General features: G+C 44.8%; 47 protein-coding genes and 2 tRNA genes (2 of these 49 running past the window's edge). 18 read left to right on the top strand and 31 right to left on the bottom strand.

From position 1 onward, the window contains the following. A protein-coding gene (locus AB4493_RS11385) for a TatD family hydrolase (RefSeq protein WP_102319908.1) crosses the window boundary here: on the bottom strand, positions 1 to 787 show its 5' portion. It extends 26 nt beyond the left edge of the window; 787 of the gene's 813 nt are visible here — the first part of the coding sequence; it begins with the start codon at positions 785 to 787; the stop codon falls past the left edge of the window. After that, positions 768 to 923, bottom strand: coding sequence for a DUF5363 family protein (locus AB4493_RS11380; RefSeq protein WP_017066983.1), 156 nt, complete (start codon positions 921 to 923; stop codon positions 768 to 770). Before AB4493_RS11380 ends, AB4493_RS11385 begins: the two co-directional genes overlap by 20 nt. Positions 924 to 1,088: 165 nt before the next feature. Here AB4493_RS11380 and AB4493_RS11375 point away from each other — a divergent pair, with 165 nt between their 5' ends. Both AB4493_RS11375 and AB4493_RS11370 read left to right on the top strand, forming a co-directional pair. Then, positions 1,089 to 2,240, top strand: a complete 1,152-nt coding sequence (locus tag AB4493_RS11375) for a hypothetical protein (protein ID WP_372154986.1) — start codon at positions 1,089 to 1,091, stop codon at positions 2,238 to 2,240. 97 nt (positions 2,241 to 2,337) lie between these two features. Next, positions 2,338 to 3,051, top strand: a complete 714-nt coding sequence (locus AB4493_RS11370) for a hypothetical protein (protein WP_372111984.1) — start codon at positions 2,338 to 2,340, stop codon at positions 3,049 to 3,051. Here the strand turns inward: AB4493_RS11370 and AB4493_RS11365 are convergent. From AB4493_RS11365 to AB4493_RS11340, 6 genes are all read right to left on the bottom strand, one after another. Then, positions 3,048 to 3,878: a LysR family transcriptional regulator gene (locus tag AB4493_RS11365; protein ID WP_136989294.1), complete on the bottom strand. Its 831-nt coding sequence runs from the start codon at positions 3,876 to 3,878 to the stop codon at positions 3,048 to 3,050. The two genes, AB4493_RS11370 and AB4493_RS11365, sit on opposite strands and share 4 nt — an antisense overlap. Positions 3,879 to 3,984: 106 nt before the next feature. After that, positions 3,985 to 5,565, bottom strand: a complete 1,581-nt coding sequence (prfC, locus tag AB4493_RS11360; RefSeq protein WP_017059244.1) for a peptide chain release factor 3 — start codon at positions 5,563 to 5,565, stop codon at positions 3,985 to 3,987. Between the two features lie 172 nt (positions 5,566 to 5,737). Continuing rightward, positions 5,738 to 6,193 (bottom strand): ribosomal protein S18-alanine N-acetyltransferase, encoded by a 456-nt coding sequence (rimI, locus tag AB4493_RS11355; RefSeq protein WP_372154985.1) that lies wholly within the window; start codon positions 6,191 to 6,193, stop codon positions 5,738 to 5,740. Continuing rightward, positions 6,186 to 6,584 carry a DNA polymerase III subunit psi gene (locus AB4493_RS11350; RefSeq protein ID WP_017063280.1) on the bottom strand — a complete coding sequence of 133 codons (399 nt, stop codon included), beginning with the start codon at positions 6,582 to 6,584 and terminating at the stop codon, positions 6,186 to 6,188. Before AB4493_RS11350 ends, rimI begins: the two co-directional genes overlap by 8 nt. Before the next feature lie 198 nt (positions 6,585 to 6,782). Further along, positions 6,783 to 7,286 (bottom strand): GNAT family N-acetyltransferase, encoded by a 504-nt coding sequence (locus tag AB4493_RS11345; protein WP_017063279.1) that lies wholly within the window; start codon positions 7,284 to 7,286, stop codon positions 6,783 to 6,785. After that, entirely contained in the window at positions 7,270 to 7,797 is a 528-nt protein-coding gene (locus AB4493_RS11340; protein ID WP_029235120.1) for an SCP2 domain-containing protein, read from the bottom strand. The genes AB4493_RS11345 and AB4493_RS11340 overlap by 17 nt, the downstream gene beginning before the upstream one ends. A gap of 258 nt (positions 7,798 to 8,055) precedes the next feature. On the opposite strand from AB4493_RS11340, the gene AB4493_RS11335 reads away from it, so the two are divergent. From AB4493_RS11335 to AB4493_RS11325, 3 genes are all read left to right on the top strand, one after another. Further along, complete coding sequence (locus AB4493_RS11335; RefSeq protein WP_372154984.1) at positions 8,056 to 10,095, top strand: EAL domain-containing protein; 2,040 nt, start codon at positions 8,056 to 8,058, stop codon at positions 10,093 to 10,095. 164 nt (positions 10,096 to 10,259) lie between these two features. Then, positions 10,260 to 11,273, top strand: a complete 1,014-nt coding sequence (locus AB4493_RS11330; protein WP_017068227.1) for a peptidase U32 family protein — start codon at positions 10,260 to 10,262, stop codon at positions 11,271 to 11,273. 18 nt (positions 11,274 to 11,291) lie between these two features. After that, positions 11,292 to 12,170: a U32 family peptidase gene (locus AB4493_RS11325; RefSeq protein ID WP_048668750.1), complete on the top strand. Its 879-nt coding sequence runs from the start codon at positions 11,292 to 11,294 to the stop codon at positions 12,168 to 12,170. An 86-nt stretch (positions 12,171 to 12,256) separates the two neighbouring features. On the opposite strand, the gene AB4493_RS11320 is transcribed toward AB4493_RS11325, so the two are convergent. The 17 genes from AB4493_RS11320 to rlmE all read right to left on the bottom strand — a co-directional run bounded on the left by AB4493_RS11320 (position 12,257) and on the right by rlmE (position 30,532). Next, a complete protein-coding gene (locus AB4493_RS11320) occupies positions 12,257 to 13,594 on the bottom strand; it encodes an MATE family efflux transporter (RefSeq protein WP_055319586.1) in 1,338 nt (445 codons plus the stop codon). Between the two features lie 89 nt (positions 13,595 to 13,683). Beyond that, positions 13,684 to 14,091, bottom strand: a complete 408-nt coding sequence (locus AB4493_RS11315; protein WP_009847536.1) for a MarR family winged helix-turn-helix transcriptional regulator — start codon at positions 14,089 to 14,091, stop codon at positions 13,684 to 13,686. A 140-nt stretch (positions 14,092 to 14,231) separates the two neighbouring features. Then, positions 14,232 to 15,155 (bottom strand): lipoprotein NlpI, encoded by a 924-nt coding sequence (gene nlpI / locus AB4493_RS11310; RefSeq protein ID WP_048658156.1) that lies wholly within the window; start codon positions 15,153 to 15,155, stop codon positions 14,232 to 14,234. 124 nt (positions 15,156 to 15,279) lie between these two features. Beyond that, positions 15,280 to 17,400, bottom strand: a complete 2,121-nt coding sequence (gene pnp, locus AB4493_RS11305; protein WP_060982624.1) for a polyribonucleotide nucleotidyltransferase — start codon at positions 17,398 to 17,400, stop codon at positions 15,280 to 15,282. A 378-nt stretch (positions 17,401 to 17,778) separates the two neighbouring features. After that, entirely contained in the window at positions 17,779 to 18,048 is a 270-nt protein-coding gene (rpsO, locus tag AB4493_RS11300) for a 30S ribosomal protein S15 (RefSeq protein ID WP_010436144.1), read from the bottom strand. A gap of 213 nt (positions 18,049 to 18,261) precedes the next feature. Beyond that, entirely contained in the window at positions 18,262 to 19,215 is a 954-nt protein-coding gene (gene truB / locus AB4493_RS11295; RefSeq protein WP_372154983.1) for a tRNA pseudouridine(55) synthase TruB, read from the bottom strand. Then, entirely contained in the window at positions 19,215 to 19,628 is a 414-nt protein-coding gene (rbfA, locus tag AB4493_RS11290; RefSeq protein ID WP_017059232.1) for a 30S ribosome-binding factor RbfA, read from the bottom strand. Before rbfA ends, truB begins: the two co-directional genes overlap by 1 nt. Before the next feature lie 134 nt (positions 19,629 to 19,762). Further along, positions 19,763 to 22,453: a translation initiation factor IF-2 gene (gene infB / locus AB4493_RS11285; protein ID WP_017059231.1), complete on the bottom strand. Its 2,691-nt coding sequence runs from the start codon at positions 22,451 to 22,453 to the stop codon at positions 19,763 to 19,765. Between the two features lie 22 nt (positions 22,454 to 22,475). Further along, complete coding sequence (nusA, locus tag AB4493_RS11280; RefSeq protein ID WP_017059230.1) at positions 22,476 to 23,963, bottom strand: transcription termination factor NusA; 1,488 nt, start codon at positions 23,961 to 23,963, stop codon at positions 22,476 to 22,478. A gap of 35 nt (positions 23,964 to 23,998) precedes the next feature. Further along, positions 23,999 to 24,454: a ribosome maturation factor RimP gene (rimP, locus tag AB4493_RS11275; protein ID WP_004738265.1), complete on the bottom strand. Its 456-nt coding sequence runs from the start codon at positions 24,452 to 24,454 to the stop codon at positions 23,999 to 24,001. Positions 24,455 to 24,688: 234 nt separating this feature from the next. Continuing rightward, positions 24,689 to 24,765, bottom strand: a tRNA-Met gene (locus AB4493_RS11270). 53 nt (positions 24,766 to 24,818) lie between these two features. After that, positions 24,819 to 24,903 (bottom strand) — tRNA-Leu (locus tag AB4493_RS11265). A 16-nt stretch (positions 24,904 to 24,919) separates the two neighbouring features. Then, on the bottom strand, positions 24,920 to 25,252 hold the full coding sequence (secG, locus tag AB4493_RS11260) for a preprotein translocase subunit SecG (RefSeq protein WP_017059392.1): 333 nt from the start codon (positions 25,250 to 25,252) through the stop codon (positions 24,920 to 24,922). Positions 25,253 to 25,546: 294 nt separating this feature from the next. Then, complete coding sequence (gene glmM / locus AB4493_RS11255) at positions 25,547 to 26,887, bottom strand: phosphoglucosamine mutase (RefSeq protein WP_017059393.1); 1,341 nt, start codon at positions 26,885 to 26,887, stop codon at positions 25,547 to 25,549. A 21-nt stretch (positions 26,888 to 26,908) separates the two neighbouring features. Next, complete coding sequence (gene folP / locus AB4493_RS11250) at positions 26,909 to 27,739, bottom strand: dihydropteroate synthase (RefSeq protein WP_102393175.1); 831 nt, start codon at positions 27,737 to 27,739, stop codon at positions 26,909 to 26,911. Between the two features lie 88 nt (positions 27,740 to 27,827). After that, positions 27,828 to 29,795: an ATP-dependent zinc metalloprotease FtsH gene (gene ftsH / locus AB4493_RS11245; protein ID WP_017068905.1), complete on the bottom strand. Its 1,968-nt coding sequence runs from the start codon at positions 29,793 to 29,795 to the stop codon at positions 27,828 to 27,830. A gap of 107 nt (positions 29,796 to 29,902) precedes the next feature. Continuing rightward, on the bottom strand, positions 29,903 to 30,532 hold the full coding sequence (rlmE, locus tag AB4493_RS11240) for a 23S rRNA (uridine(2552)-2'-O)-methyltransferase RlmE (protein ID WP_017059396.1): 630 nt from the start codon (positions 30,530 to 30,532) through the stop codon (positions 29,903 to 29,905). 114 nt (positions 30,533 to 30,646) lie between these two features. On the opposite strand from rlmE, the gene yhbY reads away from it, so the two are divergent. Next, complete coding sequence (gene yhbY, locus AB4493_RS11235) at positions 30,647 to 30,943, top strand: ribosome assembly RNA-binding protein YhbY (RefSeq protein ID WP_004738252.1); 297 nt, start codon at positions 30,647 to 30,649, stop codon at positions 30,941 to 30,943. Between the two features lie 125 nt (positions 30,944 to 31,068). Here the strand turns inward: yhbY and greA are convergent, their stop codons facing one another. After that, entirely contained in the window at positions 31,069 to 31,542 is a 474-nt protein-coding gene (gene greA / locus AB4493_RS11230) for a transcription elongation factor GreA (RefSeq protein ID WP_017059397.1), read from the bottom strand. A gap of 511 nt (positions 31,543 to 32,053) precedes the next feature. Here greA and AB4493_RS11225 point away from each other — a divergent pair. Next, positions 32,054 to 33,133, top strand: coding sequence for a porin (locus AB4493_RS11225; RefSeq protein ID WP_372123801.1), 1,080 nt, complete (start codon positions 32,054 to 32,056; stop codon positions 33,131 to 33,133). Between the two features lie 110 nt (positions 33,134 to 33,243). Further along, on the top strand, positions 33,244 to 34,677 hold the full coding sequence (dacB, locus tag AB4493_RS11220) for a serine-type D-Ala-D-Ala carboxypeptidase (protein ID WP_372123799.1): 1,434 nt from the start codon (positions 33,244 to 33,246) through the stop codon (positions 34,675 to 34,677). Between the two features lie 125 nt (positions 34,678 to 34,802). On the opposite strand, the gene AB4493_RS11215 is transcribed toward dacB, so the two are convergent. Continuing rightward, on the bottom strand, positions 34,803 to 35,648 hold the full coding sequence (locus tag AB4493_RS11215) for a magnesium transporter (protein WP_102428941.1): 846 nt from the start codon (positions 35,646 to 35,648) through the stop codon (positions 34,803 to 34,805). Between the two features lie 376 nt (positions 35,649 to 36,024). Beyond that, positions 36,025 to 37,212, bottom strand: a complete 1,188-nt coding sequence (gene tyrS / locus AB4493_RS11210) for a tyrosine--tRNA ligase (protein WP_017059402.1) — start codon at positions 37,210 to 37,212, stop codon at positions 36,025 to 36,027. 129 nt (positions 37,213 to 37,341) lie between these two features. On the opposite strand from tyrS, the gene AB4493_RS11205 reads away from it, so the two are divergent. Further along, positions 37,342 to 38,631 (top strand): peptidoglycan DD-metalloendopeptidase family protein, encoded by a 1,290-nt coding sequence (locus AB4493_RS11205; protein ID WP_065584911.1) that lies wholly within the window; start codon positions 37,342 to 37,344, stop codon positions 38,629 to 38,631. Positions 38,632 to 38,715: 84 nt separating this feature from the next. On the opposite strand, the gene AB4493_RS11200 is transcribed toward AB4493_RS11205, so the two are convergent. The 3 genes from AB4493_RS11200 to erpA all read right to left on the bottom strand — a co-directional run bounded on the left by AB4493_RS11200 (position 38,716) and on the right by erpA (position 43,647). After that, positions 38,716 to 41,808, bottom strand: a complete 3,093-nt coding sequence (locus tag AB4493_RS11200; protein ID WP_372154982.1) for an efflux RND transporter permease subunit — start codon at positions 41,806 to 41,808, stop codon at positions 38,716 to 38,718. Positions 41,809 to 41,818: 10 nt separating this feature from the next. Beyond that, on the bottom strand, positions 41,819 to 42,943 hold the full coding sequence (locus AB4493_RS11195) for an efflux RND transporter periplasmic adaptor subunit (RefSeq protein WP_017059405.1): 1,125 nt from the start codon (positions 42,941 to 42,943) through the stop codon (positions 41,819 to 41,821). A 362-nt stretch (positions 42,944 to 43,305) separates the two neighbouring features. Further along, positions 43,306 to 43,647: an iron-sulfur cluster insertion protein ErpA gene (gene erpA, locus AB4493_RS11190; protein ID WP_004734539.1), complete on the bottom strand. Its 342-nt coding sequence runs from the start codon at positions 43,645 to 43,647 to the stop codon at positions 43,306 to 43,308. Between the two features lie 296 nt (positions 43,648 to 43,943). On the opposite strand from erpA, the gene hemL reads away from it, so the two are divergent. The 9 genes from hemL to AB4493_RS11145 form a co-directional block, all read left to right on the top strand. Beyond that, positions 43,944 to 45,239 carry a glutamate-1-semialdehyde 2,1-aminomutase gene (gene hemL / locus AB4493_RS11185; protein ID WP_010436060.1) on the top strand — a complete coding sequence of 432 codons (1,296 nt, stop codon included), beginning with the start codon at positions 43,944 to 43,946 and terminating at the stop codon, positions 45,237 to 45,239. Between the two features lie 342 nt (positions 45,240 to 45,581). Next, positions 45,582 to 46,667, top strand: coding sequence for an AI-2E family transporter (locus AB4493_RS11180; protein ID WP_017059406.1), 1,086 nt, complete (start codon positions 45,582 to 45,584; stop codon positions 46,665 to 46,667). A 110-nt stretch (positions 46,668 to 46,777) separates the two neighbouring features. Continuing rightward, entirely contained in the window at positions 46,778 to 47,800 is a 1,023-nt protein-coding gene (gene rsmC / locus AB4493_RS11175; protein WP_017066801.1) for a 16S rRNA (guanine(1207)-N(2))-methyltransferase RsmC, read from the top strand. 216 nt (positions 47,801 to 48,016) lie between these two features. Continuing rightward, positions 48,017 to 51,406, top strand: coding sequence for a response regulator (locus tag AB4493_RS11170; RefSeq protein ID WP_136977818.1), 3,390 nt, complete (start codon positions 48,017 to 48,019; stop codon positions 51,404 to 51,406). A gap of 699 nt (positions 51,407 to 52,105) precedes the next feature. After that, complete coding sequence (locus AB4493_RS11165; protein ID WP_017056650.1) at positions 52,106 to 53,788, top strand: ABC transporter substrate-binding protein; 1,683 nt, start codon at positions 52,106 to 52,108, stop codon at positions 53,786 to 53,788. Between the two features lie 169 nt (positions 53,789 to 53,957). Further along, complete coding sequence (locus AB4493_RS11160) at positions 53,958 to 54,944, top strand: ABC transporter permease (protein WP_017059409.1); 987 nt, start codon at positions 53,958 to 53,960, stop codon at positions 54,942 to 54,944. A gap of 2 nt (positions 54,945 to 54,946) precedes the next feature. Then, positions 54,947 to 55,972: an ABC transporter permease gene (locus tag AB4493_RS11155; RefSeq protein ID WP_017056648.1), complete on the top strand. Its 1,026-nt coding sequence runs from the start codon at positions 54,947 to 54,949 to the stop codon at positions 55,970 to 55,972. A 2-nt stretch (positions 55,973 to 55,974) separates the two neighbouring features. Next, on the top strand, positions 55,975 to 56,958 hold the full coding sequence (locus tag AB4493_RS11150) for an ABC transporter ATP-binding protein (protein ID WP_372154981.1): 984 nt from the start codon (positions 55,975 to 55,977) through the stop codon (positions 56,956 to 56,958). Between the two features lie 74 nt (positions 56,959 to 57,032). Continuing rightward, a protein-coding gene (locus AB4493_RS11145) for an ABC transporter ATP-binding protein (protein ID WP_017059411.1) crosses the window boundary here: on the top strand, positions 57,033 to 57,671 show its 5' portion. The gene runs 357 nt beyond the window's last position; only the first 639 of its 996 coding nucleotides appear in the window; its start codon is at positions 57,033 to 57,035; the stop codon falls past the right edge of the window.

The raw sequence follows: 57,671 nt of genomic DNA, 5'->3' as shown, positions 1-57,671 counted from the left end.
GGCTATTTTGCCAAATTTGCGCTGCAATCGATTGCTTTGGCTCTTTTCTAAGCAAAAAAAGTTCATTTAAGATCGTAACTAAATATTTGGAATGATTAACATTTCCTTGGTTTCCATACATGGGCATGTCCGGAGCATCCGTTTCCAATACCAGACATTCAAGGGGCAATTTTGCGATGGTTGTGCGTGTTTTTTGCGCTCTTGGGTAAGTTATCGTTCCACCGACGCCAATATAGAAACCGAGCTTGATCCACGCCAAAGCTTGCTGTTCACTCCCAGAAAAACCGTGAATCACACCACCTAAGGTGAACTTATGCTGCTTTATTAGCTCGATAAGTCGGTTGTAAGACTTCCTCTCATGGATGATTAAAGGCAGGTCAAACTCCTTCGCAAGCTCCATTTGTTGGATGAAAAAGCGCTCTTGTTTCTCTCGTTCAACGTCCACAAAAAAGTCGAGCCCGCACTCACCTATCGCGACACATTGGCTGTTTTTTGAAGCGAGTAATTGGCGAAGTTCCGAAAATTGTTCGTCATTGGCCGGTTCTAAAAAGTAAGGATGGAAGCCTAATGCATAGTAAATATTGGGGTGAGATTGAGCGATTTCATCGAGCTTCCTCCAGTTACGTTGGCCGATAGAAGGGATGATTAACTTCTCGACTTGCGCTTGTTTCGCTTCTTTAAGATAGCCATCAATAGTTTGATCAGGTGTAAAACCTTGCTCAAACGCCTCAAAATCCGCGTGGCAATGAGTATCAAACAGCGGAAAGTCACTTATTTGCTGTGTCATTTTCCCTACTCTCCATTTGTTTCCCTTGAGGATCACGACGATAAGCAACACAACTGCGCTTGTTCTCAGGCGTTAAGCCAAGCTCTTCACACCACTTATCATATCTTTTAACCCAAGTTTTTATCCAACCCAACATACTTACCTCAAGTCTCAACCTAAAAAGCGCAAATGCATAAATTAGATTTATACATCAACACTAGCTGGCTATATTGTTGAAAATCTCACCACAGCGAATAATAAACGCACTTGCCAAGGAGGCATTGATAGCAAGACGCTCCATTCAATAACGAGATCCTACTTTATGAAAGCATCACTCTTAGCCATATCAATTTCTAGCGTATTAGCAGCACCTGCTTTTGCTTCTGCACCTCAAGTTGACGTAGAACTAGCAAACCAACAAACACTTCAACTTATTGACGAGCAGATGAACGCTATCGATGCGTCTGTTCAGTATAAGTTAAACGAACAATACGCGAATGCAACTCCAGGCACGACAGCCACAATCGATGACGTCACTTACGAAAAACAATCTAACGGTACTTGGGCTGCAGTTGGTGCCGCTTCTGCTGCATTGGTTGCAGGGCTTTTGAGCACGTCGTCTAGTTCCAATAGCGACAATGATGTGGATTATCTCCCACAACACCCAGACGTTGATGTTGACGCTACACCTCGTTGGTCTCCAGATTTCGGTGAAGACCGTCCTGAAATGGAAGAGCGTGACCTGACAGTTAAGATCATTAACGGCGAAATCCACATTATCGACGAAAACACCAGTGAGTGGGTAGGTACTGTACAACGCAAGGATGGTGAGATCATTTTCCGTGGCAACGGAGACTTCGAAAAAACTCTAGTAAAAGTTGAAGGTGACCTAGAAGCTAACGGCAGTGCAGCCATCGTTAAAGGTAATGGCGAATGGTTAGCAACTGTTGAGCGTGTGGATAGTGGTTTTGAGATAACTAGTGGCAAGGGAACTATTGTAATTGATAGCCCACGACCTGCTCTCCCAGCCTCTCCAGAGCACCCAGATATGGACTTTGATGATACACCTCGTTGGTCTCCAGATTTCGGTGAAGACCGCCCCGAGATGGAAGAGCGTGACCTGACAGTTAAGATCATTAACGGCGAAATCCACATTATCGACGAAAACACCAGCGAGTGGGTAGGTACTGTACAACGCAAAGATGGCGAGCTCGTATTTATTGGCAACGGTGACTTTGAAAAAACACTACTTCGTGTGGAAGGCGATGTTACTTCTGACCAATTCTCTTTAGTCAAAGGCAACGGTCAATGGGTTGCGACTGTTTCAAAAATAGATGACGGTGTACGTATTCAAACAAAGAATCACGATCATGTGTTTGATGGTTCAAACATCGACCGTAGCAAGCTTCAATCTATCGACCCAACTAAACTACAGAAAGCTAAATCCGCTATTCAACAACGTTTACGCGGCTAAAATTCAACCTGAGTTGAACCCGCTCACCCGATAATAGTGAACGCTATTATCGGGTGTTTTTACTCACTAGCTAAGGAAAGCGATTCGGAATTTGAATATGAAACGCCTTCTATTAATACTTGCTTTGACTTTCCCTTTTTACTCGTCTGCAAATGACACCCTTATTGAATCTATTGAGCGTTTTACAGATATCTTTTCCGTCAGCTTATCTCAAAGCCCAGACAATGATAAGACAGTCGCCACACTTGATATAAACTATCAAATCAATGATAAATTGCGTGTTTTTGGAGAGGTTGATACTCAAGACTATTGGCAAGCAGGGTTGGGATATTCATTCTGGCAAGGGGACACGTACTACACTGAAAACACCGTAAAAGTCAGCGAACATGAGATCACAACAGGCATTTTTGTTGCTAAGTTGATTCATGAAAATTGGACACTGCTTGGCGATATCAACTACAACTATATGGACAGAGATTTCGATGCTTGTCTTCCAAACTTATGCATGGAATATAAAACCTCTGACACATTCGATTATAGTGCAGGCGCTCTGTGGAGCCCGATTCAATATGCTGACTTTCTTTACAAATTCAACCAAGAAATCGGATTCAAAAAAGATACCCAAGACTTTTATATTAAAGATGAGACTACTACGAGATCTAGACATATCAGAAATGAAACTAGGACCAACATTCATTATCACGAAGTAGCTGTATTCTTTAACTTGAAGTACGTAAAACCGTCCGTTACCTATACCATATACCCTGAAACCAAAAACTATGTGGAATTCGGTTTAGCCTTCGATTTCTAGCTATTTAATAACTGTTTAAGCTCATCTCGTAACTCTTGATGTTGCCCATTAGTTTGATACTTCTTGTGATAGAAAAACTCAAACTCCACGGGACGCATTGAGAATGGAGGCTCATGAATTTGTAAGCCAATGATTTTTGCTAAATGGATCATGCTAACCGGAACAGCTGCAATATAGTCAGTCCCTTTTACCGCCAATATCAAGTTAGTGATGTTTCTTACTTCGATAGCAACATCACGAGTAAAGCTCTTTTCGGAAAGAAAGTCGACTATTTGAGTATCTTGGCGAAGTAACTTCAAGGTTACATGCCGTGCTTCAAGAAACTCATCCATCGAAATCTTCTCACCAAATTGACTGTTTTCAGGATCACTCATAAGAAGCAATCTATCAGTAGTTGCAAATTCAGACGCTAAACTTGACTGTTTAGGTAAACCAGTATCGACCACTAAATCTACTCGATTGAGTCGGATATCCTCGACAACATTCTCTACAGAAATTGGGGATTCAACTAACTGAACACCATTGAGCATGGGCATTTTGTGGAGCAGATTCGCAGGCATATAAACCGTAAAATCACGCTTTCTTGATACTGCACCTTCCATCAACTCTAAAGCATCAGATAATTGACCAGCCAGTTTGTGAGACATTGACGTTGGTTCTATTGAACGCCCTACTCTTACGAACAACGCATAGCCTACCACCGCTTCAAACCTCTTGATTGCAGCACTAACCGCAGGTTGAGTTAGCTCTAACGATTCAGCCGCTTTGGTTATCGATCTTTGTTGATATACAGAGAGGAATGGCTTTACTAAATTGAGATCAAACACGCTTTACTCCATCAAAACGGTGTACTCTTAGTGTAACAAAAAAGCCGAATGCTAGAAGCAATTCGGCTTTAATATTATCCAACAATGTTATGTAGAACTGTCGCTATTAGTGCTCGCGCGTCGCTCGGAATTGAACTTCAGGGAAACGTTCAGAAGCTAGGTTCAAGTTCACCATAGTTGGTGCGATGTAAGACAGGTTGTCACCGCCATCTAGCGCAAGGTTAGATTGGTTCTTACGTTTGAATTCTTCTAGTTTCTTAGCGTCATCACATTCAACCCAGCGAGCTGTTGCAACGTTAACACCTTCGTAGATAGCTTCTACGTTGTATTCCGCTTTCAAGCGCGCTACAACCACGTCGAACTGAAGCACACCAACCGCACCAACGATCAGGTCGTTGTTTTGCATAGGACGGAATACTTGTACTGCGCCCTCTTCTGAAAGCTGAACTAATCCTTTTAGAAGTTGCTTCTGCTTCAGTGGATCGCGTAGACGGATACGACGGAATAGCTCAGGTGCGAAGTTAGGAATACCAGCGAACTTAAGGCTCTCACCTTGAGTAAAGGTATCACCAATCTGGATAGTACCGTGGTTATGTAGACCGATAATATCACCCGCGTATGCTTTTTCAGCACGTGCACGGTCACCCGCCATAAAGGTTACCGCATCAGAGATACTTACACTCTTGCCTGTACGAACATGGTTCATCTTCATACCTTGGTTGTAAGTACCCGAAACGATACGCATGAATGCGATACGGTCACGGTGTTTAGGGTCCATGTTTGCTTGGATCTTAAATACGAAACCAGAGAACTTCTCTTCTGTCGCTTCAACATCACGCTCGTTCGCTTGACGCGTTTGAGGTGCTGGAGCCCATTTCGTTAGACCATCAAGCATGTGGTCAACACCAAAGTTACCCAATGCAGTACCGAAGTAAACCGGCGTTAGTTCACCCGCTAGGAATAATTCATGGTCAAACTCAGGACAAGCACCGATAACAAGCTCTAGCTCTTCACGTACGCTTTCCGCAAGATCAGCACCTACTGCTTCATCTAGCTCAGGGTTATCTAGACCTTTGATGATACGAACTTCTTGGATCTCGTGGCCGTGGCCAGATTCATACAAGATCGTTTCATCACGGTGAATGTGGTAAACACCTTTAAACTCTTTACCGCAACCAATTGGCCATGAGATTGGAGCACAAGCCATACCTAGCTCGCTCTCTACTTCATCAAGCACTTCCATTGGGTCACGAACGTCACGGTCAAGTTTGTTCATAAACGTTACGATTGGCGTATCACGCAGACGTGTTACTTCCATTAGTTTACGAGTACGATCCTCGACACCTTTCGCAGCATCGATAACCATCAAACATGAATCAACCGCTGTTAGCGTACGGTACGTATCTTCCGAGAAATCTTCGTGTCCTGGAGTATCTAGTAGGTTTACTAGGCAATCATTGTATGGGAATTGCATTACCGACGTAGTTACCGAGATACCACGTTCTTTTTCCATCTCCATCCAGTCAGATTTAGCGTGCTGGTTAGAGCCACGGCCTTTTACGGTACCCGCTTTTTGAATCGCGTTTCCGAATAAAAGAACTTTTTCAGTAATCGTGGTTTTACCCGCATCCGGGTGAGAGATAATCGCAAACGTTCTACGTTTGCTCACTTCTTGTTGGAAAGACATAGTCGCCCTTTGCTGATCTAAAGCGTAAAAAGGGCAAGTAGATAATACTTGCCCTTGAATTCTGTGTGCGGATTATACAGAAAGCGTATCACTTTCTAAAGGGTCAGTTTACACCCTATTTTTTGGCTAATTTTGTGATTAGCTATCTAGTTAGCGAAAAGACGTAACATGACTAGCTAAAAGACATAAAAAGATAGCTCATAATGATGGCATCTTCGTTGCCTTGTTTAGTTGGATAATAGTTACGACGGCGATCAACTTCGTTGAAGCCTGCCTTTTCGTAAAGATTAAACGCGTTCACATTACTTTCGCGAACTTCTAGCCAAGCACTTTCCGCGTCAGCTTGCTCACACATATCAAGGAAATGTTCCGTTAACGCTTTTCCATACCCTTTGCCTTGCTGGCTTGGGTCTACCGCGATATTAAGCAATGTGACTTCGCCAACGATGTTTTGCGCGAAGAAATAGCCCACCACTTGTCCATCAACTTCAAGGACATGATGACAAGCGCCTCGGCTATCAAGATCTCGGATCATATTTTCAGACCAAGGGTAAGAATGCGCGGCCTGCTCTATCTTCCAAATGGCGTCTAGGTGTTGTTGTGAAGTCGGTAAAAATTGATTAGTCATAAGCACAAATTTGTTGCCATAAGTCGCGGCGGTGTTGGTTGTTACCGTTAATGTCAGACAGTAATGGCGATTGAAGTGTTTTAGCCTTCAGCTCTTGAGCCGACTCACAACCAGCAAACCATATCCACTCAACCGAACCTAAATCCACAGTAGACAAGTGTTGCGGTTGAAGGTGTAAAGCCTGAGATAAGTCGAGCTTGATACTTTTGAGTACTCGCTCAAACATCACGGCGAGATCTTCCTGAGGTTTTTCAGGCGAAACCAACAGTAACTTGCAATCGCTCGAGAGCGGAGTCAATTCAGATTCATAACCTGCTAAACGCTCTGGGTGACTTAGTTCCCATTGGCTAATGCCCATCTCATGTAGGTATTGCGCGTGTGTTTGTGACATATCTAGCGGTAGTAACCTTAAGTTTATTGGAGCCAAAGTTTATTGAAACCAGAAGTTTGTTAGAACTAGTTTTGTGAAAGCTGCCTCTATTGAAAGAGCGCTTATTAGAGCAGGGCTGATACTAACAAAAAATAAAGGAGCATCAAGCTCCTTTATTTAGACTAAATCAGTTTGTATCTTGTTGCGTGATAAATCAGCTTATAAGTCGTTGAACTCGGGGCTGTAAGCAATCTCACCAGCATGTCCAGCAAACGCACCGTTTACCAATTCAATCGCTTGGAAAGCACCTTCAGGCACATCCCAAACACAACTCAGGCCAAACTCGCTCGCAGCCTTGAAACCAAAGCGGCTGTAATAAGCAGGGTCACCCAACACAACGCAAGCTGGGTAACCAAAATCAACCAAAGTGGAAAACGCATCTTCAACTAGAGATTTGGCAATGCCTTGGTTGCGGAACTCTTCTTTCACAGCGAGAGGCGCAAGCCCTTGCCAGTTATGATCGTCGCCATCAAGAGTGATAGGGCTAAACATCAGGTGACCAACCACCTCGCCTTCATCAGAACAAGCCACCAGCGATAGCGTTAAATGGCTATTCTCACGCAAGCTCATAACCAAGTTAGCTTCTGCATCTGTTTCAAAAACAGATTTCAATAAACGATCAATGACAAGTATATCTGCCGGTGCTTCAGTTCGAATAAGCATTCATTACCTCACTTTGTGTATCTGGGGATTGTACTCCCTTCTGCACAAAATCAGCTAATTGATTTAACAAAGTTTTCATAGGAGTCGGCAATAAGTCCAAATCTACGCTATCCATCAAGTTTTTAACTTCTAAACCGAGCTCGGTATCGCCTTCAATAGACAGTCTACGTTGGAAGAAAAGCGTATCTGGGTCTTCTTTACGCCCCGCAATCAACACAAGATCGTTAAGATTGCCGCTAAAGCTTACATCTTCAACCACCTCTTTATCAGCTACAACCAGTTGCTCATTTTTGTAGCTAATACACCAACTTAACCCCATGTCTTTTATTGAGACTTTCAGCCATTTGTCTTCTAAAAACTCAAAGTCACCGTCCTCTAAAGCTTCCTTGAATACATTCTTAAGCGCCTCCAATAAGGCTCTTTTTTGTACTGTTTTAGGCAATAACTGGACTGGAGATCGCAAAATTGATGCGGCATTTTGAACTAGTTGAGTGCGAATCTTGTTTATCACGTGACTTATCCGTAACTTTGTCAATAATATGGAATGCATCATAGATGATGTTGAGATCTCAGTTACTGTTATGTATCAAATTAACTTCTGTTTGATACTCGACCTTTAATATCCTGAAAATCACAGTTATAGTAACTCAGGTAATGAGAATTACAGCGGATCGCTGCACTCACAGGTAAATATCGATAGCCACACAAAAAGTAATAAATATTTATCGATAGTGAATATTCAAGCTCTTGGAGAATTGGTAGTACTTTGATGCCTCCCCAACAACTACAACATTGGTTTACCCAGCTAACTGCAAATAGTCCGTTCTTTTTTGCAGTACTTGATGCTCAACATAACTATTTTATGGTGAATGAGCGTTACTGCGATATTGCTGGTTTGAGTCAACCAGAGCTTGCAGGCATGAATGATCGCCAAACATTGGGCGAACAGTTCTACCAACATCTCAAGCCTTACTATGAGCGTGCATTCAGTGGCGAAACGATTGAGGCCGAAGTCACCCTCAACGAAACAGACCTCGATACCAGCCTTCATTTCAGCCTATCTCCGCTTACCAATGGCAACAAAACCGACTACATCGTCTTTCACGCCTTCGACACATCAGAAAACCAAGTACTTGTCCGTTCTTTAGAAGAATCCGAAGCCAAATTCCACAAACTATCTCAACTACTTCCAGATGGATTACTGCTCGTTGAAAGTGACTACATCTTGTCATCTAACCCAGCAGCAGCGCGCTTGCTTGGCTTTAACTCAACCACAGAGTTAATTGGTGAAGAGTTGGGACGCCTATTTATCGATGAACAAACCAAAACAGTCTTCAATAATAACCTCAGCTCTATTATTTCTGAGTCTGGTTTGGTTTGCTTAACGGGTGCACGATGCGGCTTTGAACGTAAGGTTCAGCTCAACATCGACTCCACCACTGTTCTTGGAAGCAACACTCAGTTGGTGCTTATCCAAGACGCACAAGAAACCGCAAAACAATACACACCGGCAAACAGTGAAGATGCCTACATCGATGCACTGACCAAGCTCTACAACCGAGTTGGGTTTACTAAGCGTCTTGAGCAGTTCATTCACAACGATACGCCGGTGGTGATGCTCTACTTAGACATTGATAACTTCAAGAATATCAATGACTCACTTGGTCATCACATCGGTGACAAGGTGATAAAAGAGGTCGCTTCGCGCCTTAAACGCTTACTGCCTCGTAAGGCCGTGATTGGGCATTTAGGCGGGGATGAGTTTGGTATTATCTTGCCAGAACCTGAACATCAGCGAACACCTGAAATGCTCGCTGAAAAGATCATATCCCTTATCAACCAACCCTTCGATCTTCACCACTTTAGCAAACGCTTAGCCTGCTCAATTGGTAGCGTGAGCTTTCCTCAAGATGGGACTGATGCTCGTATCTTGCTGCAAAATGCAGACACAGCAATGTATGAAGCCAAAGATCGTGGTCGCAACCGCCTGATCAAGTTCAACGAACAGATGAACAAAGAAGCGCGCATGCGACTGTGGCTTGAGATAGAGCTACAAAAGGCGCTGCAACAAAATGGACTTGAGGTTTGGTATCAACCTAAGGTCAATGCCCGTGACTTCACCATTAACGGCGCTGAAGCTCTAGTACGTTGGAAGCACCCTGTCGAAGGTTATATCAGTCCTGCTGCGTTCATTCCTGTGGCAGAGCGAGCTGGACTTATTGAACAACTTGGCCGAGTGGTAATGCGTGAAGTGTTTGCTACGGTTAAGCGCTGGAAGATGCAAGGTATCCTTCCAGGTCGTGTCGCGATCAACCTATCTCCAGAACAGTTTGGTAACCCAAAGCTGATTGATTATATGGAAAAATTGCTGCGTTCGACCGAGCTTGATCCAAGTGCGATTACGTTTGAGCTAACGGAAAGCGCGGTAATGAGTGATAGTGAACACACACTTCAAATGCTTAACGCCATCAAGAAACTTGGCTTTGCTCTCTCCATCGATGATTTTGGTACTGGTTACTCTTCACTGTCTTACCTTGCTCGCTTCCCAATTGATGAGCTAAAGATAGACCGTGCTTTCATCTCCGATATCGATACCCTACCAAAGCAAATCACCGTAATTGAAAACATCATCAACCTGGGTAAGTCTCTCGATTTAACTGTGGTTGCTGAAGGTGTCGAAACTAGTGAGCAAGCGACTCTGCTGTCTAATCTCAACTGTAGTTCGATTCAAGGCTTCCACTTCTACCGTCCGCAACCAAAACAAGATGTCGAAGAGTTGTTTGCCCAAAACCGCCGCCATAAAAATTAAGTACCTCATATTTAAACCAAGCCAACATGTAAAACGGTCACTCGTCAGTACCTCAAACGGAGTAAAAGCAGATTTATCCATCTAAACCTGCCTTACATCAATTCCGTCATTCACAATTCTTCATAAAATGCTCGCTTCAACTCAATTCTACTGGTAGTGAGCAAATGGAACTCTTATGCCCAGCGGGTAACTTACCTGCTTTGAAAACCGCTATTGATTGTGGTGCGGATGCTGTCTATATCGGATTCAAAGACGATACCAATGCCCGACACTTTGCAGGCCTAAACTTTGCGGGTAAAAAGCTCGATCGTGCTGTGCAGTATGTGCATGACCACAACAAGAAAATTCATGTTGCCCTAAACACGTTTGCTCACCCAAATGGCTTCGACCGTTGGACCAATGCCGTAGACAACGCTGCTGCGCTAGGTGTCGATGCACTGATCATCGCAGACATCGCGGTGCTTGAGTACGCAGCAAACAAATATCCAGATCTAGAACTGCATCTATCGGTACAAGCATCAGCGACCAATGCCGCTGCTATCGACTTCTACCATAAAAACTTCAATGTTAAGCGTGTGGTACTGCCGCGTGTATTATCGATCCATCAGGTCAAACAGCTTTCTCGTAATATCACTTCTGACGTTGACCTTGAAGTATTCGCTTTCGGTAGTTTGTGCATCATGGCAGAAGGTCGTTGCTACCTCTCTTCATACATGACTGGCGAATCACCAAATACGGTTGGCGCTTGCTCTCCTGCGAAATACGTTCGCTGGCAAGAAACAGAAACAGGCCTCGAATCTCGCTTGAACGAAATCCTTATCGATAAATATGAAGCAGGTGAGAACGCAGGTTACCCAACGCTGTGTAAAGGCCGCTTTGAAGCAGAGATCGATGGTGAACGTAAGCGCTATCACGCACTTGAAGAACCAACCAGCCTAAACACGCTATCAATGCTGCCAGAGCTTTTCGCTGCCAATGTTGCTTCAGTGAAAATTGAAGGTCGTCAGCGTAGCCCTGCTTATGTAGAGCAAGTTACTCGTACGTGGCGCGCAGCCATCGACCGCTACTTAGCAAATCCTGAACAATACCAAGTAGAACAAGCTTGGAATGCGACACTGGCGAATGTATCGGAAGGTACACAAACCACGCTTGGCGCTTATCATCGTAAATGGCAATAGAGCCAAATGGAGAACTCAATGAAATACGCATTAGGCCCTCTACTTTATTTTTGGCCAAAACAAGACGTTGAAAGCTTCTATGAGCAAGCGAAATCAAGCTCTGCTGATATCATATATCTCGGTGAAGCCGTGTGTTCAAAGCGTCGTGAGATGAAAGCAAAACACTGGATGGACATCGCTAAAGAGCTGTCTGCTTCAGGTAAGCAAGTGGTACTGTCGACCATGGCGTTGCTCGAAGCGCCAAGTGAAGTCAACATCATGAAGAAGTACATCGATAACGGTGACTTCGCGATTGAAGCAAACGACGTGTCTGCAATTCAACTGGCCAGCGAAAGCAAAGTCCCTTTCGTGGTTGGTCCTGCGGTGAACACCTACAACGCACGCACGCTGAACTTGTTCTTGAAACAAGGTATGACGCGTTGGTGTATGCCGGTTGAGCTTTCTCGCGAATGGTTAAGTAACGTAATGACCCAGTGCGAAGAAATCAATATTCGTAATAAGTTCGAAGTAGAAGTATTTAGCCACGGCTACCTACCGCTTGCTTACTCAGCACGCTGCTTTACCGCTCGCGCTGAAAACAAAGCTAAAGACGATTGCGAAACCTGCTGTATCAAGTACCCAACAGGGCTACAAGTAGAAAGCCAAGAAGGCCAATCAGTATTCAACCTTAATGGTATCCAGACCCAATCGGGCTACTGCTACAACCTAGTCAATGATTTACCCAACATGCACGACCTGGTTGATGTGGTTCGCTTAAGCCCACTCGGCGTTGATACCTTCTCTGAAATTAATAACTTCAGAGCGAATGAACGCGGTCAAAACCCGATGAAGATTGAAAGCCGCCAATGTAATGGTTACTGGCATCAGCTTGCCGGTTTAGACGTCAAAAACATCTAAATACTATTTTCAAAACGAAGCGATTTTCAAAACTAAAAAGGTCTAGCACATGCTAGACCTTTTTAGTTCGTCTCAAGAAAATCGACCTATGCCGTTGCGGTTTCCATCGGCGAGGCGTCGAGCTTCTTTACGTCTTTGTAGAGCATCACCATTACCACCGCGCTCAACGCGATATTAGACAGTGGATATGCAATCCAGATCCCCGGCACACCGTACAACTTAGGCATAATGTACAAGAAAGGTAACTGGATCAGCATATTGCCTATCGTTACAAACATCGCCTTGCTGCCCTTGTTTACCGCTTGGTAATAAGCGCCCGCTACCACTAAGAAACCATCAAGCGCCAATGCAAACATGTGTAGTCGAATACCTAATACTGTGTACTCAACTAACTGAGGTTCGTCCGAGTTAAAGACTGATACAAACTCACGTGGGAATGCGTTCAGAAGCAGCACGAACGCCACACCAATCAATACCGAACTCAGCATCGCAATCTTAAGTAACTTACGAATGTTCGCTTGGTTACGCGCACCATGGTTGTAGCTCACCAAAGGTTGCATGCCATTGGCGATACCTTCAGCCGTGAGATAATAAACCGTCACGATGTAGCCCAAAATCGCGTAAGCACCAATCATCAACTGGTCGCCATATTGGGAGAACAACGCATTGTGCAGCGCCACCATCATCGAACCATAAGCGTACATAAAGAAGCTTGATGTACCAATGGCGAAGATCTGTGGGATAACCGATAGCTTCAGTCGTAACTCATTCCAACGTAAGCGTAAATTTGCTCGACGTGAAAAGAAGTAAGCCAGACCTAAGCCCGTTACCACAAATTGTGCGATAGCTGTTGCTAGTGCCGCGCCCATCAACTCCCAACCATACAGAGCGATAAACAGGTAATCGAGTACGATATTAATCACAGCACCAACGATCATCAATATCGTCGCTAAATTAGGGCTGTCATCGTTACGCAGTAGAAACGGCATCGCGATCGAACCTAGCGTGAAGACACTAGCACCAATCAGAATGTGTAAGTACTGCAAGCCAAGTTCATACACTCGCCCTTCAGCGCCCTGCCAAAGCAAGAAGTTATCAGCAAACAAAAACAGCAATGCGGAGACAATAGGCGTTATCGCTAACAACAAGGTTAAGCCCGTTGCTAAGATCTGCTTAGCGCCTTGAGTATCTTTTTCACCTTGGCGAATCGAGACCAGTGCACCTGTACCCACGCCCACCAACATACCAATACCGAGAATCGAACCAATCACAGGCCACGCAACATTGATACCTGCAAGTCCATCAGCCCCCACATAGCGGCCAATGAAAATGCCATCCACCACTTGGTACAGGCCATTAACCAACATGGCTGCCACGGTAGGGATTGTGTATCGCCAAAACTGACGACTAATTGAGTTACTCATTTCTTACTCTACTTTCATTTGTGAGTCGCATATCAACAAGATATGACTCGAAAAATTAGTTAACAAGGCTAACTAAATATCTAAATTATTTACTTCAAAGCTTTATTTAATAATAGGTTTAGCTGCTGAGATTCTTGCTCAGACAAACGACTTTCCAGTATTTGTGCCATGACCTGATAGATCTTACTTTCTTCTTCTAAGCCGACTTCAGCTTTGCTGGTCAGTACAACCAACTTAGACCTCGCATCTTCGAGCGAAGCTTTACGCTCAACAAGCCCCTTTCTCTCTAGTCTCTGAACCATAGTGGTTGCTGAAGGCTTGGTCACCTGCATCTCAATTGCAAGATCAGTCAATCGGATCGGTTCAGGAGAGGATTGAATGACCTTCAAATAGTCATACTCGTTAAAGCTCAATTGGCAAATAGGATCTTCATTTACCTGAGTTCGCCATATCTTTGAAGCAAAACGCTCAATCTTTTCTAAATTCTGGTTTAGCATACTCACCCAATCAAAGAATAGCATTTAGTTAGCAAGGCTAACTATTTTAGTGTTGTTTAAATAAAAAGCAATCAAAACGAGATGAAGATCATAAAAAAACCGCTGACAGGCAGCGGCTTCTCGGAGTCAAAATGTATTGCTTACTTAGCGCTGGCTTCTTCTTCAGCCTCAGCTAACTTAACTTGTGCTAAGTGCTCGGCTTTAAGCGTGGTGAAGATACGGCTTAGCTCTAAGAAAGAGTAACGGTGCTCTACATATTCATACACGTTGAAAGAGACTGACAACTTGTACAAAGAGATCGCATTCGCGTAGTCACCATTCATATGGTAACGCTTAGCAAGGTAGAAGTACGTCTCTGTTAGACGCTGCGCTAGTAACGTGTTGTCACGAGTACCGGTTAAGATCGCCTTAAAAGCCTGCTCTTCAGTAATGTCATCAAGCATAATCGCGACTAATACCCAGCCCCACTGCTCATCGCGACTCTCGTAACGTTTTTGTAAATCAAGCTTAGCTTGCTCTGGCGTTAGCTCATGCTGAATGATGTACAACCACAGAGCGCGAAACGGATCGCTAGGATCATCGGCATAGTGCTTCATCATCTCTTCATTAGCTAAGTCGTAACGTTCGCCATAATAAAGCGCGATAGAACGGTTTCTTTCTGCGTAAGAGTTTGCAGGATCAAGCTCTAACGTAGAATCAAAAGATTCATAAGCCGCATCAAACTCCCCTACCTGCGTAAAGTAAACACCCAAAAGATTGAAGATATCAGGTTGAGCTGGGTTCAATGAAAGAGATTGGTTGAAGTCGAGACGCGCGAGATCACGCAGGCCAACACTGTCGTAGTAGTTACCACGTTCAAACAGCATCTTAGCTCGAACTTCATCGTTCAAATCTGGGCGCTGTAATAACTGACTAAGACGTGCAATTTGAACTTCTTGCTGAACGCTTGGTTGCAGTGGCACTGCCATCGGTGGATAAACCCAACGTGAGGCGTTATCTGATGTTGTCGCACAACCTGTTAGTACAAGCAGTAAACACATACTCGCGGTTTGAAACCATTTCACAAATAATTACTCCTGTTATGACCGCAATAAAAAAGGGGAGCGATATGCTCCCCTTTATAACATGCTTTGTTGACGATAGGTTAGAAATCACTAAAAAGCGATATCACCATCGACACACTGAGAATTACTCAGCAGCAGGTGCTTCGCCTTCAGCTGGCGTTTCAACTGCTTCTTTCATGCTTAGACGTACACGGCCTTGACGGTCAATTTCAAGAACCTTAACAGGAACTTCTTGACCTTCAGTTAGGTAGTCAGACACTTTCTCAACGCGCTTGTCAGCGATTTGAGAGATGTGTACTAGACCATCTTTACCTGGAAGGATAGTAACGAATGCACCGAAGTCAGCTAGACGAGCAACTTTACCTTGGTAAATGCGGCCAACTTCAACTTCAGCTGTGATCTCTTCGATACGACGGATAGCTTCTTTAGCAGCTGCGCCTTCAGTAGCAGCAATCTTGATTGTGCCATCGTCTTCGATTTCGATTGTAGTACCCGTTTCTTCACAAAGAGCACGGATAACTGCGCCGCCTTTACCGATAACATCTTTGATCTTATCAGAGCTGATTTTCATTGTGTGGATACGTGGAGCGAATTCAGAGATATCTTCACGAGCACCAGAGATAGCTTCATCCATTACAGAAAGGATGTGCTTACGTGCACCTTGCGCTTGGTTAAGTGCAATTTGCATGATCTCTTTAGTGATACCTTCGATCTTGATGTCCATTTGAAGTGCAGTGATACCAGCGTTAGTACCTGCTACTTTAAAGTCCATGTCACCTAGGTGATCTTCGTCGCCAAGGATGTCAGAAAGAACAACGAAATCGTCGCCTTCTTTAACAAGACCCATTGCGATACCTGCAACAGAAGCTTTGATTGGAACACCAGCATCCATAAGCGCTAGAGATGTACCACATACAGAAGCCATTGAAGAAGAACCGTTAGATTCTGTGATTTCCGATACAACACGAACTGTGTATGGGAATTCTTCAACAGAAGGCATTACTGCTTGGATACCACGTTTAGCAAGCTTACCGTGACCAATTTCACGACGCTTAGGAGAACCAACGAAACCAGTTTCACCTACACAATATGGAGGGAAGTTGTAGTGTAGAAGGAAGTTGTCTTTCTTCTCACCCATTAGGCTATCGATGATTTGAGCATCACGTTGTGTGCCAAGCGTTGCAGTAACAAGTGCTTGAGTTTCACCACGAGTGAATAGAGAAGAACCGTGTGTACGTGGAAGAACACCAGTACGTACGTCTAGCGCACGAACCATGTCTTTTTCACGGCCATCGATACGTGGGTTGCCAGCGATGATGCGGCTACGTACTACGTTTTTCTCTAGAGAACCAAGCATGCCGCGGATTTCGCGCTCATCTAGGTTTTCGTCTTGTGCGATTAGAGCTTCAACAACGTCGTTCTTGATTGCGCCAACTTGCTCGTAACGAGCCATTTTCTCAGTGATCTGGTACGCGTCAGATAGACGAGTTTCAGCAAGTTCAGCAACTTGAGCTTTAAGCTCAGTGTTAACTGCTGGTGCTTCCCAGTTCCAAGCTGGAGTTGCTACTTCAGCAGCAAACTCGTTGATTGCTTTGATTACAACTTGTTGTTGGTCGTGACCGTAAACAACAGCTGAAAGCATTTCTTCTTCAGATAGGTTATCTGCTTCAGATTCAACCATAAGTACTGCGCCTTCTGTACCAGACACAACTAGGTCTAGTTTAGAGTTTTCAAGCTCAGTATTTGATGGGTTAAGAACAAGTTCGCCGTCGATGTGACCAACACGTGCAGCACCGATAGGACCATTGAATGGAGCACCAGAGATAGCAAGTGCAGCAGACGTTGCGATCATAGTGATCATGTCTGGGTTTACGTCAGGGTTGATAGAAACAACCGTAGCGATAACTTGAACTTCGTTTTTAAACGCACTTGGGAAAAGTGGACGAATTGGACGGTCAATCAGACGAGCTGTTAGTGTTTCGCCTTCAGATGGACGACCTTCACGCTTGAAGAAACCACCAGGGATTTTACCCGCAGCGTATGTACGCTCTTGGTAGTTAACTGTTAGAGGGAAGAAGTCTTGACCTGCAACAGCTTCTTTCTTAGCAACAACAGAAACGAATACTGATGTATCGTCCATAGTCGCCATTACAGCAGCGGTAGCTTGACGTGCAATTACACCCGTTTCTAGAGTAACGGTGTGGTTACCGTACTGGAACGATTTTACAACTGGTTTTTCAAACATTGTATATCCTTAGCTCTAAAGTCAAACTTTAGATTAAGTGAATAATGACTCAAGATATTACCAATCGCGACTAGTGAAAAGGGACTTAGGATGGTGACTCTTTGTATGAGCTCATACGCCGAATTAAGACCAAATCCGCCTTTGAATAGTCGCGACCTATTGGCCGACATCTGTGACTGTAATCTCTTGAGAGGTTGATTGCCAAACGCTGAAAACGCTATAGGCGGGCGTAGTATAAACTATTTTTATTAGGAGATATATTTCCTATCAGAAAAAGCCAGATGATATTCTGAGCATCCGGCCTAGCATTTTCTTACAGGCACAAAAAAAGGAGCATAAATGCTCCTTTTCTTCAAACTGTCTTTGCAGACATCGCTATTAGCGACGTAGGCCTAGACGCTTGATTAGGTCTTGGTAACGAGCAAGGTTTTTGCCTTTCAAGTAATCAAGAAGCTTACGACGGCTAGAAACCATACGTAGTAGACCACGACGGCTGTGGTGATCGTGTTTGTGCGCTTTGAAGTGACCTTGTAGGTGGTTGATAGAAGCAGTAAGTAGTGCTACTTGTACTTCTGGTGAACCTGTGTCGCCTTCAGATTGTGCGTATTCTGCAACGATTGCTGCTTTAGTTTCTGCATTCAGAGACATAATTCTCTCCTGATAAGAGTAAGTTTATATTTGTAGCAGCCAATCTCTGATTCAGCCGCTACGCGAGCCGAGGATTATAGGGAAGTTTGTCAGTTGGTGCAATAACAATCGAACCCATTAAAAACGAAAAAAGCGAACCACCTAAATTAGGCGTTCGCTTTCTATCTTATTTGCTCGCTTTTCACGACTCAGCGCTAAGATCCGATGTAAGCGCTACGCTTGTGGCTCTTCATCTCTGAAAACAACCAAACGCTTCGGTGCAACTCGGCCATCTTCAGCAATCTGAGCTACGCCGACAAACAGCTTCTCTTCGCCACTTGTCATACGAACCGTGCCTTCAGTTGGCGCACCAGCAACCTGAACTGGCATACCGTGCTGAACTAGGTCAGTCAGTTCCGCGTTCAGGTTTACTTCTGGTAAGTCTTCAACGGCAGTGTCCATTGGCATCAGCAGTGGATCAAGCAGCTCTTTCGGTGCAATTTCTTGCGCCTGTGCTTGCTCTAGGATCTCGTTTAACTGCTCCAAAGTCACCATACGCTCGTATGGGTACTTTGCGACACCTGTACGACGAAGCATGGTCACGTGAGCACCACAACCTAGTATTTCACCAAGGTCGTCGGTAATTGTGCGGATGTATGTGCCTTTCGAACAATGCACTTCCATTTCAACTTCATCACCTTCAAAGCGAAGCAGTTCAATAGAGTACACAGTGATCTTACGAGACTCACGAGGAACCTCGATACCTGCACGTGCGTATTCGTACAAAGGCTTACCTTGATACTTCAATGCCGAAAACATTGATGGTATCTGATCGGTTTCACCCTTGAAGCTCGCAATGCAACGTTCAAGCTGTTCTTGAGTCACGTTAACATCACGTGTCTCTACCACTTCACCATCAGAGTCAGAGGTATTGGTACGCTCACCAAGCTTAGCGATAACAACGTAGCGCTTATCAGAATCTAGAAGAAACTGAGAGAACTTCGTTGCTTCACCAAGACAAATTGGCAGCATGCCAGTCGCAAGAGGATCCAGAGCACCGGTGTGCCCTGCCTTCTCTGCAAAGTAAATACGCTTTACTTTTTGCAGTGCATCATTAGACGAAATGCCAGTCGGCTTATCTAATAGAATTACCCCGTTGATAGGGCGACCTTTACGACGGCGAGCCATTACTCTTCGCCCTTAGACTGAGCTTCGTCAGTGCGGCCAGCTTCTTCTTGCTTACGCTTATCATCGTTCAGAACTTCACTTACTAGGTTAGACATACGCATGCCTTCTACTAGTGTGTTGTCGTAAGTAAAACGAACTTCAGGCGTTAGACGGTGGCGAATACGCTTACCAAGAGCCATACGAACTGGCACTTCATGCTCTTTAAGAGCTTTAAGGCATGATTCCGGTGTTTGCTCACCAACACATAGGAAAGTCACGAACACTTTTGCGTAAGCAAGGTCACGAGACACTTCTACGTCTGAGATAGTTACCATACCAATACGTGAGTCACGAACTTCACGTTGTAGGATAAGCGCAAGCTCTTTTTGAAGCTGCTGAGACACACGTTGTGTGCGGCTAAATTCTTTTGACATTTTCTTTTCTCACTTAGAAAGATGGGGGGCTTGGTAATAACCAGCCCCCCATGGTGTATTCAACAACCGATTACTTATTACCTTTACTAGTAATGTTAGTAACCTTAGTCAATATGTCGAGTCGTACAGACTGATTAGTCTAGAGTACGTTTAACCTCAACGATTTCGAATACTTCGATCTGGTCACCAACGCGAACGTCGTTGTAGTTCTTAACGCCGACACCACACTCGTAACCGTTCTTAACTTCTTGAACGTCATCTTTAAAGCGACGAAGTGACTCTAGTTCACCTTCGTAGATAACAACGTTTTCACGAAGTACACGGATTGGGTTGCTACGCTTAATCGTACCTTCAGTCACGATACAACCAGCGATTGCACCAAGTTTAGGCGACTTAAATACGTCACGAACTTGTGCAAGACCAATGATCTCTTGACGGAATTCAGGAGCAAGCATACCGCCCATCGCCTGTTTAACTTCGTCAATTAGTTGGTAAATGATTGAGTAGTAACGTAGATCTAGGTTTTCGTTCTGAACCGTGTTACGCGCAGTTGCGTCAGCACGAACGTTGAAACCAAGGATGATAGCGTTAGAAGCTGCAGCAAGCGTTGCATCAGTTTCAGTAATACCACCAACACCAGAACCTACGATGTTCACTTTCACTTCGTCAGTTGACAGTTTCAGTAGAGAGTCAGCAATCGCTTCTACAGAACCTTGAACGTCAGCTTTAAGTACCACGTTAAGCTCAGCAACTTCGCCAGCCGTCATGTTCGCGAACATGTTCTCTAGTTTCGCTTTTTGTTGGCGAGCTAGTTTAACATCACGGAATTTACCTTGACGGTAGTTCGCAACTTCACGTGCTTTACGCTCATCACGTACAACAGTCGCTTCATCGCCTGACGAAGGAACACCAGAAAGACCTAGAATTTCTACAGGAATAGATGGACCTGCAGTTTCGATGTCTTTACCGTTTTCATCACGCATTGCACGAACACGGCCGTACTCTTGACCACAAAGAACGATATCGCCTTTGTTTAGAGTACCAGACTGTACTAGTACTGTTGCAACTGGACCACGACCTTTATCAAGGCGAGATTCAACAACAACACCAGACGCCATGCCTTCTTTAACCGCTGTAAGTTCAAGAACTTCAGACTGAAGAAGGATAGCTTCTAGAAGACCATCGATGTTTGTACCCTGTTTAGCAGAGATGTGAACGAAGATGTTCTCACCACCCCATTCTTCAGGGATAACGTCGTATTGAGCTAGCTCATTCTTAACGTTGTCTGGGTTTGCACCCTCTTTATCGATCTTGTTCACAGCAACAATCAGAGGAACGCCTGCCGCTTTCGCGTGCTGGATTGCTTCGATTGTTTGTGGCATTACGCCATCGTCTGCTGCAACTACAAGTACAACGATATCTGTCGCTTGAGCACCACGAGCACGCATAGCTGTAAACGCCGCGTGTCCAGGAGTATCAAGGAAAGTGATCATACCGTTGTCAGTATCTACGTGGTAAGCACCAATGTGCTGCGTGATACCGCCAGCTTCGCCAGAAGCAACGTGTGCTTTACGAATGTAATCAAGTGTTGAAGTTTTACCGTGGTCAACGTGACCCATGATAGTAACAACAGGAGCACGACCTTCAGCGATAGCATCGCTATCACGGTCAGCTAGTACTGCTTCTTCAAGTTCGTTTTCTTTACGTAGGATTACCTTGTGACCCATTTCTTCAGCAACAAGTTGTGCTGTTTCTTGGTCGATCACTTGGTTGATAGTCGCCATAGCGCCCATCTTCATCATTACTTTGATAACTTCAGTTGCTTTAACTGACATTTTGCTAGCCAGTTCAGAAACAACGATAGTTTCGCCGATAGCAACGTCAGATTTAGCAACAGTTGCTGACTTATCGAAGCCTTGCTGCATTGAAGTTGGTTTAGCAAGCTTACCTTTACCGCCACGACCACGTTGGTTACGACCACCACGGTTGTTTGCAGGTTGGTTAGCAGGAGCTGCTTTCTTCTTGCGACGACGAGGTGCTTTCTCATCTTTCTTATCTGCCGCATCTTCAGCTTCACGAGCGTAAGTAGAAGTAGTCACATGGTAATCCGCAGATTTCTCTTGCTCTTTCTTCTTCTTCTCTTCTTCAGACCAACGTTCTTGGTTCTCTTCTGCTAACTTACGAGCTTCTTCAACAAGCTTAGCTGCTTCAGCTTCTGCTTTACGAGTTGCTTCTAGCTCTTGACGAGCTTTAAGTTCATCCGCTTCTTTTTTCGCTTGTGCGTTAGCGTCTGCATTTTTTGAATTCATGTCTTTTTTAGCCTTTTCAGCTTGTGCGCGTTGAGCCTTCTCTTCAGCTTCACGTTTTGCATCCGCTTCACGTGTTACTTTTTCTTCGGCTTCGCGCTGTGCTTTCTCTGCAGCATCACGTTTCGCTTGCTCTTCAGCATCGCGTTGTGCTTTCTCTTCCGCTTCACGATTAGCTACTTCCTCAGCTTCACGTTTCGCTTCATCTTCAATAGTGCTGCGCTTCACGTAAGTACGCTTTTTACGTACCTCTACTTGAACATCCTTACTCTTACCGCCTCCAGCGGCAACACTTAGCGTGCTGCGGGTCTTGCGTTGAAGAGTTAAACGAGTCGGTTCTGTTTCGCCTGAAGTATCGCCGTGCTCCTTTTTAAGGTGCGTTAGCAATGTTTGCTTCTCTGAATCAGTCACTTGATCCGACCCTGCTTTCTTCATGCCTGCATCAGCAAGTTGTTCAATTAAGCGGTCAACTGGCGTACCAATCTCTTCACTCAGTGCTTTAACTGTTAATTGTGTCATACCGCTTTCTCTCCTTGCTGAATTATTCTTCGTCGCCGAACCAACAGATGTTACGCGCAGCCATAATTAGCTCGCCTGCACGCTCTGCAGTTAGGTCTTCGATGCCTTCTAGTTCATCAACGCCTTGGTCAGCTAGGTCTTCCAGTGTCGCAACGCCTTTTGCTGCTAGCTTGTAAGCCATTTCACGCTCAAGACCTTCAAGTGCAAGTAAGTCTTCAGCAGGCTCAACACCGTCGAAAGTTTCTTCTTTCGCTAGCGCTAGAGTAGTCAGTGCGTCTTTTGCGCGGTTACGTAGTTCTTCAACGATACCTTCGTCTAGACCGTCTACTTCAAGAAGCTCGTTCACAGGAACGTATGCTACTTCTTCAAGCGTAGAGAAGCCTTCTTCAACAAGCATTTGAGCAAAGTCTTCTTCAATGTCTAGGTGCTTCATGAAGTTTTCAATAGAAGCAACTGCTTCTTCTTGGTGCTTCTTCTCAAGATCAGCAACAGTCATTACGTTCAGTTCCCAACCAGTAAGTTGAGACGCTAGACGTACGTTTTGACCGCTACGGCCAATCGCTTGTGCTAGGTTATCCGCTTCAACAGCGATATCCATAGAGTGTGCGTCTTCATCAACGATGATTGAAGCAACATCAGCAGGAGCCATTGCGTTGATTACGAATTGAGCCGGGTTATCATCCCAAAGAACGATATCAATACGCTCACCACCAAGATCGTTAGAAACAGCTTGTACACGTGCGCCACGCATACCAACACACGCACCAACTGGGTCAATACGTTTGTCGTTTGTTTTCACAGCGATTTTAGCACGAGAACCAGCGTCACGTGCAGCACCTTTAAGTTCAATTAGCTCTTCACCAATCTCAGGCACTTCAACACGGAATAGTTCAGCTAGCATTTCTGGCTTCGAACGAGTAACGAAAAGCTGGAAACCACGAGCTTCTGGTTTAACTGCGTAAAGAAGACCACGAACACGGTCACCTGGACGGAAGTTTTCACGAGGAAGTTGGTCATCACGAAGGATTACCGCTTCAGCGTTGTTACCTAGGTCTAGAATAATAGTGTCACGGTTAACTTTCTTAACTGCGCCAGTTACTAGCTCGCCTTCGTTATCGATGAACTGCTCAACGATTTGAGCGCGTTCAGCTTCACGTACTTTCTGTACGATAACTTGCTTAGCCGTTTGAGTCGTAATACGGTCAAACGTTACTGATTCGATATCATCTTCAATGAAACCGCCAAGTTCGATCTCTGGGTCATCGTACTTTGCAGCTTCAATAGAGATTTCTTTTGTTGGGAATTCAACTTCCTCAACAGCTTCCCAACGACGGAAAGTTTCGAAATCACCCGTTTTACGGTCAATTTCAACACGAACTTCAATTTCTAGTTCGCTTTTCTTTTTTGTTGCCGTTGCAAGCGCGATTTCAAGCGCTTCAAAAATACGCTCACGAGGAACTGCTTTCTCATTTGAAACAGCTTCTACTACCGCCAAAATTTCTTTGTTCATTAATCTAGCCTCTTAAGCTCTTCTCTCTAGGAGAACTAAAATTTAGGGATCAGGTTAGCTTTCGCAATATTGCTCAGGACGAATTCTTCTTCTTGTCCTTCAACCAATACTTTCACTGTCTCGCCTTCGATAGATTGGATATCACCTTTCCATTTACGACGGTTGCCGACAGCCATTTTCAAAACGATGCTTACCTCGTGACCAATAAATTGTTGGTAATGCTCTGCTTTGAACAGTGGTCTCTCTAAACCTGGTGAAGACACTTCAAGGTTATAAGCCACTGAAATTGGATCTTCAACGTCCATTACGGCACTTACTTGGTGGCTAACTTCAGCGCAATCATCTACATTGATACCGTTTGGTGAATCGATGTAAATACGTAGCGTTGAGTGCTCACCAGCACGAATAAATTCTAATCCAACTAACTCATAACCTGATGCTGCTACTGGAGCGTCAAGCATTTCAGTAAGTTGTCTTTCTAAACCAGTCATTTAACCACTCCAGAAACAAAAAAAGGGCTCAAAGCCCAATTTAAATTCCAAGCAAACATTATCTAAATACATTTACAAATGCTTAGATAACAAAAAACCCCGTATAAGCCGGGGTTTTTGTTGCTGGACCCTTATATGTTAAGTGCCATCACATTCGATATCGCACCTAACTCACAGTGAGGTTCACACTGTGCAAACTTGCTACCAATACAAGCTATATAATAGCATTGAAATTGGTTGCGGGAGCCGGATTTGAACCGACGACCTTCGGGTTATGAGCCCGACGAGCTACCAAACTGCTCCATCCCGCGTCCGACTTGCGAGCATTATACGCCCAACAAGATGTTTTACAAGTTTGTAAACATGGTGCCGAGAGAGGGACTCGAACCCTCACACCCTAAGGCACTAGCACCTCATGCTAGCGTGTCTACCAATTTCACCATCTCGGCATCAAATCTTTACAGATTATTGTGGAATTTCGTCGCCTTGCGCCGGAACTTCACTCACTGCATCATCAGCTTGTTGAATCACCTGACCTTGGGTCGGGTCAATCCATTGTGACTCAGTTTTATGTGTAGACATATTACCAAGCACTAAGCTAAGGATAAAAAATGTAGTTGCAAAAATTGCAGTCATTCGGGTAAGGAAATTTCCTGAGCCACCAGCACCAAACACAGTGTTTGAAGCGCCAGCACCGAAAGAGGCTCCCATATCTGCGCCTTTACCTTGTTGAATCAACACTAGGCCAATTACACCAAGCGCTGCCAACAGGTAAATCACAAGTAGAACTGTAAACATTTTTCCACCTATGTTCCTAATTGTTGAGCCAGCGCCGTTCAAAAAACTATTTTTAAGAACAAGGCTAGCGACCTCCTAACTGAAGGCCGAGCAATACTAGCGAATGCGACGATGGCTGACAAGGAGAATTTGCTAAAAAATAAGCCTTTACCAAGTGAATGGTCAAAAAAAGGTCAAAAGCGACACAAAACTCATTTATGTCTCTTTTGACCGTTATATCTTTTGACCGTGATATAAGTCAACCACTTCTAATCACAAGCGCTATTCGCTGCGCCAGCTAAGTAAAAGGTTAAATTAGCAGTTTGCTTTTACTGCATCTGCAATCTTAAGCGCTGATGCTTGAACAAGCTCTGCATCTTCGCCTTCAACCATGACACGCAGTAGTGGCTCGGTACCAGACTTGCGTAATAGTACACGGCCTTTCTCGCCAAGCTCTGCTTCTACTTCAACAACCGCTGCTTTTACCGCTTCGGCTTCTAGTGGGTTTGAATCTCCGCTGAAACGAACGTTTTCTAGAACTTGAGGGTACAACGTCATGCCCTGAGACAACTCATTCAGTGTCATTTCGCTATCAACAACTGAAGCCAAAACTTGCAGAGCAGCAACGATAGCATCACCCGTCGTCACTTTATCTAGTAGGATAACGTGCCCCGAGTTTTCAGCGCCGATCTTCCAGCCTTTAGCAAGAAGCTGTTCCATTACGTAACGGTCACCAACAGCAGCACGTACAAACGGAATACCTAACTGCTTAAGGCCGTTTTCCATACCCAGGTTGGTCATTAGTGTACCAACAACGCCGCCTTTCAACTCACCGCGACGCAGTGCATCACGAGCAATAATGTAAGCGATTTGGTCGCCATCAACTTTGTTGCCTAGCTCGTCAACCATGATGATACGGTCACCATCACCATCAAAGCCAAGACCTAATGCCGCTTTTTCTTCAAGCACTTTTGCTTGCAGAGCACGTACATCCGTCGCACCGACTTCGTGGTTGATGTTAGTACCGTTTGGCTCAACACCAATCGCAACGACCTCAGCACCCAGTTCTTTAAATACAGCAGGCGCAATGTGGTAAGTCGCACCATGTGCACAATCGATAACGATCTTCATGCCAGCTAATGTCATTTTATGTGGGAACGTACTTTTACAGAACTCGATGTAACGGCCAGCCGCATCGTTCAAACGTACTGCTTTACCTAGCTCTGAAGAATCAACACATTCGATGTCTTTATCCAACTCTGCTTCAATTGCCAACTCGATATCGTCCGGCAGTTTTGTTCCCTCAGAAGAGAAGAACTTGATACCGTTATCGTAGTATGGATTGTGTGATGCAGAGATAACAATACCGGCTTCAGCGCGGAAGGTTTGAGTTAGGTAAGCCACAGCAGGTGTTGGCATTGGGCCAGTAAACGTAGCCTGAAGACCAGCAGCAGCAAGGCCAGCTTCTAGCGCTGACTCAAGCATGTAACCAGAGATACGAGTATCTTTACCAATGATGACTTTCTTTGTGCCTTGCTTCGCAAGAACACGACCCGCAGCCCAGCCAAGCTTCAGAACAAAATCAGGTGTAATCGGGTACTGGCCTACTTTGCCACGCACACCATCTGTGCCGAAATAACGTCTTTTATCAGACATAGTGATTTTCCTTAATTATATTTAGTGATTGTTGTTCATCACTTCGATTATTTTCATCGCTTCCAGTGTCTCCTCGACATCATGAACGCGAATAATTTGTGCGCCTTTCATCGCGGCAATCGTCGCGCAAGTGACGCTTGCGACCATGCAGTCGGCCGGAACCTTGTCTAGCAATTTAAAGATCATCGATTTTCTCGACATCCCCGCTAAAACAGGTAAGCCTAACGAATGAAACTTTTCAAGGTGCGCTAATAGGTGGTAATTATGCTCAATGGTTTTACCAAAACCAAAACCAGGATCCAGAATCAGCTGATCTTTTGATATACCAACAGCCTCACAAGCCTCCACCCTTTCTTTTAAGAACGCTTCAACATCCATTAGGACATCATCGTAATTAGGGTTAGCTTGCATGGTTCTTGGCTGACCTTTCATGTGCATCAGGCAAACGGGCACATTAGCATCGGCGGCCGCTTCTAAAGCTCCGGGCTCTTGCAGTGCGCGCACATCATTGATCAAATCAGCCCCCGCTTCAACGGCTTGGCGCATCACTTCAGCTTTACTGGTATCAATGGAGATCCACACATCAAACTTAGCGCGAATTGCTTTAATGGCAGGAATAACGCGAGCGAGCTCTTCTTCTAAAGGAACGTCAGGCGCTCCCGGGCGAGTTGATTCACCACCAATGTCAATAATGCTAACACCAGCTTGAATCATTCGCTCTGCTTGCAGTAAAGCATTATCTAATGAATTGAATTTTCCGCCATCAGAGAAAGAGTCAGGCGTAACATTGAGGATACCCATCACATGTGGGCGGTCTAAAACGAGCGTTTTATTATGTGCTTTTAATATCATGGAAGGTGGGTCTTAAAGGTAAAAACATCTAGGGCTAGAAACAGAAAAACCCTGAGCGTACTCAGGGTTTTAATTTATAACTTAGCGATTAAGAATCTTTGTTTTGAGCATCATCTGTTTCAGATTTAACTTCTTCAACTTTCGACTCTTCAGCTTTTGGTTCCGCTTTAGCTTCTTCTGCCTTAGCTTCAGGTTTTGCTTCTTCCTTTGTAGGTTCAGCTTTTACCTGATCACCCCAACCAGCTGGATCACGAATCTCTTGCTTACGCTCCATCAAGTCATCAATTTGACCTGCATCGATCGTTTCGAACTTCATTAGAGCGTCTTTCATCGAATGCATGATATCCATGTTATCTTCAAGAATCTTCTTAGCTCTATCGTAGTTACGGTCGATAAGGATACGAATCTCTTCATCGATAAGCTTAGTCGTGTCATCAGAAACGTGCTTAGCTTGGCTCATGCCGCGACCTAGGAAAACTTCACCTTCTTCTTCTGCGTAAAGAAGAGGACCCAATTTCTCAGAGAAGCCCCACTGCGTAACCATCTTACGAGCAATATCAGTTGCACGTTCGATATCGTTAGACGCACCAGTTGACACTTTGTCTTTACCGTAAATAAGTTCTTCAGCAAGACGACCACCGTACAAACTAGAGATCATAGACTCTAGATGTTGGCGAGACATGCTCACACGATCTTGCTCTGGCAAGTACATGGTTACACCAAGCGCACGACCACGTGGAATGATTGACACCTTGTACACTGGATCGTGTTCAGGTACCAAACGACCAACAATTGCGTGACCCGCTTCGTGGTAAGCCGTTGACTCTTTCACTTCTTCAGACATAACCATTGAACGGCGCTCTGCACCCATCATAATTTTGTCTTTCGCAAGTTCAAACTCAACCATAGATACATTGCGCTTGTTACCACGAGCAGCAAATAGCGCCGCTTCGTTCACAAGGTTCGCAAGATCCGCACCAGAGAAGCCTGGAGTACCACGAGCGATCAGCGACGGTTCAACATCACCTGATAGTGGCACTTTACGCATGTGTACTTTAAGAATCTGTTCACGACCACGTACATCCGGTAGACCAACCACAACTTGACGGTCAAAACGACCAGGACGAAGTAATGCAGGGTCTAGTACGTCTGGACGGTTAGTCGCAGCGATAACGATAATACCTTCGTTACCTTCGAAACCATCCATCTCAACCAACATTTGGTTCAGTGTTTGTTCACGTTCATCGTGACCACCACCAACACCAGCGCCACGTTGACGACCTACAGCATCAATTTCATCGATAAAGATGATACAAGGTGCCGCTTTCTTCGCTTGTTCGAACATGTCACGCACACGAGATGCACCAACACCAACAAACATTTCAACGAAGTCAGAACCAGAGATAGTAAAGAACGGTACTTTCGCTTCACCGGCAATCGCTTTTGCAAGCAATGTTTTACCCGTACCAGGAGGACCAACCAACAGGATACCTGTCGGGATCTTACCACCTAGCTTTTGGAAGCGGCTTGGGTCACGAAGGTAGTCCACAAGCTCTTTCACGTCTTCTTTTGCTTCGTCACAACCAGCAACATCAGCAAACATGGTTTTGATTTGTTCTTCGCTCATCATTCGAGCTTTACTCTTACCGAAAGACATCGCGCCTTTACCGCCGCCGCCGCCTTGCATTTGACGCATGAAGAAAATCCATACACCAATCAGTAAGATCATTGGGAACCATGAGATGAAGATAGTGCCAAGCAGGCTCTGCTCTTCAGGTGGTGTACCCTGAACTTTTACGTTTTGATTAATTAAGTCATCAAGTAGCTTTTGATCATAAACAGGCATGTAAGTTACATACTTAGAACCACCACCACGACGTGTGAAAGTGATTTCGCTGTTATTGAACTGTGCGTCTTGAATCTGGCCTTGGCCAACTTCCTGTACAAACGTGGTGTAATCTACTGCTCTGCCGTTACTTTCCCCAGGGCCGAAGCTCTGGAATACCGACATCAACACTACCGCGATAACAAGCCACAGAATTAAATTTTTTGCCATGTCACTCAAGGTGTAAGCCTCTCGATAACTAATTGTAATTAAAGGTAGGGTACTACAGTTTGTAACCTGTAGCCATGTTGTTAACTCTCACTCTTGGAAGAGAATCGTTAACCTTTGTAACCAGTGGCTACGATAAACACTTCACGAGATCGAGCTCGAGAAGAGTCGGGTTTTCTAACTTTTACTGTTTTAAACATCTCGCGGACGTCCTTAACGTATTGGTCAAACCCTTCGCCTTGGAATACTTTTACAACAAAACTACCATTGGTAGCTAGAACTTGTCGACACATATCCAAAGCTAATTCAACTAAATACATAGCTCTTGGCTGATCCACAGAATTGTTGCCTGCTATATTAGGTGCCATATCTGACATCACGACATCAACCATGTTTGGTTGTATACGTTCCAACAAGGCATCTAGCACAGCTTCTTCGCGGAAATCGCCTTGTAAAAAGCTAACACCAGCAATCGGATCCATTGGTAACAAGTCACACGCAATGATTTGTCCGTTGTCTCCAACAATCTTAGCAGCATATTGAGACCAACCGCCAGGTGCTGCACCCAAATCCACAATGGTCATCCCAGGAGACAGCAATTTATCTTTCGTTTGAATCTCTTCCATTTTGAAATAAGCACGTGAACGATAGCCTTTCTTTCTTGCTTCATTTGCGTACTTGTCGTCGAAGTGTTCCTTCAACCAACGGCCTGAACTGGCCGAGTGTTTCTGTTTGCTCATTGGATACCTAAATTGGAGGAAAGTACTAATTGCTGAATAAATTATAGTCTTCAGCTTTAGATGGCGTTAAAATAGGTTTTTTCAACCCTAATAGTAAAGAAAATTGGCCGCGTAATGAACCTAAGTACCAAACAAAAGCAGCATCTAAAGGGCCTAGCTCACAGTTTAAAACCTGTTGTGCTAATGGGCGCAAATGGACTTACTGAAGCTGTTCTAGCGGAAATCGAATTAGCTCTAGACCACCACGAACTGATCAAGATTAAAGTTGCATCAGAAGACCGTGAGACTAAGCAACTGATTATCGATGCAATTGTACGTGAAACTAAAGCTGAGAAAGTACAGACTATCGGTAAAGTTCTAGTACTGTTCCGCCAGTCAGAAGCACGTAAAATCGAGATTCCACGTAAATAAGCGAGTTTGATATAAGCTAACTTCACTAATAGGAAGCCACAGCGCTTATCTTTTAGTGTAGCGTGAGAAACGAAAAAGGTCGCATTTAGCGACCTTTTTACTTATCAGAAACAAAGAAAATTCAATTAGATATATTCTACTTTGTCGATTTCGAAGTCTTTGTCACCACCAGGGGTAGAGATCATGACTTCGTCGCCTTCCATTTTACCGATAAGACCGCGAGCAATTGGCGATTTCACAGAAATGCGACCCGTTTTGATGTCTGCTTCGTCTTCTGAAACGATTTGGTAGCGGAACTCATCATCGGTATCCACATCAATCAGTGTCACTGTCGTACCAAAGATAATCTTGCCCGTATTATCCATTTGCGTTACATCGATGATCTGAGCCAGTGATAGCTTATATTCAATATCACGGATCTGAGCTTCACAAATACCCTGCTCTTCACGAGCGGCGTGGTATTCAGCATTCTCTTTCAGGTCACCTAGTTCACGTGCTTCACCAATAGCTGCTGAGATAACAGGGCGTAGCTTAAGTAGGCGATCTAATTCGTCACGTAGCTGCTGAGCGCCACGTACTGTCATTGGAACCTTTTCCATTTTTTACCTCTATGCCAAAGCTTTCTTTGGCCAACATAAATACACCCAACGTATTTATTGGGTGATAGAAACAAAACGATTTGGCTTAGTGTAAACAAACTTTATGGCTAAATCACCTTTATTCCACTTTGCGTTATAAAAGCTTTATCTAGGTCTAAATTACAGACATCACAAAAATGAATAATAACCTCCCCATCAATAAGTGGAGAGCTAAATACCTAAAAAAACAAAAAACAAACAAAATAAACACAGATCACACTTTTATAAAATACACTCAAAAACAACCACTTAAACAAAAAAGATATAATAAAACAGTGTTCATTTTTTAGTTTTATATCATTTTACTAACTGACCATGGAACTTTAGAGGTAAAAAGTAACCCATGGATTGCACTGGCATTTTCAGACTTCTGTTCTAATCATGATTATGAAGCCTGATTAATACAGGCAATACACAAAAGGGTTCAAATCCTTAATAAAACTTCTATGGACAGTAATTAGGAAATAATAACATGAACAAGACTATGATCGCGCTTGCTGTATCTGCTGCAGCTCTTGCTACTAACGCAGTGGCAGCCGACGGTAAACAAGCTGGTGATATTGCCGGTACTTCTGTATACAGCTCAAACGGCACTTCTCTAGAGATCGGTGGTCGTGCAGAAGCTCGTCTATCGATGAAAGATGGCAAAGCTGACGACAAATCACGTGTACGTCTTAACTTCCTAGGTAAAGTTGAAATCCAAGACGGCCTATACGGTGTTGGTTTTTACGAAGGCGAATTCACAACTGCTGAAAACGGCGGCTCTACTGATAACAACGACGGCGACATCACTAACCGTTACACATACGCTGGTATCGGCGGTACATTCGGTGAAGTAACTTACGGTAAAAACGACGGTGCGCTAGGCGTAATCACTGACTTTACCGATATCATGTCTTACCACGGTAACTCTGCTGCAGACAAAATCGCAGTAGCTGATCGTTCAGACAACATGCTTTCTTACAAAGGTCAATTCCAAGACCTAGGCGTTAAAGCTAGCTACCGCTTTGCTGACCGTTCTGAAACAACTAGCGGTGACTTCAGCGACAACGGTAAAGATGGCTACTCTCTATCTGCTATCTACGCAATCGGCGATTCTGGCGTTAAGCTAGGTGCTGGTTACGCAGACCAAGATCAATCTAACGAATACATGCTTTCTGCATCTTACCGCATCAGCGATTTTTACTTCGCTGGTGTATTCACTGATGGTGAAAAACAAGCAACTTTCAAAGATGCTGATGGCAACGTTTTTGAATTCAGCAACCAATCTGTAGACTACACTGGTTACGAATTCGCAACTGCGTACACGCTAGACCAAACTGCATTCACACTAACGTACAACAACGCAGAAACTGACGGTGAAACTTCAGCAGACAACGTTGCTATCGATGCGACTTACTACTTCAAGCCTAACTTCCGTACTTACATCTCGTACAACTTCAACCTAATCTCTGAAGGCGACAAGATTGGCGGGACTTCTCTAGTAAACGGCACAGCATCTAAAGCACAAGCTGAAGACGAGCTAGCTCTAGGTCTACGTTACGACTTCTAATTCTGATTATCTAATGATTCATTAGTTAATTGAGAATCAAAACGCCCGCTATCTAGCGGGCGTTTTTTATATCTGTATACTGAAAACATCAGCCATCCAAGAAATCTTCTATGCGCCTTCTATCCACACTACTGGTATGTAGTTTTTCCATTAGCGCTTTCTCAGTTAACGCTTTCGCTTACCCCCCTCTAGATAAACTGCCTGATGGCAGTAGCACCAGTGTAATTTTGGAATCCCTGAAAGGCGATTCAAACAAAATGAATTCCAACAGTGATGGCTTCTATCCCCCCGCTAGTACTTTAAAGCTGGTGACAGCGTTGGCGGCTAAGTTGGAGTTAGGGGATGACTTCCATTACACGACCAGCGTTGCTCGTTCTGGTAATGATGCAATCATTTCGTTTAGCGGCGACCCAACACTGCAACGTGAGCAGCTAAAAAGCCTGTTAACTCAATACGCTAAGTCTCAATCCAGAACCATCAAGGGCAATTTATATCTGGATAACACAGCTTATACCGGCTATCAGCGAGCGGTGGGGTGGCCTTGGGACATTCTAGGGGTTTGTTACAGCGCGCCTTCTAGTGCAATGACCTTAGACAGCAACTGCGCACAAGCCTCTATTTATACAAAAGGTAATGGCAGCACTCGCGTTTATATTCCCGCTCACTATCCGATAGACGTGACGACCACCGCTGCCACGGTAACTCGCTCTGGGCAGAAGGCGACACAATGCGACTTGGAACTCATCACCACACCAGATAACGCTTACAAGCTCTCTGGTTGCTTGGTTGAGCGCAAAAAGCCACTGCCACTTAAGTTCGCCATTCAAAATCCAGAACTTTACACCTATCAAGTTGTTGCATCGCTTCTCAAAGAACTGAAAATAGAAGTAAAAGGTGATGTGATTATTGGTAAAAAAGAGAAAGCAGACAAAACCACGTTAGTCGCTAGTCACAACTCAGAAAAGCTTCCTGAACTGCTCGATATCATGCTCAAGAAGTCGGATAACCTTATCGCAGATAATCTAACTAAAACGCTAGGAGCCACATTTTATGTTCAACCAGGCAGTTTCAATAACGGTACTGAAGCGATAAAGCAGATATTGCTGACCAAGGCTAATATTGACCTCAGTAAAGCGCAGCTCGTCGATGGTTCAGGGCTATCTAGAAATAACCGAATGAGGTCACAGACCATGGCTCAAGTGCTTCGTTATATCTGGGAAAACGATCAACAGCTCAACCTAATTGAGGCTATGCCTACATCAGGTGTAAATGGAACGCTCAAGTACCGTCCAAGCATGAGAAAAGCACCGATTCAGGGCAACATCACAGCCAAAAGTGGTTCTTTGTACGGAACGTACAACATGGCGGGATATGGTTTAGATGAGTCCGGGAAACCAAACTCTTTGTTTGTGCAGTTTATTCGTGATTACTTCCCTGAAGAGCAAGATCCAGACAGACCGGTAGAGGCTCCAATCACCCAGTTTGAGCGTGCTTTCTACAAAGATGTAGTTGAGTTCAGTCAAACACAAAGCAAATCGAAGTAATGTTTGGCTCTGTGTAAACTTCTACTCAAACAATAAAAATGGCGCTAAAGACCTTAAATCTTCAGCGCCATTTTTGTTTCTCAGATGTATTTAGCTATTTTTATAGGTGCCTATTTTTATAGGAGCTAAGCGATACCGAGGAATGAGTTAACCACAGTGAAGTAGATCCACATTCCTGAGATATCAACTATGGAAGCAAGCACTGGGCTCACTAACACCGCTGGATCAAGCTTAAATAGCCTAGCAACTATCGGCAATCCGCCACCCAGCACGGTTGATATGGTCACCTGAATAAACAGCGCTACCGCAATAGCTAACGCAATCATGTTGATATCATAACCACCTGTCGCTTGGTTTTCACTAAAGAGCAAAATACGTCCAATCATCACCACAGCAATAGCTAAAGCTAAACAAATAGCGACTCTAAACTCTTTCCACAGAACGTTAGCCCATTGGCGTTTTTTTAACTCACCTGTGGCTAAGGCTCTGATAACCAAAGTCGCGGCTTGTGTCCCGGTATTACCACCAGCTGCAGCAATTACCGGCATGTAGATAGCCAAAAGTACCAACTGACTGAGAATGTCTTCATATTGAGCGATAATAAGCCCTGAGACGATGCCCAATAGTGCTAACGCAATAATCCAACCGATACGCTGTCTAACGTGGCTCATGACGCCAGTAGAAAGATAGCCCTGCTGAGGTTCTACCTCTGAGTAAATCAGCCCTAGTTGGTGAGCTAGATGTCGAGAGCGCTTCTCAAAGCCCTGCTCTTCTAGCTCACTAAGTAAAGTCTGAATCGTACTAAGAGAGCATTGCCCCAGCACTAACACCGCATCTTCGAGCGGCATTCGGTTCAAAAGGTTAATTTGTTGTTCACGTCCGTACTGTTGAAATGCATTCGACACAGCTTGGATGTCTTGCTCTGAGTACAGAGCTTCAATAGATAAAAAAGTGTTGTTCATTACCGTCATGGCGAATCTCCCGATTGGCAAAGGTAACGACCATCAAAACAAATAGCATAGATTTATAGATTTATAGATTTATGCGCACCAAGAGCTGAAAGCTACTGGTGTGTCTACTTGTTAGAATCTAGTGTGTGGAAAAGAATGAGGGGGAAAAACAAAGATACCCTACCTGAACGGCAGGACAATAGATCAATACCGAGACAGGTTATTCTTCTCCATTCAAACTAGGAGGATGGTCGGTATTGTTCATAAAAATCTCCAGAATTACTGTCAATTTGACAGCGCGCATAGTGTAGCAATAGGCGTTTCAAAGTTTCGTCAATTTTAAGTCAATAAAAAAGGCATCCGTGGATGCCTTTGGTTCAATTATTGATGTGCATTATTACTTAATAGTAATACGAGCAAACTTACGCTTACCTACTTGGTAAACGGCAGTACCTGCTTCAGGCACGAATTTGCTGTCTTCAATCTTCTCGCCTTCAAGCTTAGCCGCACCTTGCTTGATCATACGCATCGCATCAGAAGTCGAGTTTACAAGACCCGCTTCTTTTAGAACGTTCGCAATTGGCAGGCCTGCTTCGAATTCAAACTCCGGCATTTCATCAGGAACTTGGTTCTTAGCAAAACGGTTAACGAACTCTTGCTCAGCGGCTTCAGCATCTGCTTCACTGTGGAAACGAGCGATGATCTCTTTAGCAAGAAGCACTTTAACGTCACGCGGGTTCTTACCTGCATCAACGCCAGCTTTCAGTTCCGCAACTTCTTCAAGAGGACGGAAAGACAGCAGCTCGTAGTAGCTCCACATTAGATCGTCAGAGATAGACATGATCTTACCAAACATCTCGCTTGGTGCTTCGCTAATACCGATGTAGTTATGCGCAGACTTAGACATCTTCTTAACACCGTCTAGACCAACAAGTAGTGGCATCATTAGTACCGCTTGTGGTTTTTGACCTGCTGCTTTTTGCAGTTCACGACCCATTAGAAGGTTAAACTTCTGGTCAGTACCGCCAAGCTCAACGTCGCTCTCTAGTGCAACAGAGTCGTGACCTTGTAGAAGTGGGTACATGAATTCGTGGATTGCGATCGGTTGACCACCAGCGTAACGCTTTTTGAAGTCATCACGCTCAAGCATACGAGCAACAGTTTGGTTAGAAGCAAGACGAATCATGCCTTCAGCGCCAAGCTCAGATAGCCATTCAGAGTTGAAACGAATTTGCGTCTTCGCAGGATCTAGAATCTTGAATACTTGCTCTTTGTAAGTTTCAGCATTCTTCAATACGTCTTCGCGGCTTAGCGGTGGACGTGTTGAGTTTTTACCTGATGGGTCACCAACCATTGCAGTGAAATCACCGATAAGGAATGTCACTTCATGACCAAGCTCTTGGAAAGCACGAAGCTTGTTAAAGATAACCGTATGGCCTAGGTGGATATCTGGAGCTGTTGGATCGGCACCCAGCTTAATGCGTAAAGGACGACCTTCTTTTAGTTTTGCAATCAGTTCGTCTTCTGGAATCAGTTCTTCTACGCCACGTTTGATCTCGGCTAGTGCAGCTTCAATACTCGCCATTCTTGTTCACTCCCACAGATTTGGCAAAAATACATTAATTAGACATCTTACTTGAATAGCGATGTATTTTGAAACCAGTTACACTATTCCGTCGTCGATTTTCATAATATTTACAGAACGAACCGGAACATGTTGTCTATTTTTGCACGCCTTCCTATTTTGCACCGGGCTTTTATCGCATTTTTTAGTGCCATAATTTTCGTCGCGATTTTCTTACTCCCCGACGTCAACAGTTTGCGTGACGATTCGGGCGCTTTAGTTGTGGGAAAACATTACCCACTGACTATCAATGCCTCTGCACTTATTAGCTCAAGTGACGCTCCACCGACGGCAGTGCTCAATTGGGAGAAATACACCGTTCGCTCTGGCGAAAGCACCTCTGTTTTATTTGAACGTATTGGCCTCTCATACCGTCTGCTGATCACGCTACTCAATACCAATAATGATATTAAGAAGCAGCTGTCTAACCTAAGACCTGGTGATGTCTTGCAGTTCGGCTTTGATGAAAACAACGACCTTATTCAGTTAAAACGACAACTTAGTGCGTTTGAAAGCTTCAAGATCACTAAATCTGGCGATTCTTTCTCATCAAGTTTCGACAAAAAAGAAGTGGTATACCAATACAATTATGCCGAAGCCAACATCACCTCTAACTTCTGGAACGCTGGCGTCAGCGCAGGTTTAACCGCAAACCAAATTATGGAACTGGCCGGCATCTTCGGTTGGGATATCGACTTTGCGTTAGATATTCGTAAGAACGACAGCTTCAAAATCTTATACCAAGAGAAAGTGGTTGAAGGTGAAGTAGTTGGTCGCGGTAAGATCATGGCAGCCGTGTTCAAAAACCAAGGCGATTCATTTACCGCGGTATTGGATGATAAAAGCGGCAACTACTTCGATGAAAATGGTCGTGCGATGAAGAAGGCGTTCTTGCGCTCACCAATTGATTTTCGTCGCGTAACATCGAACTTTAACCCTACCAGGAGACACCCAGTAACCGGTAAGATTCGAGCTCACCGCGGTACTGACTACGCAGCCCCTGTTGGCACGCCTATCTGGGCAGCCGGTGACGGTATTGTTCAGAAGTCAGGTTACAACCAATTCAATGGTAACTACGTGTTCATCCGCCACAGCAACACCTACATCACCAAGTACCTGCACATGAAGCGACGTATGGTGAAAACCGGTCAGCGCGTAAAACAAGGCCAAACCATTGGTACTTTGGGCGGTACAGGCCGTGTGACTGGCCCGCACTTACATTATGAATTCTTGGTTAATGGCGTACATAAAAATGCGCGTACCGTGAAATTGCCTCAATCCAAGTCGTTAACTGGTAAAGCAAAAGCAACCTTTATTGCCAACTCAGAGATTCGATTAAGAAACCTTGAGCGATACGGTCAGTTACTAGCGACTAACTAGGCGTTTGTAGCTTCACTGCAAAATAGAAAAATGCAAAGAGCGCCCATCAAGGCGCTCTTTTTTATGCTCACATACCACAACTAGCTACTGTTTTTCAGGTTTGTTGTTCCGTCCAAGCATTAACAAACAAGGGGTTAATACTAAAGTCAGCACCGTGGCAAACGCCAAACCACCAGCAATAGCGGTCGCAAGCTGTGACCACCATTGTGTACTTGGCGCGCCAAACTCTATCTTTTGATTAATCAGGTCGATGTTCATCTCTAACACCATCGGCATTAAACCTAAGATAGTCGTAACCGTCGTGAGCATTACTGGCCTTAAACGCTGAACACCGGTTCTTAGAATCGCATCTCGCTTGTCCAAGCCTCTTTTGATGAGCTGATTATAAGTATCAATCAACACGATGTTGTTGTTCACGACTATGCCGGCGAGCGCTATTACCCCAATTCCCGACATCACAATGCCAAACGGACGTTGGAAGATCAGTAAGCCAACGAACACGCCAACGGTCGAAAACAATACAGCACTCAGAATCAAAAACGCTTGATAGAAGCTATTGAACTGAGTAATCAGAATCAAAGCCATTACCGCCAAAGCAACCAAGAAAGCACTTTGTAAAAAGGCTGACGAGTTTTCTTGTTCTTCGTTTTGACCACGGATGCGAAATTCCACGCTACTCGGCAGCCCTAGCTCACTCAATGCTTGTTCGATCTTTGGTAGTTCGAGAGCAAGGTTATACCCTTCTTCCATATCCGCCATGATGTTCACCACACGCTTGCCATCAAGGCGTTTAATGGTGTCTTGCTTATGGTCGGGAACGATCTGAGCGAAATTAGTAATAGGTACTAAACCTGCTGGCGTTTTCACCCTAAGCTGGTCGAAGCGCCCGATATCACGCTTATCATTAGGGTAGCGCACCAAGATATCGACCTCTTCTGAAGAGTCATCGGGCAGATAATCACCAATCTTGAGACCATTAGTCACGAATTGAACGGTATTACCCACTAAGGTCGCATCAGCTGCAAAGCGCGCAGCATCGTCGCGGCGAATATCCACCTTCCAATCGATGCCATCTTTACTCGCAGTATCGCTGATATTGGTCAGTGCTTTATTTCCATCAGCCCAACCTCTCACAATTTTTGCAGCCTGATTGAGCTGCTCTGGAGTTCTTGCCGACAGCTCAATCACTAAGTCATTTTCAACCGGAGGCCCAGCATCAGGGAACTTATATTCAATCTCAACACCAGCGTATTGATCGGTTTGTACCTTCAACTCATCAATAATCGCCTTAACGCTGCGTCGATATTGCCAGTCAACAGGCGTAATTGAGATCAAACCAATCTGGTCGTCACCACCAGTACGCGTGTAAACGGTATCGAACTCATCATGATTGAGCATCATCAGTTCAATATCACGCATGATGTCATCCTTTTCTTGGATAGACAGATCCCCATGCGAGCGAACTTTGACATTAAAGAATGGCGGATCAACTTCTGGGAAGAACTCTGCACCTAGACCCGCTTTTGAATAAGTAAAACCAACTGCAACCGCGAGCAGTGCCGCACTGAACAAAATCTTAAAGGGGTGTTTAATCGCTAAAGAAAGCGTGTGGTAGTAAGCCTTGGTTAAACCAGTAGCCTGTGAAAAGTCACCATTATGCAGTGCGACCATTCGAGCTTGGCTTTTAGACGATACGTATTGAGGTTTGCCAATCAAACCGCCCAGCACGGGCACAAACAACAACGCCATGATCAATGATGCAGTTAAAGTCGCGATCAGAGTTAGTGGTAAGAACTTCATAAATTCGCCCGTCACATCAGGCCAAAACAGTAACGGAGCAAATGCGGCTAAGGTTGTGGCAGTCGATGCGGTTATCGGCCACGCCATCCGTTTCGCTGCATCTCGGTAAGCGGCTTTGCGCCCTTCACCCTCTTGCATTCGCCTGTCTGCAAATTCGGTCACCACAATCGCACCGTCTACTAGCATCCCCACCGCCATAATCAGAGAGAACAGCACTACGATGTTGACGGTTAAGCCAAACACCGAAAGAACCAATAACCCGGTTAGGAATGAGCCTGGAATGGAAATACCCACTAACAAAGCGGTACGCACACCAAGAATCGCGATGATAACGATCACCACCAGAATAATGGCGGATAAGATATTGTTTTGCAGATCATTAAGCATGATCTTCACATCTTTAGATTCATCCCAGGTGTATTTGACCAACAGGTTATTTGGCCATTCCGCTTGCTGCTGAGCACCAGCCATTACCGCTTTGACTAGCTCAACGGTTTCGATGATGTTCTCACCTGCACGCTTCTTGATATCCAACACCACCGCAGATTTGCCATCTAAACGAGCAAAACTTTCAGGATCTCGAAACGCTCGACGAACCGTAGCGACATCGCCAAAAGTGACCACCTGCTTGCCATCCACTTTAATAGGCAACTCAAGCACGTCTTTTAAGGAGTTAAATACCGAAGGGACTTTGACAGAAAAACGTCCGTAGCCAGTATCAACAAAACCTGCGGCCACCACTCGATTGTTCAGAACGATCAGATTATAGATATCCGCTTGATCTAAGCTGTAGCTCTCCATCAATAACGGATCGACAATGATCTCGACGATGTCAGCGCGATCGCCCGCAATATCGACTTCAAGGATTTGGCGATAGCTTTCTAATTTGTCTCCAAGCTCTCGGGCAATTTGCACTATGGTGCGCTCAGGAACGGTACCGAATAGCACAACAGACAAAACAGGTTGCTCAGAAGCCAGCGTCACCTCATTTACGGTCGGTTCGTCACTGTCTTCTGGTAGTTTTGGTTTAGCCAGATCAACCGCGTCACGCACATCGGCCATTGCTTTGGTGAGATCGACGCCAACATTAAACTCCAACACAACAGAGGCATGCCCTTCTGCTGCGGTTGCTGTCATCTCTTTTACGCCTTCAATCGACCTCAGCTCTTGCTCAATAGGTCGAACCAATAAACGTTCTGCATCCGTTGGCGAGATCCCTTGGTGCCCGACCGAAACATAGATAATTGGGATGGTAATGTCTGGGCTCGATTCCTTAGGTATCGTGATATAGGTGACGACACCGGCTACAAGGATTAACGCTAAAAGGGAGAGCATTGTTCGAGCACGAGACAAGGCTGCATCAATAATTGAATACATCGGTTATCTCCTACTCTGCGGTTACGTTAGAGAGTTCAGCGACTTGCTCAACAGCAATCACCGAATCACCATCACGCACAAACCCTTGGCCTACTGTGATGATATCGACGCGTTGACCTAGCCCCGTGAGCCACACTCCATCTTGTTCGGCCTTTACTAGCTGAATGCCTACAAACTTCACCGTTGGTGAGTCATCGACTGAAACCAAGGTTTTGACCCCTAGGTTACCCGCCTCATCCAATGCTAGCATCGCCGGTGTTATCTTTATTGCATCTCTTGTTTCTAGGTTGAGTTTAACTTCGGCACTGACACCTGCTGGTAATAGGCCTTTAGAGTTATCGATTTCTATCTCGATTGGGAAGGTATTAGTAGCAACAGAAGAGATACGAGAAACATAGCGTAAACGGCCTTCCGCTTCTTCTCGCCCTAACAAACGAACCAAAGCAGATTGATTGACTAGCAAATGTTGGATATGACGCTCACTGACATCCGCCTCAATAACCAAAGGATCGAGGTCAATCACGCCAGCAACAGGATCGCCAACACTAACGAAATCACCGAGCTCCACCATCAAATCTTGAACCACACCCGAAAAAGGCGAAGTAATCACAGTATTCTTTAAAGCCAACTCCGCATTGCGCATCATGGCTTTTGCTTCTGTTAATGAAGCCTCAGCTGTGGTGTAGGCGATTTCACCTTGCAGTCCTCTTTTCTTCAGTGACTGCGCCGCTTTGAACTCTTTCTGCTTCAAGCGATATAACGCAGATGCTCGCTCTAGTTGAATCTCTAAATCACCCTTATCTATCTGGGCAATGGCTTGTCCTGCTTTAACCATCCCCCCCTTAACAACATTCAATCTGACAATCTTACCCGCGACTTCTGCACCTAGACGAGCATGCCTATCGGGCGCCGTTCTTCCATAGAGATCAATCGTTTTAAAGGTCGGTGATGAGGTGAAGGTTTGAAAGGAAACCTTAGCCAGCGGAATTTCTGTTGCCTTTTTTTCAGGTGACTCTTCTGCTTGCCCTACGCCTAAACCAAGCCAGATCGACAACAACACGACTAGAGTCAGAGAAACCAGCCACGGCTGCTTCAATTTCTGAAAAAGTGGTGAGTTAGAAAATAGAGTGGGCATAACAAATCCTTTTGTCCGATGTCATTCAGGCGCGCTAGTTGGCTTAATAGCGTGATGTGCAACTTCCTTATGCACAAAGGTAACCTTAACAGACCAATCCTCAACGAAGTTGGACGCTATCGACAGTTTAAAAAATATGCCGTGTACTAAAAATGACAAAATAGAAGGTTGGAATGATTTTAAAAGCAATAACTTAATATGTCTTAGCAATTTTGAGGCTGCGTGACAAACAAGAGCCTTGCTAAGAAAGGAGCTTTGTTATGAAGAGAAATTTGGGGATATAAAAACAAAAACGCCGAACATAAGTTCGGCGTTTACAACCTTCTGGTGTGGCTTTCAGCTAATGCAGCTTTGAGCTCATGCTATACGCTAAATGATGCACCACAACCACATGTTGTTGTCGCGTTCGGGTTGTTCACAAAGAAACGAGCGCCTTCTAGGCCTTCTGTGTAATCAACCATGCCGCCCATTAAGTACTGTAGGCTCATTGGGTCAACAACCAGCGTTACACCGCTGTTTACAATTGTAGTGTCGCCATCATTTACTTTTTCATCAAATGTGAAGCCGTATTGGAAACCGCTACAACCACCACCTGTAATGTATACACGCAGTTTTAGTTCTGGGTTTTCTTCTTCAGCAATTAGCGTTTGTACGCGGGTAGCTGCTGCATCAGAAAAAGACAATGGGATATTTACTTCGCTCACGACAACCTCTCTTACCTGTGTCAAAAACAACATGATACAAATCTAATTCGAGACCATAGTTGTTGAGTATTTTCTTATATTCCGGTGATTATCTAATACCTGACTGAAACGTTCAAGTATTCACCACAGGATCGGTCCTTTTACTGCTGTAAACTCACCAATATCTAACAATTAAAACGTGTAACCACACAAAACAACCAGATTCGGGTGATTATCTGGGCGAAAGCATTCCTAGTTGGATTAGGGATAGGTACAATGCGTGCCAATTGGTCCGACAGTCAAAAGAGGATATATCAATGACCAAATCAGCAGAGCTGTACGAAAAAGCACAGCAAACTATTCCTGGTGGCGTAAACTCTCCAGTTCGTGCATTCAATGGCGTAGGTGGTTCTCCAATCTTCGTTGAACGCGCTGATGGCCCACTTATTTTTGATGCTGATGGTAAAGCGTATATCGATTACGTTGGCTCTTGGGGGCCAATGATCCTTGGTCACAACCACGCTGTTATTCGTGATGCTGTGATTGCAGCAGCTCAACGCGGCCTTAGCTTCGGTGCTCCAACCGAAACTGAAATCAAAATGGCTGAACTTGTATCTGAGATGGTTCCATCAATGGAACAGCTACGTATGGTGAGCTCAGGTACAGAAGCAACAATGAGCGCGATTCGTCTAGCTCGTGGCTTCACTGGTCGTGACAAAATTCTTAAGTTTGAAGGCTGCTACCACGGCCACGCAGACAGTCTACTGGTAAAAGCTGGTTCCGGCGCACTGACTTTAGGTCAACCAAGCTCTCCTGGTGTACCGGCTGACTTTGCTAAGCTGACATTAACGGCAACCTTCAACAATCTAGATTCAGTACGTGAAATCTTCGCAGCAAACAAAGGCGAGATCGCTTGTATCATCGTTGAGCCAGTAGCGGGTAACATGAACTGTATCCCTCCTGTAGAAGGCTTCCACGAAGGTCTACGTGAAATCTGTGACCAAGAAGGTGCATTGCTAATCTTTGATGAAGTAATGACAGGTTTCCGCGTTGCTGAAGGTTGTGCTCAGGCTTACTACAACATCAAGCCAGACCTAACGTGTCTTGGTAAAGTGATCGGCGGCGGCATGCCTGTGGGCGCTTTCGGTGGTCGTAAAGACGTGATGCAATACATCGCACCAACTGGCCCTGTTTACCAAGCGGGTACGCTTTCAGGTAACCCTGTTGCAATGGCTGCTGGCTACGCATGTTTGAACCTTCTACGAGAAGAAGGCAACGAAAAGCGTCTAGCTTCAAAAACTAAGCAGTTGGCAAAAGGCTTCAAGCAACTTGCTGACAAGCACGGCATCCCAATGCTAGTTCACCAAGTTGGCGGCATGTTTGGTTTCTTCTTCACTGACCAAGAAACTGTGACGTGCTACGAAGATGTAACTAAGTGTGATGTAGAACGCTTCAAGCGCTTCTTCCACCTAATGTTAGATCACGGTGTTTACCTTGCACCTTCAGCATTCGAAGCAAGCTTTACTTCTCTTGCTCATGGTTCAAAAGAACTTGATGCAACACTAGAAGCTGCTGACCGCTCTCTTGCGATCATTGCTGCTGAAAGCAAATAATCGAAAGCACTTTATAAGTCGCTAACCGATTGAATTTAGGGCTGCATTAAATGCAGCCCTTTTTTATATATCGCGCTCAACAGCCACAAATATGACAGCTTATTTAGCCGTCGACTAAGGCTAAAGCTGAACCAAAAGCATTAACGTTCCCAGAAAAGAAAAACCAACAACATCAAGGTACCGAGGAACATTCTGAACCAAGGGATCTCTTTTTTTGTTTGCTGTTCTTCGTCTTGGCATTTCTTATCTTTATTACAGCATCCCATTATCAAAACTCCTCATTGCTAACTCTCTGTTTTGCAGCCATTATAAACTCAGAACGCAAATATAGAGACCATTACCGTGTCAGAAAAACTCAAAATCAATTCCAGCCACTGGGTGATCATCATTGCCCTACTCGCGGCGGCTTATGCTTGTTACTTGCTTATCGAGCCATACGTTAACTCTATCGTGATGGCCTTTATCATTTCACTATTGATGTTCCCAATCCATGAGTGGCTTGAAAAAAAGCTCCCGAATAAAGAAAACATCGTCTCTCTGCTGTCTTGTATCATACTGACCTTCATTATTGTTATCCCTTTATTGGCAGTATTCGCAGCAATTGTTCAGCAAGGTTCTCTGTTCTCTCAGAACACCTACCAATGGGTAACACACGGCGGCATTCAGACTCTGTTTGCTCATCCGTTAGTGGTCAAAGCGCTGTCATTTGTGAATAACTACCTGCCTTTCGACAACATTGAGCCCCAAGCCATCGCACAAAAAGTCGGTGAGTTTGCGACCAGCTTTGGTTCTAAGCTAGTTGGTATCAGTGCCAAAATCTTAGGTGACGCAACCAATTTCTTGATGGATTTCTTCTTGATGCTGTTCGTTTTGTTCTTCTTATTAAGAGATCATGACAAAATCATCAGTGTGGTTCGTCATATTCTGCCGCTGTCTCGTAGCCAAGAAGACAAACTTCTAACAGAGATAGAACAAGTATCTAAATCAGCAGTAATGGGCTCATTCTTAACCGCAATCGCGCAAGGTTTTGCCGGCGGTTTAGGTATGTGGATTGCCGGTTTCCCAGGTCTATTCTGGGGTACTATGATGGGCTTTGCCTCTTTCATCCCAGTTGTGGGTACCGCATTAATCTGGATTCCAGCAGCAACCTACTTGTTCCTAACTGGTGATACCACGTGGGCGATTTTCCTAACGGTTTACTGTGTAGCGATTGTTGGTTCAATTGATAACCTTCTGCGTCCGCTGCTAATGCAAGGCAGTGCAGGCATGAATACCCTGATGATCTTCTTCTCACTATTGGGTGGTATTCAACTGTTTGGCCTAATTGGTCTTATCTACGGACCATTGATTTTTGCGATTACCATTGTCCTATTCAACATCTACGATGAAGAGTTTAAGGACTTTTTAAACCAGCAAGACAAGAGTTAACGAACTTGACGTCAACTTGATTGGCGAACCCGTATTAAACACTTCAAGCTTTGGGCGGATTATGCGAAAATCCGCCCTCATTTTTTGCTAACGATTCAACAGAGTGTCCTATGTCAGCTTATATTGCACCAAGCCAGATTGCTCAACGCCAACTCGCCTACTTTGAAGGCAAACATGTTTTAGTTGCCGGTGAGGCAGAAGATTTGTTCCCTGTTGAGTTAGCGAAGCATTGTGAATCTGTCTCTGTGTTTACTTCTAATTACAGCTACTACCGTCAATTAGAAGGCTACAACACCATCCAACGTTTTTATGGTGCGGAGTTTACCGAAGAGACCAAAGCCGACTTAGTGATGTTGTACTGGCCAAAAGCCAAAGCGGAAGCGGAATTTTTGTTGGCGATGCTATTTGCCAAGCTAGGCAAAGATACCGAGATCGTCGTGGTTGGTGAAAACCGTTCAGGCGTGAAAAGCATCGAGAAGATGTTTGCTCCTTACGGCAAAGTTGTTAAATACGATTCAGCGCGTCGTTGCTCTTTCTACTGGGGTCAATGCTTCGAGCAACCACAAGCGTTCAACCTGCAAGACTGGTTTAAGACCTACACGGTTAACATTGGTGAGCAATCACTTACGGTAAAAAGCCTTCCTGGCGTCTTCAGTCACGGTCAATTCGATGTCGGTAGCCAACTTCTGTTGGATACTCTGCCAAAACTAAAAGGCAAGGTACTGGATTTTGGCTGTGGTGCAGGCGTATTGGGCGCGGTGATGGCATCTCGTAACCCAGATATCGAGCTAGAAATGTGCGACATCAGTGCATTTGCCGTGGCATCAAGCCAAGCAACGCTAGAAGCGAATGGTTTAACGGGTAAAGTCTTCGCATCCGATGTCTATTCTGATACTGCAGAAGACTATCAGTTCATCATCAGTAACCCACCATTCCATTCAGGTTTAGACACTAGCTACAGCGCGACTGAGACCTTACTTTCTCAGGCTCCTAAGCATTTGAAGCGTTCTGGTGAGATGATTATTGTTGCGAATAGTTTCTTAAAATACATTCCAATTATTGAACAAGCGTTTGGAAAATGCGCGACTCTAAATAAGACCACTAAATTCGCGATCTATCACGCAAACAAATAACCTCTCTAGCACAGCGCAGGGTCATTATCTGCGCTGTCTGTTCATATTTTTGTCAAAACTCTATAAAAATGAGCTTTTGCACACGCTTTAAATACCACTTACTTGTCAAAGTAAAAAAACTCGTTAATTTCGTTAAATTGGAACCCGTTAATTCTATTCTCTGTACTTGTTTTCGCCCCTTTTAGCAGTACATCAAAGGAAAGTAGTACCCAATTTATGTTTAGATTCTATCGTAAGCAGAAGTTTAAGCGCCTTCAAAATACCCTAATGCTGGCATTTCTTGTCCTCAGTATTACCCCTGTGACACTTATCGCGATATTTTTCCTCCAATCGCACAGTCAGGATCTCCAGGAACAAAGCACCTCACACCTTGTTTCGGTTCGTGATACTAAGCAGCAGCAAATTGTCGATTACCTACAAGCTCAAGAATCCCAAGTGATGGGCTTTGTTCGCTCAGAATTGGCCAATGCCAGTGGCGGGCGATTTTATGGTTTGATCAATGCATTTCAACGATTGGGGTTAGATATTGACGAGGCACGCAGTAATGCACAGCAGCGCTATATTCAAGGCTCTGGCGATCAAATCAAAACGTCGATCCTCCCTGAATCCAGCAGCTTTATTGGCAGCGAGCGTTATCGCCTGCTCCACAAGCGCTACCATAATGCTTACCTAGAACTGCTTAAACGCTCTGATTTTGACGATATTCTCTTAGTTGATATCAACGGTAACGTCGCTTATTCCGTCTTTAAAAATGACGATTACGGCACCAATCTGCTGACAGGAAAATACAAGGACTCCAACCTAGGTATTACCTTTCAACGACTAGCCAAAGACGTAACCGACCGACGCAAATCTAACGAAGATTACACGCCGGTTATCGTTTCTGACTTTAAAGACGAGAATGGCAAACAGACCGCATGGCTAGGCGCACCTATCGTTCAACAAGGCTACCTACACAGTTACGCGATGTTTAGGCTACCAATCAACGGCATTACTAAGTTGATTGCGGATCTCAACAAGAGTTCGAATATTCAAACGCTGCTTGTAGGTGATGATCACCTGCCGCGTAGCCTTGCTCATTCACAAGAATCTATCAACTTGAGCCTAGATGTTGTCGATAAAGCATTGGCTGGCGAAACAGCGGTTGGCACCTTCGACAACACCCTAGATCAAGCGATCATCGCGGCATATACGCCAATTGAGCTGAAATACGCAACATGGGCTCTTGTCGTAGAGCTGCCAGAGAAAGAGGCGTTTGCCCGTATTCATCAGTTAGAAAAGATCTTCGTGATCGTGATGCTAACGGCGATCATTCTGGTAGTCGTTGCATCGCACTATCTGTCTAACTTCATCACATCCCCACTGCTTAAACTGACGTGGGCTGCCGAAAAAGTATCGGCGGGTGATCTCGATGAAACCATGATCAATACCGAGCGCAAAGATGAGATAGGCCGACTCGCGGTGAGCTTCGAAAGAATGCAGCGATCTATTCGTGAAAAAATGCAGCTCATCAAAAGCCAAAACGATGAGCTTGAGGACAACCTTAAGACCATTCAAAAGCAAAACGAAGAGTTACAACTGGCAAATAAACTCAAAGATGAGTTCTTAGCGACTACTTCACATGAATTGAGAACACCACTGCATGGCATGGTGGGTATCGCTGAAGCGTTGATATCTGGAGCTAACGGCCCTATTCCTGCTAATCAGAAATATCAGTTGGATATCATCATCAATAGCGGTCAGAGATTGGCGACCTTGGTTGATGATCTGCTTGATTATCACAAGATGCGCTATGGCAGCTTAGATATTAAGAAATCAGCCGTTGATTTGTCGGCAGCCACCAGCTTGGTCCTAGAGTTGTCTCATCACCTATTGGGCAATAAGCCAATCCGTATTATTAACCAAGTCCCAAGTGATTTAGGTCTGGTTTCATCGGATCCTCAACGACTTGAGCAAGTGATGTATAACTTGGTCGGCAATGCCATCAAGTACACCTCAGAAGGTAAAATTGTTATCTCTGCCAGCGTTATCGATGACAACATTCGTGTACAAGTTGTCGATACTGGCCAAGGTATACCGGCCGAGTACCTTGAGCACATCTTTGAGCCATTGATTCAAGCAGGCCAAGATGCGAGTAACTACCGCCAAGGTGCAGGGCTTGGATTATCGATCAGTCGTCAGTTGATCGAGCTAATGGGCGGTTCACTGTACGTTAGTAGCCAACCAATGCTCGGCACTACGTTTAGCTTTACCCTGCCCCTAGCTACTCAAGATGAGTTAGACAGTTACAACGAATCAGGTCACTACTCGCACTTCCAAGCGCCTGATTTAATTGATAACAGCCAACAAGAAAATAGTGTTATCAGTGAAAACCCAGATGGCCCGTTATTGGTTATCGCCGATGATGAGCCGGTTAACCTGCGAGTATTAGACAGCTTCTTGAAGTTAGAAGGTTATCGAGTACGTACTGCATGTGATGGCCCTGAAACCATTGAACTGATTGAGAAAGAGAAGCCAGAGCTGCTTCTGCTCGACATCATGATGCCAGGAATGAGCGGCTATCAGGTTTGTGAAGCACTGCGTAAGCAATACGATCATGCTCAGTTGCCAATCATCATGCTAACGGCACTCAACCAAGCAGAAGACCGTGTTCGAGGTTTCGAAGCTGGCGCCAATGACTACTTGTCTAAACCGTTCAACAAACAAGAACTAGCGGCTCGAATTACAGCACATCTATCAGCAAGCAAAGCTGAACAGAGACGCCTTGAAAACGACCAACTGCAACTCGAGCTCAAACATAGAGCGATGGTTGAGGCTAACTTGTTAGAAACTCAAGGCCGCTTATTAGAGCAACTAGAATCGGCACCTGAAGCCATCATCTGTATTCGTGACGACCAACGTATTCGCTTTGCTAACGAAGCTGCGGCGAAGCTATTCAGACGCGGACAAGAACAACTTAAACGCTCAATGGTCGACGAGATCATTGCGCCTAAATACCTTAAGGTAGAACAAGCCCACTACTGCGGTGATATTGATATCTATATAGACGATACACGTCAGCGCATACCAAGTGACATCCTTAAGCTGCCTGAAGGCTCAGGGCTCGACACCATGTATATCTTCAATGTAGGTGGTGGTGTTAACTCAAACCGAATCAATAACCTTGAAACGGCGGTTGAAGCTCTCTCTAGTTATGCCTTTGAAGGCGACAAAGATAAGTTGCAACAGTTGAAGGAGCTTGGCGGAGAATTTACTCGTCTTGCTGACAAGGCAACCGGTGAAGGTAAAAACAAGCAAGAGTTAATGCGCGAGGTACTGGTCGATGCGATGACTAATGCCATCATCTACTGGGAATCGGTGACTGGTGAAACCAAGTTCGCTTTCGCCGAGAAGAGTGGCTTGTGGCGCGTCTACTTAGACCGCAGTACGCTGCAAACTCGAACGCTAGACAAATACCTACGCGTAGAAACCCTACCGAAAACCCCTCGCTGGCGAACGGTACTGAGCTCAATCGAATTCATACTGGAACACTGTAAAGAACAGACGCCAGAAAGAACCCATATTGAGATGCTAAGAGATAAACTTCAGAAACTACTGACCAGTTAATCCCTGAACCAACATCACGATACTTTGAATAATGGAGCCCACCTAGCGTGGGCTTTTTTGTACGCCTAATAATCACAAAAAGTAGAATCCCATCGCTTGCAACGCACTTTTTTTACGCCCTTAAACAAGGAGGAATTCACGCCAATTACGTACAGTGTGAGCTCGTAACCGTCAGTACTTTTCGTTCTATTCTCAATCATATCTGACTCTTTGTTGCAGTTTGAGAAGCGAGTCACAACAGAACGGCAGATTTAATTTTCTAGGGAAATTTAACGTAAAACTGGCAAGTGACCGAGATCTACAATTATACCAACGTAGGGTAAAGCATTATAATAAAAAGCCTTTAAAGTTAGTGACCACTTACAACTAGCAATAACCTCAAAACCAAATGCGAGTCACATCACCTTAACAATTCCGCACAAAAAACCACCAAAGCAACCTATTTTGACGTTAATGACGTGGGGTTGTGTATTTTTAACGTTTTTGACGGGAAACGAGTTTGATTAATTCATCGATAAGGTGTTTTCTTACTCCTGCCAAAGGCCTACAGGCCACTCTTACCACTTCTCAGATCAACGATGAATCTGGAGCAACGAAGAAGAGGTAGGCCTTTAACCAGAGTGTGTATCTACTAAACAATTTAGCGACAGATAACATTCAATCCATTAGTGAAATGAAAGCAAATAGTAAGGAACAGCTATGCTTGCCAATATAAAAAAAACAGCAATAGCAACAGCAATTATTGCAACTGCTACAACAGGTTTTGCATCAGTAGCAACCGCTGCAGAACGCAGTGAACTGACCGTTCACCCGAAAGAGTACACTACATTCGTACGTAACTTTAACCCGTACCTTGGTGCTACTAACCTACATACTACAACTGACTTCATGTATGAGCCGCTAGTAGTATTTAACGAAATGCACGGTAACACTCCAGTGTTCCGTCTAGCTGAAAACTTCAAGATGTCAGATGATCTGATGAGCGTTGTTTTCGACATTCGTAAGGGTGTTAAATGGTCTGACGGAGAAACTTTCTCTGCTGATGATGTTGTTTTTTCTTTCAACCTTGTAAAAGAGAAGCCAGAGCTTGACCAATCTGGTATCAACTCTTGGGTAACTTCTGTAGAGAAACTGAACGACAACCAAGTTAAGTTCACACTAACAGAAGCAAACTCAAACGTACCTTACGAGATTGCTAAAGTACCTGTAGTACCTAAGCACATCTGGAAAGACGTTAAAGATCCATCAACGTTTACCAATGAGAACCCGGTAGGTTCTGGTCCATTTACAGAAATCGATACGTTTACAGCGCAGCTATACATCCAGTGTGCAAACCCGAACTACTGGGATGCAGACAACCTAGATGTTGACTGTCTACGTGTTCCACAAATTGCGAACAACGACCAATTCCTAGGTAAAGTTGTAAACAGTGAAATGGACTGGACGTCTTCTTTCGTTCCAGATATCGATCGTACATACGCAGCAGCTAGCCCTAAACACCACTACTGGTACCCGCCAGCAGGTACACAGGCATTCATCGTTAACTTCAAGCACCCTGATGCTGCGAAGCATGAAGCATTGAGCAACGTTGACTTCCGTCGTGCTTTCTCTATGGCTCTTGACCGTCAAACTATCATCGACATCGCATTCTACGGTGGCGGTACTGTAAACGATTTCGCATCGGGTCTTGGCTACGCGTTTGAAGCTTGGTCTGATGAAAAAACTCATGACAAGTACAAAGGCTTCAACACTTACAACGCTGAAGGCGCGAAGAAGCTTCTTGCTGACGCTGGCTTCAAAGATGTAAACAAAGATGGTTTTGTTGACACTCCATCAGGCAAGTCTTTCGAACTAATGATTCAATCGCCAAACGGCTGGACTGACTTCAACAACACAGTTCAACTAGCGGTAGAACAGCTAAACGAAATCGGTATTAAAGCAAAAGCTCGTACACCTGACTTCTCTGTTTACAACCAAGCAATGCTTGAAGGTACATACGACGTAGCATACACAAACTACTTCCACGGTGCGGATCCATACACGTACTGGAACAGTGCTTACAACTCATCACTACAATCTGGTGATGGTATGCCTCGTTTCGCAATGCACTTCTACAAAAACGACAAGCTAGATGGTCTTCTAAACAGCTTCTACAAAACAGCTGATAAGAACGAGCAGCTAGACATTGCACACGGTATCCAGCAAATCATCGCTGCAGACCAAGTGACAATCCCTGTGATGTCTGGTGCTTACATGTACCAATACAACACAACTCGCTTCACTGGTTGGTGGAACGAAGAAAATCCAAAAGGCCGTCCAAACATTTGGGCTGGTATTCCAGAGCGTCTACTTCATGTACTGGACCTAAAACCAGTTAAATAAGTAATCGTTCAATCCTTGCGGCGTAACCTCTTACGCCGCTTATAAAAATCCCCACACTCTCAATTGAAAGTATGGCGCTAGTCGTCAGGGGATTTTTCGTTCCAAATTTCGCTAGGAGCGACCTGAATCCAGAAACAGGGAAACAATCTGGGTGAGTAAGGTGTGAGTTATGGGTTATTTTTTAAGACGTTTGTCATTTTATTTTGTCGCGCTATTAGTTGCTGCGACGTTAAACTTTATTATTCCAAGAGCAATGCCTGGTGACCCAGTTACCATGATGTTTGCGAACGCTTCTGTACAAGTTACTCCAGAGCGTATTGCTGCAATGAAAGAACTATTAGGCTTCGTTGATGGTGGCTACTTAGTTCAATACGTGGCGTACATGAAGAACATTCTTAGCTGGGAACTTGGTACATCAATTCAATTCTACCCACTTTCTGTAAACACACTGTTGGGTGGAGCATTCGGTTGGTCGCTTTTCTTAGCCGGCACCGCAGTTATTCTTTCTTTCTCGATTGGTTCAATCCTAGGTATTTTCGCAGCGTGGAAACGCGGCAGTAAGTACGATGCCTTCGTAACGCCAGGGATGCTGATTCTACAAGCCGTTCCTCAAGTTGTTATCGCGATGATTGCACTATTTACCTTTGCAATTGGCTTGAAGTGGTTCCCAACAGGGTATGCCTACACCGCTGGTACTATACCTGATTGGACAAGCTGGGCATTCATTAAAGATGTCGCTTACCACGCCTTCTTACCACTGTTCTGTGCTTCTGTTGTTCAAATTGGTGGCTTCCTAGTAAACATGCGTAACAACATGATCAACCTATTAGCCGAAGACTACATCACCATGGCGAAAGGCAAAGGCCTGAGCGAAAACCGAGTGGTATTCAACTACGCAGCTCGTAACGCGATGCTACCTAGTGTGACAGCCCTGTCAATGTCGCTAGGTATGGCAATCGGCGGTCAGTTAATTATCGAAATCATCTTTAACTACCCAGGTCTTGGCAGCGTACTTTTCAACGCAATTAACGCTCGTGACTACCAAGTACTGCAAGGTCAGCTGCTTATCATGACGCTATTCATGCTGTTCTTTAACCTAGTTGCAGACATGCTTTACGTTGTTCTTGACCCTCGTCTTCGTAAGGGTGGTAAATAATCATGAAAGACTTTTTAAAACTCATTTGGCGTAACCCGATGGCCCTAACAGGCGTCATCATCCTAAGTATTTTTATTCTTGGCGCGATTGCAGCTCCATTAATCACCAAACATGTACCAGACAAGCGTACAGGTAACCCACACGAATATCCTGGTTTCGTGGTGAAGTCTGCACAAACTAACCCTGATGGCTGGGTTGCTCAAAATCTAGCAGACGACCGTCGTACATTGATCATGTCTAAAAAGGCAGACCACGTACTAGGTACAACTCGTATGGGTCGTGACGTTTGGTCTCAAGTGGTATACGGCGCACGCGTATCTCTTGCTGTAGGTTTTGGTGCGGGTCTAACCGTATGTTTACTCGCAACTGTTATTGGTGTTTCTGCAGGTTACTTCGGTGGCCGTGTCGATGACGTTCTAACAGCCGCAATGAACATCATGCTGGTAATCCCTCAATACCCATTACTGTTCGTAGTAGCAGCCTTTATCGGTGAGGCAGGGCCACTCACCATAACCTTGGTTATCGGCTTTATGTCTTGGGCTTGGGGTGCCCGTGTTGTTCGCTCCCAAACCTTAGCACTGCGTGAAAAAGAGTTTGTAAAAGCCGCTGAAGTTTTGGGTGAATCTTCATTCCGCATCATCTTCGTAGAGATTCTGCCAAACCTTATCTCTATCGTTGGCGCAAGCTTCATCGGTTCGGTGATGTACGCAATCATGATGGAAGCAACCATCTCGTTCCTAGGTCTTGGTGACCCGAACACAATCAGCTGGGGCATCATGCTTTACAACGTTCAAACCTCTTCATCAATGCTGATTGGCGCTTGGTGGGAACTGCTGGCTCCTTGTATCGCACTGACACTACTTGTAACTGGCCTTGCTCTACTTAACTTCGCGGTCGATGAAATTGCTAACCCGCAACTGCGTTCTCACAAAGGCATGAAGCGTTGGAAGAAACTAGCAGCTCAAGACAAAGAAGAACGTGAACCAGAACTACCACCACAAAATGCACTTTGGAGCGGAGATAAATAATCATGTCTGAACTACTAATTTCTATCCGCAACTTATGCGTGGATTACATCACAGAGTCTGGCGATGTTCGTGCGTGTAACAACGTAAGTTTCGACATCGCTCCAGGTGAAGTCTTCGGCCTAGCTGGTGAATCTGGCTGTGGTAAATCAACGGTCGCTTTCTCTCTTATGCGTCTTCATAAGCCGCCCGCTTACATCAGTGGTGGTGAGGTTATCTTCAACGGTGAGAACATCCTTGAATACAGTGATGACCGTATGCAGTCGTTCCGTTGGAGTGAGATGTCGATGGTATTCCAGAGCGCGATGAACGCACTCAACCCAGTACTACCGATGGAAGAGCAGTTCTGTGACGTAATCATGCGTCACACCAACATGACTCGCGAGCAAGCTAAGCAGCGTGCTGAAGGTCTACTTGAAATCGTCGATATTCACCCGAGCCGATTGAGTGATTACCCTCACCAATTCTCTGGCGGCATGCGTCAGCGCTTGGTTATTGCTATCGCGTTAGCACTGAATCCAAAGCTGATCATTATGGATGAGCCGACAACCGCACTTGATGTGGTTGTGCAACGCGAAATCCTACAAAAGATCTATGCACTAAAAGAAGAATTTGGCTTCTCAATTCTGTTCATCACCCATGACTTGTCATTGATGGTCGAGTTCTCTGACCGCATCGGCATCATGTACTCAGGTGAGCTAATCGAAGTGGCTAACTCTCAAGATATTCTAGAAAACCCTTACCACCCTTACACCAAAGGGCTGGGAAATTCTTTCCCTCCACTGACAGGGCCAAAGACAAAGTTAGCAGGTATTCCGGGTAACCCTCTGAACCTGTTAGAGATCCCTGAAGGGTGTCGTTTCCAAGCTCGTTGTGACCGTGTACATGAAAAGTGTACCAAGGTGCCAACCAAGCTGCGTTCTATCGACCCGGGACATTTGTCTAACTGCCACCTGTACGGTGACCCAATAGTACAAAGGAAGCTATAGCTTGCGTGAATAACGAACAAGGCGGCTCGACCGCCTAAAAACAAGCAAAGCGAATAAGGATTCTGGAGACAATTATGAGCAAAGATTTCGGTCAATTATTGGTAGAAGGCAAGAATGTCGTAAAAGACTTCCCAATAAGCAGTACCACCATTCAAACCCCAATGATGCGTGCGATTAACGACGTGTCATTCAAGATGTACAAAAGCCGTGGCCTAGCAGTGGTTGGTGAGTCTGGTTCAGGCAAATCAACAACCGCAAAAATGATCGCAAAAATGTACGCACCTTCAGGCGGCACGATCGAATACAAAGGTCGTGATATCCAAGAGATCTCAAGCAGAAAAGATCTTATGCACTACCGTGAAGGCGTGCAGATGGTATGGCAAGACCCGTTTGGTTCATTGAACCCAACGCACAATATCTTCCACCACATTGCTCGACCACTGTTGATCCACAAGAAAGTATCTCCGGGCAACAAGAAAGAGCTAGAAGAACGTGTTTACGATCTTTTAGAGCAAGTGGGCCTGATCCCACCAAAAGAGACGGCGAAGAAGTACCCTCACCAACTGTCTGGCGGCCAACGTCAACGTGTCAACCTAGCCCGCAACATCGCGGTAGGTGCCGAAGTTGTACTAGCCGATGAGCCAACTTCAATGCTTGATGTATCGATTCGTGCCGGTGTTTTGAACCTGATGGAAGAGATGAAGTTCGAGAAG

This window comes from Vibrio sp. 10N.222.55.A1 (genome assembly GCF_041473835.1).
GTDB lineage: Bacteria > Pseudomonadota > Gammaproteobacteria > Enterobacterales > Vibrionaceae > Vibrio > Vibrio crassostreae_C.
The sequence above is the reverse complement of the archived record's forward strand: the minus strand, read 5'-3'. Positions and strand labels throughout refer to the sequence as shown.

Coding starts and splice junctions, on each gene's coding strand:
- AB4493_RS11380 (WP_017066983.1), bottom strand. CDS start 923: ATGTTGGGTTGGATAAAAACTTGGGTTAAAAGATATGATAAGTGGTGT.
- AB4493_RS11375 (WP_372154986.1), top strand. CDS start 1,089: ATGAAAGCATCACTCTTAGCCATATCAATTTCTAGCGTATTAGCAGCA.
- AB4493_RS11370 (WP_372111984.1), top strand. CDS start 2,338: ATGAAACGCCTTCTATTAATACTTGCTTTGACTTTCCCTTTTTACTCG.
- prfC (WP_017059244.1), bottom strand. CDS start 5,565: ATGTCTTTCCAACAAGAAGTGAGCAAACGTAGAACGTTTGCGATTATC.
- rimI (WP_372154985.1), bottom strand. CDS start 6,193: ATGACTAATCAATTTTTACCGACTTCACAACAACACCTAGACGCCATT.
- AB4493_RS11350 (WP_017063280.1), bottom strand. CDS start 6,584: ATGTCACAAACACACGCGCAATACCTACATGAGATGGGCATTAGCCAA.
- AB4493_RS11345 (WP_017063279.1), bottom strand. CDS start 7,286: ATGCTTATTCGAACTGAAGCACCGGCAGATATACTTGTCATTGATCGT.
- AB4493_RS11335 (WP_372154984.1), top strand. CDS start 8,056: ATGCCTCCCCAACAACTACAACATTGGTTTACCCAGCTAACTGCAAAT.
- AB4493_RS11330 (WP_017068227.1), top strand. CDS start 10,260: ATGGAACTCTTATGCCCAGCGGGTAACTTACCTGCTTTGAAAACCGCT.
- AB4493_RS11325 (WP_048668750.1), top strand. CDS start 11,292: ATGAAATACGCATTAGGCCCTCTACTTTATTTTTGGCCAAAACAAGAC.
- AB4493_RS11320 (WP_055319586.1), bottom strand. CDS start 13,594: ATGAGTAACTCAATTAGTCGTCAGTTTTGGCGATACACAATCCCTACC.
- AB4493_RS11315 (WP_009847536.1), bottom strand. CDS start 14,091: ATGCTAAACCAGAATTTAGAAAAGATTGAGCGTTTTGCTTCAAAGATA.
- pnp (WP_060982624.1), bottom strand. CDS start 17,400: ATGTTTGAAAAACCAGTTGTAAAATCGTTCCAGTACGGTAACCACACC.
- rpsO (WP_010436144.1), bottom strand. CDS start 18,048: ATGTCTCTGAATGCAGAAACTAAAGCAGCAATCGTTGCAGAATACGCA.
- truB (WP_372154983.1), bottom strand. CDS start 19,215: ATGGCTCGCCGTCGTAAAGGTCGCCCTATCAACGGGGTAATTCTATTA.
- rbfA (WP_017059232.1), bottom strand. CDS start 19,628: ATGTCAAAAGAATTTAGCCGCACACAACGTGTGTCTCAGCAGCTTCAA.
- infB (WP_017059231.1), bottom strand. CDS start 22,453: ATGACACAATTAACAGTTAAAGCACTGAGTGAAGAGATTGGTACGCCA.
- nusA (WP_017059230.1), bottom strand. CDS start 23,963: ATGAACAAAGAAATTTTGGCGGTAGTAGAAGCTGTTTCAAATGAGAAA.
- rimP (WP_004738265.1), bottom strand. CDS start 24,454: ATGACTGGTTTAGAAAGACAACTTACTGAAATGCTTGACGCTCCAGTA.
- secG (WP_017059392.1), bottom strand. CDS start 25,252: ATGTTTACAGTTCTACTTGTGATTTACCTGTTGGCAGCGCTTGGTGTA.
- glmM (WP_017059393.1), bottom strand. CDS start 26,887: ATGTCTGATAAAAGACGTTATTTCGGCACAGATGGTGTGCGTGGCAAA.
- folP (WP_102393175.1), bottom strand. CDS start 27,739: ATGATATTAAAAGCACATAATAAAACGCTCGTTTTAGACCGCCCACAT.
- ftsH (WP_017068905.1), bottom strand. CDS start 29,795: ATGGCAAAAAATTTAATTCTGTGGCTTGTTATCGCGGTAGTGTTGATG.
- rlmE (WP_017059396.1), bottom strand. CDS start 30,532: ATGAGCAAACAGAAACACTCGGCCAGTTCAGGCCGTTGGTTGAAGGAA.
- yhbY (WP_004738252.1), top strand. CDS start 30,647: ATGAACCTAAGTACCAAACAAAAGCAGCATCTAAAGGGCCTAGCTCAC.
- greA (WP_017059397.1), bottom strand. CDS start 31,542: ATGGAAAAGGTTCCAATGACAGTACGTGGCGCTCAGCAGCTACGTGAC.
- AB4493_RS11225 (WP_372123801.1), top strand. CDS start 32,054: ATGAACAAGACTATGATCGCGCTTGCTGTATCTGCTGCAGCTCTTGCT.
- dacB (WP_372123799.1), top strand. CDS start 33,244: ATGCGCCTTCTATCCACACTACTGGTATGTAGTTTTTCCATTAGCGCT.
- AB4493_RS11215 (WP_102428941.1), bottom strand. CDS start 35,648: ATGACGGTAATGAACAACACTTTTTTATCTATTGAAGCTCTGTACTCA.
- tyrS (WP_017059402.1), bottom strand. CDS start 37,212: ATGGCGAGTATTGAAGCTGCACTAGCCGAGATCAAACGTGGCGTAGAA.
- AB4493_RS11205 (WP_065584911.1), top strand. CDS start 37,342: ATGTTGTCTATTTTTGCACGCCTTCCTATTTTGCACCGGGCTTTTATC.
- AB4493_RS11200 (WP_372154982.1), bottom strand. CDS start 41,808: ATGTATTCAATTATTGATGCAGCCTTGTCTCGTGCTCGAACAATGCTC.
- AB4493_RS11195 (WP_017059405.1), bottom strand. CDS start 42,943: ATGCCCACTCTATTTTCTAACTCACCACTTTTTCAGAAATTGAAGCAG.
- hemL (WP_010436060.1), top strand. CDS start 43,944: ATGACCAAATCAGCAGAGCTGTACGAAAAAGCACAGCAAACTATTCCT.
- rsmC (WP_017066801.1), top strand. CDS start 46,778: ATGTCAGCTTATATTGCACCAAGCCAGATTGCTCAACGCCAACTCGCC.
- AB4493_RS11170 (WP_136977818.1), top strand. CDS start 48,017: ATGTTTAGATTCTATCGTAAGCAGAAGTTTAAGCGCCTTCAAAATACC.
- AB4493_RS11165 (WP_017056650.1), top strand. CDS start 52,106: ATGCTTGCCAATATAAAAAAAACAGCAATAGCAACAGCAATTATTGCA.
- AB4493_RS11160 (WP_017059409.1), top strand. CDS start 53,958: ATGGGTTATTTTTTAAGACGTTTGTCATTTTATTTTGTCGCGCTATTA.
- AB4493_RS11155 (WP_017056648.1), top strand. CDS start 54,947: ATGAAAGACTTTTTAAAACTCATTTGGCGTAACCCGATGGCCCTAACA.
- AB4493_RS11150 (WP_372154981.1), top strand. CDS start 55,975: ATGTCTGAACTACTAATTTCTATCCGCAACTTATGCGTGGATTACATC.